Genomic DNA, 55,243 nt, shown 5'->3' with positions numbered 1-55,243 from the left:
CGAGAAGGTCCTTGTTGTGCAGCCAGGAGTCGCAGGCCCTGCGCAGTTCCTCGGCATCGGTGACGACCAGTCGAAGGACGGTGCGTACCGAACCGCCCCACAGCTCCGTCTCGACCTCGTGGTGGTCGTAGGACGCAGGCCCGCTCTCGTCGTCAGGGAAGCCACCTTCGCCGTAGATCTCAGCCAACGCCGCCAGGCAAGGAGCGACGCTCGCCCAGCTCGCGCTACGTCCGTGATCGCTGTCTTGCCAGCTAACGATGGTTATCTAGGAAGCCTTGCTGGGTGAGCGCACGGCGCTAGACCGTGCCAGTGCCGCCGGGGTGGCGGGGCGCCTGGTGTCCACGTTGCCGGTCAAGGTGTTGAGGATGCCGGGCAGTTCGGCCACCGTTTCGGCGGGCAGACCTTCCACGGTCTCCTCCGCCAGGGCGCACCAAAGCTGCTTGACCTGCTCGGCCAGAGCTTTGCCGCTGTCGGTGAGTTCGACGATGCTCGCGCGCTTGTCGGAGGGGGCGGGTGTGCGGCGGATGTGGCCGCCGGCTTCGAGCTTGCGGGTCATGAGCGTGACGCTGGGCGGCTCGCAACCGAGCGCCTCGCTGAGCTGGGCCTGGATCATCGGGCCGGTTCGGGCGAGCTCGAGCAGGAGCGCCTCTTGGCCGGGGTGCAGGCCGAGCGGGGCCAGCAGCGCGGCGGCCCTGGCCCGGTGGCGCAGGCTCAGTAGGCGGATGGCCTGGTTGAGGGCGTCGGCTTGCTCGAAGTCCATGGGCTCTCCTTGACAGATTGATTATGCGAATAACTATTATGCGCATAACCAATCTTACTCGACATCGAGGAGCCGGGCATGACCGTGAAGGTCGCCGTCATCTACTACAGCGCGACAGGCAGCGTGCACGCGCTCGCGCAGGCCGTCGCCGAGGGCGCCGCCTCGGCCGGGGCCGAGGTACGGCTGCGGCGGGTCGCCGAGCTGGCGCCCGACAGCGCGATTGACCAGAACCCGCTGTGGCGGCAGCACGCCGATGCCGCCGGGTCGATCCCCGAGGCCTCGATTGATGACCTCGCGTGGGCCGATGCGTTCGCGTTCGGGACGCCGACGCGGTTCGGCGCTCCTGCGGCGCAGCTCAAGCAGTTCATCGACCAGGCCGGCGGGTTGTGGCACGAAGGTGGATTGGCCGACAAGCCGGTCACGGCCTTCACCTCGGCGTTCAACCGGCACGGCGGCAACGAGGCCACGATCTTGTCGTTGGGCAACGTCTTCTACCACTGGGGAGCACTGATCGTGCCACCCGGATTCACCGATCCGGTCGTGTACGCCGCTGGCGGCAACCCCTATGGCACGTCGCATGTGACCGGCCCGACCGGAGACGGCCCGGACACCGCGGTGCTGGAAGCGGCCAGGTACCAGGGGCAGCGGTTGGCCCAGATCACCATCCGGCTGCGGGGAAGCGGGCGCGTCACCGATGCCGCCGCGGACGACGGGAACGCCCGCGAAGCCCTGGCCGCGTCAGCCTCCCGGACCGCGTGAGCGACGGGTTGGCAGGGAGGAAGTCATGACAACCGACAGCGCGACGCAGCGGGCCAGGCCGCATACCGGGCCCGCCTGGTTGGTCCTTGCGTTGGCGTGTGCCTGCCAGTTCATGGTGATCCTGGATTCGTCCATCGTGAACGTGGCCCTGCCCTCGGTCCGCGAGGACCTCGGTTTTACACCCACCGGCCTGGCCTGGGTGGTGAACGGCTACCTGCTCACCTTCGCCGGCTTGATGCTGCTGGGCGGCCGCGCCGCCGACCTGTACGGCCCGCGCCGGATGCTGGTCGCCGGGATGTTCCTGTTCTCCGCCTCGAGTCTGGCCGGCGGACTGGCAACCGCTCCGGAGGTCCTGGTGGCGGCTCGCCTCGCGCAGGGCATCGGAGCCGCCATGATGGCCCCGGCGACGCTGGCCGTGATCAACACCTCCTTCACCGAGCCGACCGCGCGTGCCAAGGCGTTCGGTGCATGGTCCGCCGCGGGCGGTGTGGGCGGGCTGGTCGGCGCGGTCGCGGGCGGCGCCATCACCACTGGCCTGTCGTGGCGGTGGGTCTTCCTCATCAACGTGCCCATCGGCGCGGTGCTGATCGTCGCGGCCATGATGTCGCTCGCTGGCACGCGAAGGAACGGGCGAGAGCCGCTCGACCTCACGGGCGCGGTCACGGGGACGGCGGGGCTGGCCGCGCTGATCTACGGGGTCATGCAGAGCGCCGATCACGGCTGGTCGTCTGGGCTGGTCCTCGGGCCGGTCGTGGCGGGCGTGCTGCTGCTCGTCGTCTTCACCGCGGTGGAGGCGCGCTTCGCCGCCCAGCCGATGGTGCCCCTGCGGCTGTTCAAGATCCGGGGGGTGGCGGTCGGCAACGGCATGCTGCTGATGTTCGGCGGAATCGCCATCGCGATGTGGTACTTCACCTCGCTCTTCCTGCAGAACGTCCTCGGCTACAGCGCGCTTCAAGCCGGGCTCGGGCAGACACCCGCGGCGGTGATGTTCATGATGATCGCGAGATGGGCCGCCGCCCTCCTGCCGCGCACCGGTGTGCGGCCCCTGTTGCTGTCCGGCAGCGCCTGTTTCCTGGCCGGATTCGGCTGGCTCTCCCTGGCTCATGCCGACACCGGCTATGTCACCAGCGTGCTCGGGCCTACTCTGCTCATCGCGGTCGGCATCGGGCTGACCTTCCCCACCCTCATGGCCGCGGCGACCGCCGGCGCTCCCGAGAGCGATGCGGGGATCATCGGCGGCCTGGCGCAAACCGCCAGCCAGGTGGGCGGGTCGATCGGCCTGGCGGTGCTCGCGACGGCCGCCAGCGCCAGAGCCGCGTCGGAGGCCGGCGAAGGCTCCCCGGTCGACGCCCTCGCCGCCGGATACGACCTGGTCTTCCTCATGGCGGCCGGGCTCGGCCTGGCCATCGCTGCGGTCAGCCTGCTGCTGCCTCGACACCGGCGCGGCTGACCGCCGGCGACGCCGCGGGATTCGCTCGCCGTACTCAGGGCGCAGTGCCTGTGCACGGCGATGCGCGGTCTTCTGGTCGGCTTCAGCCAGGACGTCATCCTCGGCCTGGCCGACGCCGTCCCCGGGGAGTGCTTCGCCGCCGTGCCCTGGTCGCCCTGACGTGCTCGGACCGCCCTGAGTACGGCGACAAGACAAGCCGTACCCGATCACCTTCATGGCCGCCGGCTCGCAGACCGTCCTCGTGCCGGGGTCTGGATGCCCGGCATCGTATTCGGTATCGAGCGGCGGGCCTCGTCACCGGGTTCGGCCTCACCATCAAGGCGACCGGACCAATGTTGCCTCCGACGCGCCCTCGACACTGCCGCCGACACTCCAGCCCTGGCCCCCTTCACGGGCGAGCAGACCCGCCTCATCTGGCCCACCGGCTACGGCCTGCGCCGCATCCCAATGACAGCTTTGTGTTCGTGGACGACCAGGGTGACCGCGACGCCGGAGGCGCGCATCTCCCTGGCCAGGGTGATGGCCTGTTCGAGTTCGGGGCACCCGTGTGGCGCGGGTGGAGGTCTTCTCGGAGAAGATCCGGGTGACTCCGGCGGCTTTGAGGGAGTCGAGCTGGGTCTGCAGCGATTGGCGCACTGTCGAGGCGCGGGCGTAGCCGATCTTGGCGTGTCCGGACGTCTGGGTGCCGGCGGCGGGGCGGGGCAGTTCCACCCACTCACTCCCGGGTCTGCACAGCGCGGGGGCCGGCACGGTGAGCACCTTGGCCAGAGAAGGTACGAGCCGGAACCGGGCGGTGTAGTACTGGGCGGCCACCTTGCCCCGGCCGGTCCGGCAGGGCGAGCCGGCCGGGGCGGCGCAGGAGGACATCGGGCAGTCGAAGGCTTCCACGCGGGAAAAGTCGTCGTCGCTCACCCCGGCCCGATGTTTCTGGTGATCTACTGCTCAGCCGGGTCAGACCGGCCGCTCAGCCGGTGGGCAGGGGAAACTTGATATGAGTGAGGAGTTCGGAAACCTCCCAGAGCTTTTGCGCGGTGTCATCATCGAGTGCTTTACCGGACAATTCTTCGAGGGCGGCGGGTCCGCGTACCCCGAACCGGCTGGGGCCGGAGAAGCTGGCGCCGGGGACGTCGCCGACGGTTGCCAGCAGGGTCGGTCGGGCCCCGCCTTCTGGGCTTTGGGCCAGTAGCCGCGTTCCCAGTGCGAGGGTGTGGTCAAGGATCCGCCGGCGGGTGGTCATGGTGAATCCGGTGGCTGCCCAGCCGGGATGCGCTGCCGTGGCCAGGATCGGTGAGCCGGCCCTGTTCAGGCGGCGCTGTAGTTCTCGGGTGAACAGCAGGTTGGCCAGCTTGGTCTGTCCGTAGGCGCCGAACGGCCGGTAGGGCCGTCGTTGCCACTGCAGGTCCTCGAAGTCGATGTGTGCGCTGCGGTAATTGGTGGAGGACACGGTGATCACCCGCCTGGTGATCTGGCTCAGGAGCAGATTCGTCAATGCGAAGTGCCCGAGATGGTTGACGCCGAGCTGGCTCTCGAAGCCGTCGGTGGTGTGCTGCAGGGTGTGGGTCATGGAACCGGCGTTGTTGATCAGATAGTCGATGGGGCCGTCCGTCGTGCGGGCGAACTCACGCACGGAGGCCAGCGACCCGAGGTCGAGCGGGCATGACTCGGTGAGGCCGCCTATCTCGGCGGCGGCCGCGCGCCCGCGGGTCTGGTCGCGCACGGCGAGGATGACCCGTGCGCCCTTCGCCGCCAGTGCGGCAGCGGTGGCCTTGCCGATGCCGCTGCTGCCGCCGGTGATGATGACGGTCCGGCCGGTCTGATCGGGGATATGCATGGTCATGAGTGATGGCGGTCTTTCGGTGATCGTGTTGCGCGATGTGTTCAAGATCGATGACTTCCGGATGTGCCGCTTTACAGGCTGTTCCAGAAGTCCGACAGCATGCGGGCGGTCCGGGCCGGGTCCTGAAGCATCCACCAGTGACCGAGGGCGTCGAGGTCGACGGCACGGGCGCCGGCGCGCTGGGCGGCGCGGTGGCGGAGGGCAACGCTGCCGGCGGTGAGGTCGTCGGTGGCCACGGGAACCAGACCGGGCCGGGCTGCGGCCGCCGGCAGATTGCGCCCGCGTTCGGCCAGCATGTTCTCGGGTACGGAGCGGTACAGCGACAGAATGGCTCTGCCCATCTCGGGGCCCTGTCCGAGCGCCACCTGGCCGGCCGCTGGCTCCGGGATGCCCCACGAGATCATGCGCGCCGTCCGTTCCGCGGCGCCTCCCGAGAAGGTTTCCTCGATGTGGCGTTCCCCATCCCCCGGCGTCTGCCAGGTCTTTGCGATCTCATGCCACGTGAAGTCCGGTTCGTACCCGCCAATGGTGTCGCTGATCCAGCTGCGCACCAGGTCGGGGCGGGCCATCGCGACTTCCAGCACGTAACCGCCGCCGAAGTCGTGACCGACCAGGTCCACCGGGGTCCTGAGCTGCGACAGTTCGTCAATGAGCCAATCCCGGTAGTCCAGGAAGGTGGCGCCGAAGTCTGCAGGAAGTGCGGTGCCGAAGCCCGGAGGTGAGAGCCGGACCACGTCCTGCTGCTGGGACTTGGGCAGTTCGCTGATCAGAGGGGTCCAGACCGCAGAGGTCACCGGTACGCCGTGGACAAAGACAATGGTCATGCCAGGTATGACACCACCAGACCGGCGTAGGCGTCCAAGACCTGCATTGCACCCCGTGATGCAAGAAGTGCATAACGGTGGACTAGTCTGGGGGCATGCTTCCCGATCTGGACCTTCGGCTGGTCCGGTACTTCACGGTCGTCGCCGAGCAGCTGAACTTCGCCCGGGCGGCCGAGGAACTGCGTGTCGCCCAGCCTTCCCTGAGTCGTCAGATCCAGCGCCTGGAGAACACTCTCGGCGTGCGTCTGCTGGAGCGCACCACCCAGGGCAGCCGCCTTACCGCTGCAGGCGCGGCTTTCCTGCCCAAGGCACAGCAACTGCTGCACGGCGCCCAGCAGGCGGTCCAGACCGCCTTGGCCGCGGCGCCGGCCCGCACGATCACCATCGGGTACGTCGACGATCTCGTCATCACACCCGCCGTGCGCAACCTGCGCCATCGCTATCCCGACGCCCACGTCCGTACTCGTCACCTCGGCTCGCAGGAGGCCTCCGCGCTGCTGGAGCGGCAGGTCGATGTCCTGGTCACCCGTACGCCGCTGCCGATCCCAGCCGAGGATCTGGAGGTGACGGTCCTGTACTCCGAGGCCCGGGTCCTGCTCGTGCCCGCGTCGCACCGCCTCGCGGGGAAAGAGGCTGTCACGGCCGACGACATTGCCGCAGAACCACTCGTGGGCTGTACCGGGATGGGCGTCGAATGGACCACCTTCTGGCGGCTCGAACCCCGATCGGGCAGCGAACCCGCCCCGGTGGGTCCTACCTTGGCCGAGACCTACGAGGACAAACTCGAGGCCATCACCGACGGCACCGCCATCGCCATCGTCCCGGCCGGCGACCGGCGCTACACCCTGCGCCCCGGCCTGGTCACCGTTGCGCTCGACGGGATCGAGCCTTGCCAGATCGTCGTAGCCACCCGGACCGCGGACACGAACCCACTCGTCACAGAGTTCGTACGATCCGCGAAGGATCTCCTGGTCGGGCCCATCACCAGCGTTACGGCCCCTCCCGCCCGCTGATGGGAGGGTTCCCGGCGCGGTGCCACGACGGAGAGGTCCGCCGCCTTGGCACCGGAGACTCCGGCGATCGTGGAGATCAGCAGAGCGGCGAGGAAGCCGCCGAGCCGGGTTTCCCAGGTCACTGGAGAGCGGGGGAGCCCCAGAGCCGCTAGTTGATCTTCTTGCCCCTCTCGGTAGGCATTGGGAATCTGCCCGTCATGCCCGCTGCCCTGGCTCGGGTCAGTGCCCGACGATGTGGCCTCGGCGGCTGTACGGCAAGCGCGATCAGACCCGCTTGGACGATCAGGGTCGCCCGCCGGCGCTGCGGCCTGCTGCCCGCGCTCGGTGGCGCAAGGTGCTGAGGCCGCCAGGTACAGGCAGAGGGCCGTTAGACTACACCGATGAGCGTTCCCCTGGCCGTCCGCTCATGGCCGGCGTGGTGGAGAGCCCAGCAGGCCTCGGTCAAGGACGGCGCGCTCGCGGCGACGCTCACTGCGCTGGCATTCGTACCGACGCTGTCCGTCATTGGAGCGCAGCTCAATGACCTGCCGAAGCGCCCGGCCGACGCCTTGGCGGTGGTGCTGACCGTGGCGCAGTCGGCGCCGCTGGCGTTCCGCAGCCGTCACCCGGCAGCCTGCCTCGCCGTCATCGGCGCCGCCTTCGCCGTTCATCAGGCGCTCTGCTATCCGCAGACGTTCGCCAGCATCGGCTTCTACCTGGCCCTGTATACGGCCGGAGCCCAACAGTCCCGGCACCGTCGCACGCTCGCGGCGGCGGTGAGCGCCGGCTACGCCGCGCTCGCGATCGTCCTGAGCCAGCTGGGATCCCCCAACCGGATCTCGGACTTCCTCGCCTTCTACCTGGTTCTGGTGGTGCTCTGGATGGCCGGCGCCGGGATGCGCCGACGGCGGGCCGAGGAGGCCGAACGGCGGCGGCTCGCCGCGCTGGCGGCCGGCGCCGACGAACGCGCCCGCATCGCCCGTGAGCTGCACGACGTGGTCACCCATCACGTGACCGCCATCGTGGTGCAGGCCGACGCGGCACAGTTCCTGGTCGGCACCGCACCGCAACGCGCAGGGCAAGGGCTGGCCGCCATCAGCGACACCGGCCGGCAGGCGCTGACGGAACTCCGGTATCTGCTCGGTGTGCTGGAGGCGACCGGCGACGCCGCGCTCACGGACCATACGCCGGCCCTCGGCAGTGTCGCCGACCTGGTCGAACAGGTCCGCATGTCCGGCCAGCCCGTCGAACTGACCGAGCACGGCGAGCGCCTGCCCCGGCCCATCGACGTCGAGCTGGCCGCGTACCGGGTGGTTCAGGAGGCCCTCACGAACGCCGTCAAGCACGCGACGGGCCAGCCCACCAGGGTCACGGTCCACCACCGCGCCGGCCACATCGACATCGAGGTGACCACCGACGGGATCGCTCACGCAGAAGGCCCCGCCGTGCCGTCCGGGGGACGAGGGCTAAACGGGCTGCGCCAGCGCGTACACATGCTGAACGGTGAGCTGACCGCCGCCGCGCGGCCCGAGGGCGGGTTCAGCGTCCGGGCCCTCATCCCGTCCAGGAGCACCGGATGACCAGTACGCCGATCCGGGTGCTCATCTGCGAGGACCACGAGCTGGTGCGCACCGGTTACACCACGGTCTTCTCCGCCCAGCCCGACATGGAGGTCGTCGGCGAGGCCGCGGACGGCCGCGCGGCGATCGAGGCCGCCCGGCGGCTGCTGCCGGACGTCGTCGTGATGGACATCCGGATGCCCATCCTGGACGGCATCGCGGCCACCAGGCAACTGGCAGGGCCCGGCGTCGCCGATCCGGTGAAGGTGCTGGTGGTGACCACGTTCAACGTCGACAAGTACGCCTACGAAGCGCTCAGGGCAGGCGCCAGCGGGTTCCTGCTCAAGGACGCGCGGCCGAAAGAACTGGTGGACGGCGTACGCACCATCGCGCGCGGTGATTCCCTGCTCGCGCCCGCCGTCACCCGTGCCCTCATCGGCCGCTTCGCCGAGCGCTTGCGCCCCACCGACTCCTCCCGGACCGCCCTGCAGGAGATCGTGCGGGCACTGACTCAGCGGGAGCTGGAAGTACTCGAACAGCTCGCTGAGGGCCTGTCCAACGCGGAGATCGCCGCACGATTGTCCATCAGCGCCGAGACCGTCAAGACGTATGTGTCGAGGATCCTGGCCAAACTCGACTTGCGGGACCGTGTACAGGCGGTCGTTCTCGCCTATCGCGTGGGATTGGTCTCCGCCGATCAGGGTTGACGCGGCGCCGGCTCCTGCGGCCGGCGTCGTTCCGGTCAGGCGGAGAGCTTGACGCGGCTCGGGCGAGGCCGGATCTGGCCGGTGCGGGCGGCCCGCCGCAGCAGGAGGATCGTGGGCACCATGCAGACCAGCAGCGCGAAAAGACTGGCCTCGGGGCCGAAGGCGCCGCCGGTCAACGCGGACGGGCCGGACAGCGTGATGTTCAGCAGACCCTCGGGCGGTACGGCCGATCCGGAGACCGTGACACCGAAGATTCCGGCTTGGGTGAAGTTCCAGGCGAAGTGCAGGCCGATGGGCAGCCACAGCGAGCGGGTGGCGACGTAGGCGGCGGCCAGCATGACTCCGCCCGTCAAGGCGATCGCGAACGCGCCCCACAGGGTGGCGTTGGCGTTGACCAGGTGTATCGCACCGAACAGCAGCATGGATACGACCAGGGCGATCACAGTGCCGACACGTTCCTCCATGATGCGGAACACCACCCCGCGGAACAGCAGTTCTTCGGTGACGGCGACGCTCGCCATCAGGCCCGCAGTGCCGAGGAAGCCGCCGAAGGAACCCCAGGACACCTCCTGCCAGCCACCGAACACCGCGATCAGCACCATCAACCCTGCGAACAGGGCCGACCCGAGCACCGTCCCGTGCCGCAGCTGGGACCACCGGCCCGTCTTACCGAGTTCGGGGATGTCCGGCCGGAGCTCGACGGCCCGGCACAACCATCGGTAGCAGGCCACAGCGGCGATGGCCAGGCCGACGCCCACCGGCAGAGCGAGGATAGGGACAGGCGAGACGAGTTGGTTGATCCCGCCCGTCACCACCATCACACCGAACAACGCAACCAGCAGGACGGGGAACCGGAACCTGCGCCACCGGCCGCGGCCCGTAGCGAGGCCGGCTTGCGGGACAGTACTTTCCGGGTGCTCCGCGGACGCCACGATCGCGATCCTTTCGATCAATTTCCGCGGTGTCTTCCGCGGCTTAACAGAGGTTAGGGATCAGAGCCGGGCGTGCCATCCCCCTGGAACGGACATCGCGGTAGCTCTCACGGGGGATCAGGAACCGTCCCGGCTTCTGTCCCCGCGCGTCTCCGAGCGCGGCGCATCTCGTCGAGCACGGCCAGGGCGATGCGCCAGCGGAGGTCCGTGGCGCGGACGGAGCGCGATCGGTTGCGTGAGGTTGCCATGTGTCCTCACTCTTCTTTTATGCTCGATTCACGAGTTTAATTAAAAGGGGATGCTGTGCGGCCACGACGAGCGGATCTCAGGCCGATCGAAGCGGTCTTTCCGGACATGGACGGCACTCTCGTGGACTTTGACGCCTCGGTCGAGCGTGCCTGGTCGAGCTTGGGCGAAGGAGTACGGTGTTTTGCTCATCACCGAATGATCCGACGAGGAAGGCAGCATGTCCGACCAGGTGACCCCGTTCCGTCTTGACATCTCCGAACCCGTGCTGGCCGACCTGCGCGAGCGGCTGCGGCGCACGCGGTGGCCCGAGAAGGAGACTGTCGGCGACTGGTCGCAGGGCGTCCCGCTGGGCTACCTGCGCGAGTTGTGCCGGTACTGGGCCGAGGAGTACGACTGGCGGGCGACCGAGAGGCGCCTGAACGCGCTGCCGCAGTTCCGGACTTCCCTTGACGGCCTCGGGATCCACTTCCTCCACGTCCGCTCGCCCCACCAGGACGCGCTGCCGATCGTCCTGACCCACGGCTGGCCGGGTTCGATCGTGGAGTTCCTCAAAGTGATCGGACCGCTCACCGACCCGACGGCCTACGGTGGCGACGCCCGCGACGCCTTCCACGTCGTCTGCCCGTCCCTGCCCGGCTACGGCTTCAGCGACAAACCGGACCACCGCGGCTGGGGCGTCGAACGGATCGCCGACGCCTGGATCGAACTGATGGCCCGCCTCGGCTACGACCGATACGGCGCACAGGGCTCCGATTGGGGCACGACCATCACCACGCTCATCGGCCTGCGGGATCCCGCTCACGTGGCGGGCATCCACCTCATCCCGCCGCTGGCGGCCCCCGATCCGGCCACGTTCGACGACCTCACCGCCGCCGAACGGGCCGCCATCGCCGACCTGAAACGAGGCCAGGAATACGAGGATGGGTACTCACTGGAGCAGTCCACCCGGCCGCAGACCATCGGCTACGGACTCGTCGACTCACCGGCACTGCTGTGCGCCTGGATCATCGAGAAGTTCCGGTCCTGGACCGACGGTGACGGCCAGCCCGAGAACGCCCTCACTCGCGATGAGCTCCTCGACAACCTCATGTTCTACTGGCTACCCGGAACCGGCGCATCCGCCGCCCGGCTCTACTGGGAGAGCTTCAAGCCCGTCCAACGGCTCTTCACCGCCGAGACGACGGACCTGGTGACCGTCCCGGCAGGATGCTCGATCTTCCCCAAGGAGAACCCCCGGCCGTCCCGGCGGTGGGCCGAGAAGCGCTTCGCCAACATCCTGCACTGGAACGAACCGGAGAAGGGCGGTCACTTCGCCGCGTTTGAGCAACCCGACCTGTTCGTCGAGGAACTGCGTACCTTCTTCCGCATGCTCCGCTGACCGCACAACATGCTGCTGTGGCGAAGGCCTGCCGCCGCGTACCTCCGCTGGGATCCATGGGACTCGACCGAGGCAGTTCAGCTGCGCCCCCTGGCTCGACAGCGGCGACGCCGACATCCTGTGCCTCAAGGAGGTGACGCGCACCCTGGGCGCCGGCGGCTGGACGCGCTTCGACGACGCCGAGCGTCGCCGCCGCAGCGGGCGGACCTGCTCGCCGACGTGCGCTCCCGCCTTCCCCACCATCTCGGCCTGTTCACGGCGAGCGACTCGGGCCGGTCCTGGTCACGAATGCGGCACGCGTGCAGGACTTCGGGCTCGCTGACCCGGCCGACCTGGACGCGGCCTTCGCCGACCGCAAGATCGTTAAGGCCGCGCTCCTGCGGATCACGCTGCACGTCTTTCACGCCGACGACCACCCCCACATCCACGAGGCGATGCAGCCCTCGCTGCGCAGCCCCCGGCTCGGCGACCCGCTCTTCACGCGGCTATGAACGGGGTGGTGGCCCCAAGGGCCGAAGACTCGTTCGAAGCCAACGCCGGTGCTATGCCGCGGCCGGACCGAGGAGAAGTCCGCCGTTGACCTCGAGGGTCTGACCGGTGATCCAGCGGGCGTCGTCGGAGGCGAAGAACGCCACGGCGTCGCCGACGTCGGCCGGTTGCCCGTGGCGGCCCAGCGCGATCATGCCGGCGACCCGCTCGGCGGCCTCGGGGCTGTCACGTAGCCAGTCGTTCATGTCCGTCTCGGTGATGCCAGGGGAGACGGTGTTGACCGTGATGCCTCGTGCGCCCAGGCTCTGGGCGAGCGATCGGCCCAGAACGTTGAGCGCTCCCTTCGTCATGGCGTACACCACTTCAGGGGTGGCGAACCAGGTGACACCCGAGGAGACGTTGATGATGCGGCCCCCCTCCGGCATCATCGGCAGCGCTCGCTGGGTGATGAACAACGGCGCTCGCACATTGATCGCGAACATCCGGTCATAGGCGTCCACGGTGGCGTTGTCGATGGTGGCGCTGTAATCGATGATCGCAGCATTGTTCACGAGGATGTCCAGCGGCCGCTCGTCCAGGCCCGCTTCGAGGCCGGTGAAGAGGGTGTCCACGTCGCCGTCCACGCCCAACTCGGCGCGTACCGTGAACGCCGTGCCGCCGGCGGCGTGGATCGCCGCCACGGTCTCCTTCGCGGCGCTCTCGTTGGTGCCGTAGTGCACCGCCACCAGCGCGCCGTCGGCCGCGAGCCGCTGCGCGACCGACCTGCCGATGCCTCGGGAAGCCCCCGTTACCAACGCCGTCTTACCGGTCAGATTGCTCACGGCATTTGCCCCGTTCAGAAGGTGTATGTGTGTCCGCCACAACACTGCGTATCGCAGCGGTCTCGGGTCTGCATCATCGAAGTGGAGCGGTGTGGCTGTCCAATACCTGCGGTCATAACCAATGGCTATGAGGCCTCACCTGTCGCAGACGGGCGCAGGCGTCCAGAGATGGGGGCGGTGAGGTGCGAGCTGGGTGACTACGTCAGGCCGTCGGCGTCCGCCGCGGTGGGCGACGCACGGCAGTGCGACGGGGGGCCCGGCCGAGGGGACCGCTGCGAGATCAACGCCGGCCTGGCCGAGCCGGCACGTCCCGGCCCTGGACCAGTTGCTCATCGACGCGACGGCCGGCGCGCTCAACGAGCCACCGGTCGAGGCGGCGCTGTCCGATCCCGCGCTCGCCGACGACGCGGCAGGCCGGGTCGACGCCCTCATCCAGACGCTGCTGAAGTACTCACCACAATGGCTGCCCCTGGGAAGTCGCATGATCCGCTTGACCGTCGACCGCCCCTGAACGGCGCCCTGGAGCCGACTGGCCCGCGCCGTGGCCAACGCCGGATCGAATGGCTGGATAGAGCCTGCGAACACTGCGCGACACCCCGAGCGAGCAGTCCTACCAGCGCCTCATTTCCGCGTTGACCATGGTGGTCGCGACCTGCTGGACCTCGCCCAAGCCTCCAGCGACATCCAGCCACCTTGTACGAGGAACTGCGCCAGGGCGACGACGCAACGGCGGGCCGAGCAGATGCCGACCGCACCGGTCGCTATGGCAGCTGATGCTGATTGCGTGGCGCAAGGCGGTGGAACACAACGAAGTCGAGTTCTCCGTCGACCAGTCGCGGATAGTCGACGCCTGAACACTTCGCGCCGGGTTCCACGGCGGCGAACCGGGATGCCGTGACCTCCACACGTGCCTTGGCCGAGGGAGGCAGGAATCGACGGCGCCACGCAGTTCGGCTGGATCCAGCGATGCGGGTTCTCGCGACAACCGGATGCTGTCACGCCAGGCACCGGCACCGCGTTCGGCCACGTAAACGCGGTCGTCGGCGGGACGGAGAATCCATGAGGCGACGGTGTGCCCATGGTGGACCAGGGCCGCCATGACGGCGTAGTCGGGGCTGCCCGCGACGAAGTTGGCGGTTCCGTCCAGGGGATCGACCAGCCACGCGGTGGGCGCCTCGGTGAGTGCGTCGATGAGCCGTGGGTCGGCGGCCGCCGCTTCCTCCCCGACGACGGGGGCATCGAGCACACCGCGTAGTCCACACGTGATCAGCTCTTCGGCTTCGCGGTCGACGATGGTGACCACCTCGCCGGGAGACTTCTCCATCACCTCGCCGGTCGCCAGTGCGCGGTATCGGGGCAGATCACCGCGTGTGCGGCTTCATGCAGGATTTCCGTCACTTTGTCGATCTGCATGCGCACCACCGTACGGGGGAGAGCACCAGCCGCTGGGATCTTGGGCTCTTGAGGCCATGGTGCTCAAGGGGGGGATACATTGTCCCTGGATGAGCTGTGCCTTCCCCCCGCTGGTCGGCCTCTGCACTCTGGATACGATTCCGCGGGAGCCGGGTCATTTTGTGCCAGCTCCGCATACTCGCGTGCACCGTACGTGGCGAAGGTGGTCATGGCCTCAGCGAGCTGTGTCTTCGCCGTGGCGGCATCGCCGCGAGCCTGCCAAAGTGCGGCGAGATCACGCCGGGCGCGGGCTGCGGGGAGTGGGGTGTGCAGTTCCTCTGAAATGGCGATCGACTGCATCAAATGCGCCTCGGCGAGCTCCAGCTGGCCAAGCGCCAGATGAACTTCTCCGATGGTCCGCTGCATGAGCGCTTCGCCGTACCGATCGAAATGGCTCCGGCACACCTCGAGGGCGTCGGCGATCGACGACAGGTAATCGGTTCCGCGACCCTGGCGGATCTCCGCCTTGACCAGCGCCTGAACTCCAAAAGCGATCATCAAGGGGTCGCCTGCCCGGCGGAACAGGTCCAACGCCTGCCTGCTGAGATCGCTCGCCGCTGCGTAATCACCCAGGGCGCGATGGACCAGGCTCGTGGTACGCAGGGTGAGCGCCTGCCCACGATCACTGCCGGCGCGGCGATAGGCGTCGATGGCCTGGCTGAGCAGCAGCCAGGTGTCCACGTACTCGCCGAGCTCGAGGTGGATCGACGCCGCCATGCGAGCCGTCGCACCGATCGCGAGGTCGTCACCAAGACCCCGGAAGATCAGCGCGGACGCGGTCAGGTGCTCCAGACCTTCTCGGAGCCGGCACTGCTCCCGATATGCGCTGCCCAAGCCGGCCAGGACGACCGCCTTGCCTCGGACGTGACCGGCCGCCTCGAAGAGAGGCAGCGCCAGACGAAGATGCTCACATGATTGATCGAAGCGATCCAGCCTGTAGGAGATCTGTCCCATTCCCGCGTGAAGGGCCGCCTCGGCCAGATGGTTCCCCGTGCGGCGAGCCGCTCCCAAGGCAGTCTGGTGAACGACGCCCCATTCAGCCAAGCGGTTGGCGACGAAGGATTCCGAGAAGGATAGGGCTGCGGCCAAAGCACAGGCGGCGGTCAGGCCCATGGCGGCGGCTCGCGCCACCGCCACGATGAGAGCGGGCGTCTCGGCCTCTAGCCATGCGCCGGGATCGGCAACAACTCGATCAGCCACTAGAGCGTCGGCGGGCAGGGAGGAACCCAGGTGGCCGCTCAGCGTGATCTCGCCGGACGGGACCTGAGACTCGAACCGCTCGATCAGCCACAGCCACGTGCGCAGCGCGCGTGAGACAGCGGCCGTGCGCTCGGCTTCGGGATCGTCCGCCTCTGCGCACTCCTGCGCGAAGACTCGCACGAGCTCGTGGAGCCGGTAGCGAGGCTGGCCGACGGCGTCGATCGCGACGAAGTTCATAAGCTGCGCATCCACGAGGCGTTCAGCGATGTCGTCGGCGTCGTCGGGTGGGATTTCGAGGAGAGGCGCGAGGATCCATGGAGAGAAGGACGGCACCCCCAGTAGTCCTAACCGACGAAACGCGGTTCTGGCCTGCTCGTCCAGGAGCCGGTAGCTGAGGCCGACGCTGGCCCGAACCTCCACGTCCCCAACGGTGAGTTCATCCAGTCTCCGGCGCTCGTCGGCGAGTCTCGCGGCCATGGCGGCCAGACTCCAGTGCCGTCGGGTGGCTAGCCGGGCTCCCACCGTCCGGACGGCCAGGGGCAGCGAGCCGCACAGCCGGACGATCTCGCGGGCGGTTTGTGGCTCGGCGGCCACCCGGCCAGCTCCTGCGACGGCGCCCAGCAGCGCGAGCGCAGCCTCGCCGTCCAGGACATCGAGGTCCGTCAGATGCGCGCCCGCCAGACCGGCAAGCCGACGGCGTGAGGTGATCATCACCGCACAGCCGGCACCACCGGGTAGCAGGGGACGGATCTGCTGTTCGTTTCGGGCGTCGTCCAGCAGTACCAGCACCTGCCGCTTGGCCAGGAGACTGCGATAGAGATCGCCTCTATCCTGCGGGGACTCGGGCTGGGTGGCGGGCTCGATGCCCAGCGCGCCAAGGAATCGGCCCAGGACCTCCTGCTCCGTCGCCGGATTGTCGCTGGTCCCGCGAAGATCGGCGAAGAGCTGGCCATCCGGGTAGAACTCGGCGACTCGATGGGCGAGATGAATGGCACAGGCGCTCTTTCCGACGCCGCCCTGGCCGGACAGCACGAGCAGCGGCGGCGCCGTACGCTGCCCGCCGAGTAGGGGCTTCAGGTCCGCGATCGTGTCGGTCCGCCCGGCGAAATCCGGTACATCTCGTGGGAGCTGAGCTGGGATGGGTCGGCCCGGGTACGGCGAAGCCTGGCTTGACAGTGATGGATCGCTACGGAGGATCGCCTGATGCAGGGCACGCAGCTCAGGACCAGGATCGATACCGAGCTCCTCGGCCAGAGCGGCGCGCCCGTCTTCGTAAAGCGCCAGCGCCTCGGCGGACCGTCCCAGCCGGTAGAGCGCCGTCATCAGCTGACCGCGCAGCCGCTCCTTGGTCGGGTGGGCGGATACCAGCGCGGCCAGCGTGGGCACCAGTTCGGTGTGGCGGTCGAGGAGCAGTTCCACCGAGATGCGTTCCTCGACGATGGTGAGCCGTAACTCGTCGAGTCTGGCCGCCTCCGGCTGGAGAACGTCTCCGATCCCGCCAAGCGCCGGGCCCCGCCACAGCGCCTCGGCCGACAGGAACGCTCGTGCTGCGTCCTCGCGCCGCCCCTCCGCCGCCGCTCGCCGGCCCTCCGCGACGAGTCTGTCGAACTGGTGGAGGTCCAGCTGACCGGTCCCTATCCTCAGCAGGTAACCCGGAGCGTGCGTCTCGATCGTTCGTGGGCCCAGCGTGCGCCTGATCATGGACACATACGTCTGGATCAGCCCCCTGGCCGCGTCGGGAGCGTCCGCCGACCAGATCGAATCCACCAGCCGATCGACCGAGACCACATGCTCCCGCCCCAGGAGCAGCGCTGCCAGAAGCGCACGTGGCTTGGGCCCTCCGATGGGCAGCTGCCGTCCTTGATCCCACACCTCAACCGGGCCGAGCAGGCGGAATTCCACGACACCTCACAGCTGGCTTTGAAGAGAATTTCCAGTGCGCCACTTCATGCTCGACCAAACGCGCCAATGAAGGGGTCACGATCTATGGCAAGCACATCGACCATCCTGATGTCGGATCACCGAGTGTCCGCGATCCCAACGGTCGAATGCGGGGAGTCGCTCTTCGACCTGAGGAAGGTGTCGGGGCTCGCCCTCGACCATCGCCAGGCGGACGACAAGGGCGCCTACGCTCATCTTCGTATCAGCCTCGTCGACCGGCTGCTGACAGCTCAGGCCCTTCTTCCGCCCGGGCTGCGACTGCTGATCGTCGAGGGTTATCGGCCCATGGCTCTGCAGGAGCACTACTTCTCACGGTGCGCCGCGCGACTGCGGGAAGCCAATCCCGCCTGGACCGAGGAGTTCGTGTACGTCCAGGCCAGCCGCTCGCTCGCACCCCCATCGGTGGCGCCGCACGTCTGCGGGGCAGCTGTCGACATCACCCTCCTTGATGCCGATGCGGGCGAGATGGACATGGGCACACCGGTCAATGCCGGACCTGAGGAGAGCGACGGCGCCTGCTACACCCATGCCCCGGGGATCTCCCCTCGGATCAGGGCGAACCGTGACCTGCTCGGACGGGCCATGAGTACGGCCGGGTTCGTCAACTACCCCACCGAGTGGTGGCACTGGTCTCATGGAGACAAGTACTGGGCGCTTGTCACCGGTGCGCACGCGGCCCACTACGGCCCTGTTGAATGGTCACCCTCGTAAACACCGCAACCCCGGGAGCGTCGCGCGACGCTCCCGGGGTTCTTGGACTCGGGGATCCAGCGTTCGCCGTCTGCTTCACGCAGAGAGACTAGCGAGCGGCGGTATATATGCGGTATGTGCGGCCATTCGCACAGGTGAAGGTCAGGAGCCGGAGATCTTCTGGATGGTTACGGGGTAGTCGGCCTGGCGGTCGATGTTGCCCCAGCCGGACCATGAGCCGCCGGGGGACTGGGTGGCGTGATAGGGGGTTCCTGCGCTGTTCACTGCCAGGACGTGCAGGACGCCGTTACCTGCTGAGGCGGCGCCTACGCTGACGGGGGTGCCGAGTTCTCCGGCCTGGCCTTCGACGTTGCCCCAGCTGGACCAGGAGCCGTCTGTGTGACGTCCCGCGTGGCGCAGCACGCCTTCGGCGGAGGCCAGGATCTCCAGTACGCCGCCGGTGGCGGTCACCGCCACGCTGGTCGGATTGCCCACCTCTCCGGCCTGGCCTTCGACGTTGCCCCAGCTCGACCAGGAGCCGTCGGCCCGCTGGGTCACGTGACGCACCACCCCTGCTGCCGCGGCGACAACATGCAGCGTCCCGCCGACACCGGTGGCGCCGATACTGACCGGCGCACCGATCTCACCGGCCTGGCCTTCGACGTTGCCCCAGCCGGACCAGGAACCGTCCGCGTTACGCCCCGTGTGACGCAGCACCCCACCGGCAACCGCCAGGATCTCCAGTTCACCGTCGATCGAGGCGGCCGCGATGCTGGTCGGCGCGCCGACCTCGCCCGCCTGACCCTCCACCCTTCCCCACGCCGACCAGGAACCGCCGACGCGACGGGCGACGTGGAAGATCTCATCGTTGGCCGTGGCCAGGACATGGAGCTCGCCACTCACCACAGCCGAGGCAACACCCGTCACCGCACCCGGCAAAGTCCCGGCCTGACCCTCGACGTTGCCCGCGCTCTGCCAGCTGCCGTCAGCACGACGCATGGTGTGGTAAATCTCGCCGTTCACCCCCAACGCCACCACGTGCGTGGAAGCGGACCAGAGAGCATCGACGATCTTCTGGGCGTCCCCGGCCTCGACCTGGTAGCGGTCGGGGTAGGCGGAGACCTGGACGGTCTGGCAGACCTCGCCGATGGGCGCGGACTTCCAGGTGTTGTTCGGGTACTTGCGGATCATCGCGTTGAGGAAGGCGTTGGTCGCCCAGGTCGGGTTGAGTCGCTGTCCGGCCGAGCCCCACGAGGCGCGCTGCTGGAACAGACCCAGGCTGTCGTGGTCGACCTCTTCGGCGACGTTCTGGATGCTTGACTCCACGATCGTGGTGGCGATCGCGATGTCCGCGGCGCGTCGATCCAGCCCGCGGGCGCGGACGGCTTCAACCACCATGCGGGCGCAGGAGATGCGGTAGGCGTTGACGTGACCCTTCATCTTCGTGCTCAGCACCCCGTTCAGCCAGGTGGCTGTGGCGGAGTCCGCGCTCGTCGTGCCCCGCGAATCGCAGGCAGCGGTGGCGTAGGCGGCGGATATCTCGCCTGCCGCGGGCTCGGCTGGATCTGCGGCGTGCGCCGGCGTGGATAATGCGACCAACGCGAGGGTTGCCAGTACTGCCATGGCCGGACCGGATGGGTGCCTCTTCGAGAACATCTGCTGCTCCAAGTTTCGAGGTTGAGTGGTCAGGAGCCGGAGATCTTCTGGATGGTTACGGGGTAGTCGGCCTGGCGGTCGATGTTGCCCCATCCGGACCATGAGCCGCCGGGGGACTGGGTGGCGTGATAGGGGGTTCCTGCGCTGTTCACTGCCAGGACGTGCAGGACGCCGTTACCTGCTGAGGCGGCGCCTACGCTGACGGGGGTGCCGAGTTCTCCGGCCTGGCCTTCGACGTTGCCCCAGCTGGACCAGGAGCCGTCTGTGTGACGTCCCGCGTGGCGCAGCACGCCTTCGGCGGAGGCCAGGATCTCCAGTACGCCGCCGGTGGCGGTCACCGCCACGCTGGTCGGATTGCCCACCTCTCCGGCCTGGCCTTCGACGTTGCCCCAGCTCGACCAGGAGCCGTCGGCCCGCTGGGTCACGTGACGCACCACCCCTGCTGCCGCGGCGACAACATGCAGCGTCCCGCCGACACCGGTGGCGCCGATACTGACCGGCGCACCGATCTCACCGGCCTGGCCTTCGACGTTGCCCCAGCCGGACCAGGAACCGTCCGCGTTACGCCCCGTGTGACGCAGCACCCCACCGGCAACCGCCAGGATCTCCAGTTCACCGTCGATCGAGGCGGCCGCGATGCTGGTCGGCGCGCCGACCTCGCCCGCCTGACCTTCCACCCTTCCCCACGCCGACCAGGAACCGCCGACGCGACGGGCGACGTGGAAGATCTCATCGTTTGCCGTGGCCAGGACATGGAGCTCGCCACTCACCACAGCCGAGGCAACACCCGTCACCGCACCCGGCAAAGTCCCGGCCTGACCCTCGACGTTGCCCGCGCTCTGCCAGCTGCCGTCAGCACGACGCATGGTGTGGTAAATCTCGCCGTTCACCCCCAACGCCACCACGTGCGTGACGTCGTCGACGATGTTCTTGTACCTGATGGGGGTGTAGTTCTGCATGCTTGACCAGGACTCGTCGCCGACCTGCCCGTGGGAGTTGGCGCTCGGGCCCTTCGCCCAGTCCTCCTGGTAGTCACCGTCGTCCTCGACCGTGCCATTGAGGGAGTATGTCCAGGCGCCCTTCGAGTGGTCGCTCTCGTTCTTCCAGCGGGCGAAGAGCTCGATGTGCCCGTCGCGGAGGATCGCGTCACCGGGGAGGAGGTCGTGCAGGCTCCCCAGGGTGACCTTGCCCGACCAGCCGGCGAAGTCGTCGGTGCTGTTGCCGCCCTTGCCGGAGTTGGCCGTGATGTGCCAGGCCATCGAGACCAGGCCGGAGCAGTCAGGCCCGTACTTGTTGTCTCCCTCGACATCGGTGACGAGGGTGCTGGGGTAGCGGGTCAGGTTGTACTGTACGTTGCGGTTGACCCAGTTCTGGGCCCGTGCCAGCACCTCCGATCGGGTGATCCTCCCGTCGGGAGCGCTCGCGGCATGGGCGCTTGCGGCACGGGCGGACTGCGGCAGGCTTACCGCATCCACCGCTGTGAGGGTGAATGCGGCGGCGACAACTGCCAGGAGGCAGCCGATGGCGGACTTGCTGGGCATCGTGGCCCCTTCGGAAAGTTGAGGGGCCCTTTGACCCCAGGCCATGCCAATGTGCCGACCAGTGCTGCAAATCCCCTTGAACTCGCTTTCCAGAGACTTCAAGACACGCGCGGTCGGTTAACTATTTGTAAACTTCCCTAAAGGAAAGGATTGACCCGACAGGGCCCTCCGCTCCCGAGCGATTAGCCGCCAGGTACGCACTCCACTTCTTAGACGTGCCTTCAGCCCTCCGGAATGGGGGTCTGGCTGCGCCGCGAAGCCTTCAAGAGGTGTCGGGATTAGGGCATGTATTGAGTCGTGATCAATGTGTGGTTCGGGCGAGGTCCTTGATCCAGATCATTGAGGCGCGCAGGGAGAGGCCGGCGAGGTAGCTGTCCGGGGTCTTGTCGTATCGGATGGCAATGCCTCGCCAGGCCTTCAGCTTGTTGATCAGCCGCTCGACGGTGTTCCGCTCCCTGTAGAGGTCCGCGTCGTGGCTGACGGGCCGGCCGCCTCTGGAGCCCTTCTTCTTCCGGTTGGCGGCCTGGTCCTTCTTCTCCGGGATGACCGCCTTGATGCCGCGTTCCCGCAGGTGGGCGCGGTTACCGCGAGAGGAGTAGGCCTTGTCTGCGGCGATCGCGTGCGGCCGGGTGCGAGGGCGGCCGACAGGCCCGCGGACCCGTACCCGCCCCAGCACGGGGACGAACTGCGGGCTGTCCGCGGCCTCGCGACCGCAGGCGTCCGTCTCGCTTGACCTCTTGCGCGTCAGTCCGGCAGCCAGTGCAGCTCGTGCGCCAGGGTTTTGGCGACGGCACGGATGCGGCGGTGAAGCGGCGACTGCTCGCGTGGGAGGACCAGGTGGATCGAAAGGCTGGGCGCGCCCCGCAGCGGTCGCCAGGTGAGACCGGCCGGTTGTGCCGTGACCGCGGCTTCTCCGGCCGGGGCGAGGGTGACCCCGTCGCGCAGGTCGCGCTGAGACATGTCGAAAGAGACTGCGGGCGTGTGGAACCGGGGGTGTGGTCGGATGTCTCGGAACAGTGCGGACAGCTGATCGTGGATCACGGGGTTGGCCGCACGGTCCGGGAGTCGCAGCGGATACGCGGCCGCGTCGGCGATCTCGATCTCCGGGTGTTCGGCCAGCGGATGGTGCTGCGCCAGCTGGACCCCGACGCGCATACGCCGCAGCAGGAACCGGCGCACGCCACGGCCCGGCTGTTCACCGCGGGTGATCCCGGCATCGATGCGGCCGTCGGCGACCGCGGGGGAGATCTCCGGTGTCGCCATCGGGACCGCGCCGACCTCGAGTCCGCTGTTGCCGCGAATCAGCCTGTCCACCAGGGCCGGTGCCGTCTCGGCCCCGGCGCTGAGGCTGTATCCGATGCGCAGCGTGCCCAGTTCACCGGCCGCCGCGCTCCGGGCGGTGTCCCATGCCCGGTCCAGCGCCGCCAGCGCGGGCGGCGCGGACTCCGCCAAAGCCGCACCGGCCGTGGTCAATACGACGCTACGCGTGTTGCGGACCAGCAGGGCCGTACCGAGTTCCGCCTCCAATCGGCGCATCCGGGCGCTGAGTGCGGGCTGTGCGATACCGATCCGTGCGGCCGCGCGGGTGAAGTTCAACTCCTGCGCCAGCACCAGGAAGTACCGCAGGCTCACCGTATCCGGCGCCACGTGCCCTCCCTGCCGATTGATAACGATCCGTTCTGAGTCTATCCCGTACCGGTCTTTCCCTCGACCGCACATCAAGCCCTAACCTGCGCATATGACGATTCAACTGACCGCAGTACCCGTCGCCGGGATCGATCGATCTGAGTGTCAATTCGAAGTCGGACGTGTCCGGCCGAATACAGGAGGTTTCCATGGCTAAGGGCTACTGGGTCAGTGTCTACCCCGCCATTTCCGACCCTGAGAGGCTGACTGCCTACGACAAGCTGGCCGGTCCGGCTGTCCAGGCTGGGGGCGGGCGCGTCCTGTCCCGGATCCCGTCCCGTGGCGGTCGAGTCGTCGCCCACGAGGCCGGAATCACGCAACGCGTCGTTCTGATCGAGTTCGACAGCTTTGAACAGGCCGTCGCGGCATACGAGAGCGAGGCATACCAGAAGGCGCTGGTGGCCCTCCCCGACGGCTTCGAGCGCGACTTCCGCATCATCGAAGGCATCGACTGACAGAGATGATGTAGGCGAGCACCTCCCGCCGGAGTCTGACCCTTCGACTGACTGACTGTGGGTCTTCAACGGGATCTGTCGGCCCGGGTCGGGAGGTGCTCGTGTGCACGTCACTGGACGTTGGCGTTGTGACCTCATAGGAGCCTGGCCAGAGGCCCCTTCTCTGTCTTGTCCGCCTGCCCGGTTGGTGCGTGCCGCCCTGCCCCTCGGTCAAGACGACAGGACGACGATGCCTCCCATTACACTCCAGCTTGCGCAGGACTCCGAGATCGCCGGCGGAGTCGACACTCACCAGGACACCCACACCGCCGCGGTGATCGACCAGGTCGGCAGGGTACTGGGCACCGAGCAGTTCCCCGCCACGGCGGCCGGATACTCCGCCCTGCTCGCGTGGATGCGCTCATTCGGGCCGCTGGGGCGGGTCGGAGTCAAGGGCACCGGCGCCTACGGGGCAGGGCTCGCCCGGCTGCTCCATCAGAAAAGGTTGAGGTCGTCGAGGTTGACCGTCCGGACCGCAAGACCCGCCGATTCCAGGGCAAGTCCGATCCGATCGACGCCATCCAAGCGGCCAAGACCGCCCTGGCGGGGACACGGGCCGGTACCCCCAAGCAACGCGACGGCCGGATCGAAGCGCTGCGGAACCTGCGAGTGGCCCGCCGTAGCGCGGTCAACCAGCGCGCCGACACCCAGCGCCAGATCAAAGCCCTGATCGTCACCGCCCCCGACACGCTGCGCTCCTGCCTGCGTGGCCTGGGCATCAAGGATCTGATCGCCACCTGCGCCAGGCTGCGCCCCGACCAGGCCGACGTCGCCAACCCGGCCACTGCGACCCAGATCGCACTACGGTCCCTCGCCCGTCGTCACCAGCAGCTCACCACCGAGATCACCAACCTCGACGAACTGCTGGAGCCCCTGGTCACCGCCATCAACCCCGAGCTGATGGCCGTCCATGGCGTCGGCCCCGACACCGCCGGCCAGCTTCTGGTCACCGCCGAGGAGAACCACGACCGGCTCACCAGCGAAGCAGCGTTCGCCATGCTCTGCGGTGTCGCCCCGATCCCCGCCTCCAGCGGCAAGACCAGCCGCCACCGCCTCAACCGCGGCGGCGACCGGCAAGCCAACGCGGCCCTCTACCGCATCGCCCTCGTCCGCCTGCGCTGGGATCCCCGCACCCGCACCTACATGGAACGACGCACCAAGGACGGCCTCTCCAAGAAAGAGATCATCCGCTGCCTCAAACGCTACATCGCCCGCGAGCTATACAAGATCATCACCCAAAACGATCACGAACTCGCGGCTTGACATCTATAGGAGCATCCGGCGGGCCAGCCATCGCTGAGCATCCGTCACCTGATACGCACACGGTGCTGAACGACGACTCACGAGACGAGCTCGAAGCCATGCCCCGCGTCCCAGTTCGTCGTCGACGTCCTCGACGGCCTGATCCCTGTCGCGCCAGGCCGCCAGCACCTTCGGCGCGATGTCGGCGAACAGGTCGTCGGGCAAGCCGACCGCCGATCGCGGTCAGCTTGAGAGGCGGTCCTCGATCCCGACACCGGCCTGGTCGAGCGGATCCCGTATGAGTTGTGCGTGCTGGTGTCGTTGCGCAGGGCGATCCGGCGTCGTGAGATCTGGGTGGAGGGCGGCAACACCTGGCGCCATCCGGACCAGGATCTGCCCGCGGACTTCGAGGCCAACCGGGATGTGTTGGACACGGACACCCGGCTCGACCTCACCGCCGCTTAGCCCTCCGCCCCGCACTGCGCAGCGGGTGTATCCGTGCTGGCCGGCCGGGTGCCCACACCTGGCCGGCCAGCACGGTGGCTGTCACTCAGCCGAGGGAGGGGATGGCTTGGTGTCGGTCCAGCCCGACTCCAGCACCACGTTGACACTGCCGTCCTCATCCGGCAGGCCGATGGAATCAACGGCCAGCACCTTGGATGTGTCAGGATCGATGATCAGCCTGATCCGGGCGGGTTGGCCCTGCTGGACCGGGAAGGTCACGGCGACACCTGACCGCCCCTGCGGGTCGGTGGTCCGGCCTTCGGCCTGGACCTCGGGCAGTGTCGCCAGCGCCTGGTAGGCGGCGCCGCGCACCTGCGGGGAGGCGGGCAGTTCGTACAGGAGCGTGGCCAAGGCGCGCGGCAGTCCCTCCTCCACCGGGTCAACGCCGTTGTCTCTGCGGATCGCCTCAAGGGCGCGTTTCTTCAGCGCTTCAGGGTCGGCGGGCAGCGCCGCGATCTCCTTCAAGGTCATGGGCATGGCACTCCAGTAGAGCCTTTGCTTCCCCTTGTTCTGGAAGAACAGGCTCTCGCCGGGGGATGTGGAGTAGACGCCGCCGTCCGGCCCGATCGACCATTCGGACGGCGAGCCGTCCCGGCGCCACGCCTCCAGGTCCAGAGGGCGTGCGGCCAGCTGCCTATGGCCGCGCCAGGTTCGGCCGTCCTTGGCCACCCACTTCTCCGAGAGACTGGAGGTTTCCAGGTAGTACGTGACGCCGTTCTTGCCGTACGGCCCAGGCCGCATCCCTGCGTACAACTCCTTGAGGTGCCAGTAGGCCCCTTCGGGGGCGGCTTCGGCCTTGGCGGCGGCGGCCAGCAGGATCGAGGTACCCGACAGGGAGGAGACGCCGGGTGTGGCCGGAGGAGAGAGCGTTGCAGTGGGGGCGACCTGGCCAAGGAAGACCGCCGTAACGCCCACGGCCGCGACAAGCCCGGCGGCGCCGGCCCGCCACGGTAGGCGACGCCGGGCCGTCCGGCGCGGGCGTGCCTCGGTCGCCATGATCGCCGCACGCAGTTCGCGCGCGCCGGGCCCCTGATCCGGCGCGTGCGGGGTCGGGTCGATCGCCCTTACCAGGTTGTCGATGTCGCTCATGCTTCCCCCATCGCGATCGTCAAGGACGCCTGCCGCTCCAGCGCCGCTGCCAGCCGCTTGCGCGCGCGATGCAGCCGGGTCCGGGCGGCAAAGGCCGTACATCCCACCACTTTGGCGATCCGCTCACTGGTCAGACCCTCCCAGCAGGCCAGCGCCAAGACCTCGCGGTCACGCTCGGGCAATTCGTCGAAGGCGGCGCGAACATGCTCCAGATCGACCGGTCTGACCGGCCGATCAGCGGCCAGTTCCGCACGCAGCCGTTCAGCGAGCACAGCCCTGCGAGAAGCGCCGCGCTGCTGGTTTGCCAGCACACGGCGGGCCACCCCGTACAACCACAGCAACGCCTCCTCGCCCTCGGGCACATCGCCGATGCGCCGCCAGACGGTGAGGAATGTCTCGGAGATGACGTCGGCCGTGTCGTCGGGCGAGCCGGTACGGCGGGCGGCGTACTGGTGTATCGCCGGGTAGTAGGCGTCATAGACCGCTTCGAAGCGATCTCGGTGTGTCACAGAGTCTCCTTGCCGAAAGGTGCAGGACACCAGGTAAATGTCCGGCACCTTTCGAAATGTGACAGCTCGCCGTGAGCAGTTCGCCCTACTCGCCCTGTCGTTCGGATGCCATACCGCTGCCGGGGTTGGCGGCCCGGGCGCGCATCGGCCGAACGCTGACGCTGTCTTTGGTCAAGTGCCCGTAAACCGGGCTGCGCGGAACTCCGAACAGGTCGGCGATCTGCTGGACGGTCTTGGTCCGGGCGTCATACAGCTGCTGGGCGAGCGCCGCCTGCTCGGAGGTGAGCCGGGGGCGGCGCCCACCGACACGACCACTGGCCCTGGCCGCGGCCAGGCCGTCCTTGGTGTTGGCCACGATCAGCTAACGCTGAAGCTCAGCCAGGACGCTCAGCATCCGGAACATCGCCCGGCCCTCCATCGTGTCGGTGTCAATGCCCTGTTCAATCACATGCAGACCGACCCCGCGCTCGCGCAGCTCGGCGCCAAAGGTCACCAGGTGCAACATCGAGCGCGACAGCCGGTCCAGCCGAGTGACCTTCAGCGTGTCGCCCAACCGGAGCATTCGCAGCACGATGTCGAACTGCGGGCGGGAGGCCCTCGCGCCGCTGGCGCGATCGAGGTAGACGTTATCCCGCTCAACCCCAGCCCGAAGCAGTGCGTTGATCTGGTGGTCGGGATTCTGATCACCGGTCGAGACCTCCTGCGCGTGGCCGCGTCCGTGCGCGGCGGGCACGCCACCGCCGCGCTCGTGGTCGGGAAGCTGTGCTCGTCGAAGCGGCAGCAGAACACGCTCACCGCCGCGATCAAGGAGTACGGGGCGCTGCGGCGCACCGTCTATGCCGCCCGCTGCCTGGCGGACGAGACCTACCGCCGGCGCATCGCCCGCCAGCTCAACAAGGGCGAGAACGTGCACTTCTACGGCACGCACTCCGTCGACATCGCTGGCGAGCGCGCCCAGTTCCAGACGGCGCTGACCGGGCCGAGCCCTCCGAATTGATCTTGTCCAGAGACCGAACGGTTAATAGACAAGATCAAAGCGGGTGGCCGGACCCGCGACTACCCGAACGCTGACCCCAAGCCTCGAGACGACTGCACACAGCTACTCCGGCCACGGTGCCAGCTTCGTTACCGGCACCCCGGTGACGCGGGCTGTAGAAGTGCCTGTCGACGGTGCGGGATGCGTGTCGTTCGCCAGGGCGAGTTTTGCTTGACCGAGACTGTGCTCACGCCTTCAGTCACGCGGACTCGCAGATGCAGAGTTGAAGCGGCGTATCCACGGCGAATGGCCGACCGGACCAGTCGCCGAAGCGCTCGACGAGCCGAAGGCCGCCGAGCGAGACGAGCAGCGGTAGCTCCTGCGGGAAGATGCTCCTGATTTCGAGCGGTGCGACGACGAAGTCGGGCTCGGAGTCAGTCGAGAGGTGCCACGTCCCGCGCGTGACTTGCGCGGGTGCATCGTAGATCTCAGCGACATCGACGCTGACGTTGCCACGGTCAGGATCCATGAACGACAACGATTCCCGGGTGCGCCGCACGCCATCGGCTTCGGCAAGGAGGCGCACGCTCGGGTTGAACACATCGAAGACGAACCGTGCTCCAGGCGCCAGATGTCGTCGAACCGACCGGAAGCAGCTCACCAGGTCCTCAGCATCATGCAGATGCAGGAGGGAATTGGCGGTGATGAACACGAAGTCGAATGTGCGGCCCAGATCGAAGGCCCGCATGTCGCCCTGCACCCATTCCACCGCCACACCGCGCTCGTTCGCCTTACGCTGAGCCTCAGCCAGCATGTCTGACGAGAAGTCCACGCCGACGCACGGATGACCGTCGGACGCGATGGGGATCAGCTTGTGCCCGGTGCCGCACCCGAGTTCCAACACGCGCCCGCCTTGCCGATTGGCGTAGCCCCGGTAGAAGTCGACTGCGGGCCCGCCGCCCGGGAACATGAGGTCGTACAGCCTCGCGTGCGAGTAGAACGCTTCACTCATGAAGCGCCTCCTCCTTCCGACTCATCCGCAGTTGGCTTCGCCGCGGTGATGATCCCCCAGCCAGATCGGCGCACTCGGCCTGGTCCTCAACGTCCTCGTGCTGTTCACGAGGCGCTACACCGATGTCTGGCGGCACACGGCCGCCGGACAAGGTCGCCCACCGCCGAAATCAGACGCCTTCGCGCAGGTACAGGTCGCGCAGCAGGCCGATCTCGCCGCCGTGGTGCGCGACCTCCTTCAGAGCGTGCAGCGCGAGCTTCAGATACGTCTCATCGGCCCAACCGCCGGGGCCCAGGCCTATCGGCGCCAACAGGCGCTCGTCGCCGAGGGCTGCGATACGGGAGATGAAGTGCTCCCAGTCCTCGGCGAGCGCCTGGACGCCCTCTTTCGCGGAGCCCGGCCACTCGTGGCGGTCGCCGAACTCGGGAACGTCCTCGAAGAGGTGGATCACATAGCCGCGCAGGCAGAGGCTGCCGATGTGCCAGATGCGCCAGGCGATCGTCGTGACGGGGTCCGGCGACTCCGGACTCGATTCCGGAATCAGCGTGGCGACGCGGAAGACGCCGTCGTCGCCGGGGCGGATGCTGATGCAGTCGCTGACCGGCTCCCAGTGGTACTCGGCGTCGGTCAGATCCTTCAGGCGCTCGAACAGCCGGTATCGCACGTTTTCAAAGATCGCGAGAATGTCCCGCGTGGCGGGGTCGGGCGCGATCATGTCAGCCATGTCAACTCCAGGGCTCGGTGGTTTCGGGTCGGTCGGGATGATCAGGATCGACGGGTCGGCCGACTCGGTCACGTGCCGCCGCCTCGGCGTGTGTCTCCGGGTGCGAGCAGGCTGGTGAGTTCGGCGATGGCGTCCGGCGACGGCTTGGAGTAGCGGCGGACGTTCTCCGCCTTGCAGCACGAAATCCTCGCGGGCCTGGCCGCGGCGGCGGGCCTTGGACTGCGCGCCTTTAACCTTCACCAGCGCGCGGCGGCCAGCGAAGTCCATGTCCTCGATGTTCAGCGGCAGGATCTCCTTCGCCCGCGCCACGGTCTCGTACAGCATCCGGTAGAAGCACTTCTCCCGCAGGTGCACCTCGCGGCGGGCGAGGCGGATGTATCCGTCGGACTTCGAGGACTGCGCGGAGCCGGTGAGGTACACGCTGCTGGCGGCGTTGTGCTGGACGCGGCAGGCCGAACTGATCGAGGGGCTGGTCGGGCTGCTCGTCGACCTGATCCACCGGATCAACGCGCGAGCCGAGCGGAGGGTGGAGAGGGAACTGGTCGGCGAGTTGACGAAGGTGCGGGGCAAGCGCGGCATCTACGTCAACATGATCAAAGCCGCGATCGAGCGTCCCGACGACACGGTAACGGGAAGCGGTGTATCCGGCGGTGCCGGGCGGGGTGGGAACGCTGAAGTCGCTGGCGCGGGAGCTGATGGCCACCGAGCGGGCGGTCTCCGAGCGGATCCGCTACCAGCTGCGCGGCTCCTACTCCCACCACTACCGGCGGATGCTCGCGCCGATCCTGGCGGCGCTGGAGTTCAAATGCAACAACACCGCCTACCGGCCCGTGATGGACGCGATCGAGCTGCTGTCGCGGTACGCCGGGGTCGCTGCGACCGAGCGGTACTACGCCGAGACCGAGCGGGTCCCGATCGAGGGCGTGGTGCAGTGGGCATGGCGGGACGCCGTGGTGGACGCCGAGTCCAGGCGGGTCGAGCGGATCCCGTACGAGCTGTGCGTGCTGCCCGCGTCGGCGGGCGCCCACCGGCCTTGGACGTCCACGAGATGCCGTCAGGCGGGGTGGGGGCGTGGTGGCTGAGGTCGACATGCACGCCCAAGGTCTGCTCGCCGGCGCCCAGGTGCCCGTCCAGGTGGTAGCCGGTGACCAGGACGGCGGGCGAAGTGGTCGGATTCTGGCAGCAGGGGCGCGACGGTGCGTTCGGCCGGGACCGCATAGTCCAGCCGTGCGGTCAGGCCCGGCTGAAGTGAAGCGTGCATGATGAGCCCCTTCCTGGCGGCGGCGGGTCAGTCGCCGGTGGCGATGACACCGGCTTTTTCGATCATCAGGACGGCGCTGCGGACCGGGACGACGGGCCGGTGCAGCATTCCTGCCGGGACGGTGAAGGCCTGCCGGGGGCCCAGTTCGACCGTGTCCCGCCCCTCGACTTCGATGCGGAACAGTCCGTCGAGGACGAAGAAGAACTCATCCTGCTCCTCGTGCTGGTGCCAGTGGAACTCGCCCTGCATCACGCCCAGCCGGACCAGCACGTCCCCCACCTGGATGAGGGTCTGGTTGTACCAGGGATCGTCGGTTTGGTCGATCAACGCCTGGACGTCCATGGTCTCCAAGGTGGTGAACAGCGGCTGGTAGTGAATGGCGTAGTCGGCCTGCGACATGGCTTCCTCTCGGGCGGACGGTAATGGAAGCTCCAGGGCGAGGCTGGAGTCAGACGGCGGTGCTGATGGGGGCGATGCGAGGGGCGGCCAGGCGGAGGTAGTCGTCGGTGGTCAGGGCGATCGAGCGGTCCAGCCGAGCGGCGTTGAAGAACAGTTCTGGCACATGCAGCAGTGCCGGATCGGCGATTACCTCCAGCTTGGGGTGGTAGCTGAAGGGCAGCACGGTGCCGCTGACGCTGCCGGCCAGTTCCTCGGCCTTGCCGCGCGTGGCCAAGGCGGCATAGGTGCCCTCCAACAGGGCTTTGACCGCTTGCAGGTCCAGGTGGGTATCACCGGGCACCACGGCCAGCACGTACCGGGTCTGCTTCTTGCCGATCTTGACCATCACGATCAGGCACTTGGCGGCCTGCGCGACGTTGTGTCCACGCAGAGCACTGACCACCTCGGTGCGCCCCTCGGGCGGGTGGTCGATCAGACGGTAGTGCGCTCCGGCTGCTTCCAGGTCGGCGATCAACCGCTCGTAGAGCCCGACATCTCGGCTCTCGGGTGCGGCGGCACCCCCGCCCAACTCACCACTCACCGCTCAGCAACTCCTTCGCCTCGGAAATACGGTTCTCATCGCGTTGGTAGAACACCCACTGCTTGATCTTCTTGCCGCGCAACAGGCCCGCCTGCGCGAGCACTTTCAGATGCTCACCGCAGGTCGGCTGGCTCACCCCGAGCTTCTGGGCGATGAACAACGAGCAGACTCCGTCGTGCACCAGATCGCCATCGCGCTGCGGCGGAAAATGGCGTTCAGGGTCGCGCAGCCACTCCAAGATCAGCAAACGCTTGTCGCTGGCCAGCGCCTTCACAAGATCCACGTCCAACACAAAGTCATTATGGCAATTAGCTAACTACCTGTCTACCGTGCGGGCGCGGGCCAGCCAGCGACGCTGTGCGGCGATCTCAGGCTCGCTGAGGGCGCCGTCGTAGGCTGTGCGGGCGTCGACGCCGAGTGAGGTGTAGAAGGCGCTCTCCGGCTCCGATGCTCCTCAACCCCCTATCTCGCGGGTACCAGGGAGGGAGCGGAGCTACCGTCACGAGATGGGCAGCGACGTGGCGCACCGGGGCCTCGCCCAAGCCCTTCGCGCGTGCCGCGCCACCGTCGTCCTCTCCGGATACGGCAACCCGCTCTGCGACGAAGAGCTGTACCGCGGTATGACGGGCCACGCCGACGCGTTCGGCCGCTTCCGCTGACGGCGACATCGGCAGCGAGCTGCTCGGCCTGAGCACATGGGTTCTGGGGCTCGCCGACCTGGCGCTCCTCGGCACGGCACGGTCATGGGCGGCCTCCGCCTACTTCCGGGCATGCTCAACGACCCCGAGCCCGGCCCCCGATCCGGGCGGCGGCGGCTGTTGGCTGCCGCCGCGGGGGCGCGGGCGTCCTCGACCTGTCGAAGCGCGGCCACCGTAGAGGACCGCTGCCTGCCCCGGTGCGTGTTCAGCATTAGCTGTGGGAACTGCACTTCTCGCAAGTTACGCTACAATGCCATGACACAACGGATCACATTTTCTGTTTTTGATTTTCTAGAAAATCAAAAATGATAGACTCCCGGTGTGACAGCGGAGATGACGACCGTTACGCCGTGTGCGCACTGTGGGGCGCCGATCGAGCAGCGCAAGGGCAGGGGGCGGCCCCGGGCGTACTGCGCCGACACCGACTGCCAGGCGGCGGCCAAGCGGGAGCGGGAGTTGCGCAGGGCGACTCCCGGGCTCGAAGGATCGTTGGCCAGGGCCGAGCAGCTGTACGAGCGGATGGAGACCGGCCTCGCCGCCGCGATAGAACCGCTGGCCAGGGCGTTGACGCAGGAGCTCAGTCCCGCGGGGGTGGAGGCCAAGCTCAGCGCGGTCCAGGCGGAGGCGCACACGCGGGTCGCCATCGCTCGCACCGAGCGTGAACAGGCCTTCGAGCAGGTACGGCTGGCACGCGAAGCGGCCGAGCACGCACGCAAGCAGACCGTCGAGATGCGTCAGGTGGCTGAGGAGGCGCAGGCCGACAGGGACACCGCGCTGCGTGACGCGGAGACGGCACGCGAACAGGCGCTGGCGGCGTTGCGTGAGGCGGCCACCACCGAACGGGTGGCCAAGCAGGCCGCCGCCGAGGCCGAGCGCAGGGCAGGCGTGGCCGAACGGGCGCGTGACCAGGCAGTCAGAGAGCTGTCCGAGCGGGTGGAGGCGGCCGAGGCGCGGGTGGAGGAGGCCAGGGCGCAGGCCGTACAGGCTGAGGAAATGGGTCGTGCGCGGGCTGAGCAGGCGCGCGAGGAGGTCGAGCGGGCGGCGGCGGAGGCCGAGCAGGCCGTACGGCAGGCGAGGGAGGAGGCCGATCGGGCGGTCACGTCCGCGCTGGAGGAGCGGGACACGGCAAGAACGGCGGCGGCCCAGGCGGAGGAGGCCAGGGAGCGGGCCGAGCACGAGGCGGCGGCGGCGCAGGCGCGGGCCACGGCCGCGGAGGCGGAGCGGGACCGGGCGCTCGAGCGCGCCGAGGCGGCCGAGGCGCGCGCGGCGCAGGTCGGAGAGGCGGGCGCCAGGCTGGCGGCCGAGTCGGAGGCGCGGGTGGCGGCCGCCGAGCGGGAGCGGGAGCGGGCGGCGGCGCGGGTGCGTGAGCTTGAGGGGCTGGCGGCGGGGGAGTCGGCGCTGGTGGAGGAGCGCGACCGGCTGCGGATGGAGTCGCAGCTCGACCGGGCGCGGCTGGATGATCTTCGGGCGGAGCTGGAGGCGGTCAGGGCAGAGGCGGCGCAGTTGCGGGAGCGCGCGGTGAAAGCGGAGCTGCGGGCGGCTTCGAAGGGGGACTGACGCGGCGCGGCCGGTGGAGTTCGTTGCGGAGCAGCTCGACATCGACTCGGCGTGCGCGAAGGAGTACCTGACCCGCTCCAAGACCGCCTACGAGCACTCGTCGTGGGAGATCCGGGACCTGCTGGAGCTGTCGGAGTTCTCTAAACGCGAGCAGGACGTACGCGACTATCTTCGGGGTTGAGGAACCCAGGAACAGCCATTGGCGCTGAAAGTGATCTTGCTGTTCTAGGGCGAGCTGGGACTGATCATTTCTGGTAAGGAGCCGGACGCCTGGCATCTTTCTGGTGGTCACTGGGTGATAGGTGGCGTGTCTACCGTTGACGCCCGTGCTTGTAGGGTTTTTATCCGATGACCAGGTCAGGGCGTATACGGCGTTCGATGGGCTTGATCCGGTTTGACGGACATCTGAGATCAGGGGTTCGTCCCCGGAAGGATGTCCATCATGGAGAGCATGGGGAAGAAGAAGCGTCCTCGCCGTTCGTTCACGCCGGAGTCCAAGGCCGAGATCGTCGAGCTGTGCCAGCGCGGTGATCGCTCGATCGGTCAGGTGGCCAAGGATGTCGATCTGACCGAGACCGCGGTGCGTGACCGGGTCCGCCAGGCCGAGGTCGATAGCGGCCGACGGGACGGGCTGACCAGCAGCGAGCGGGAGGAGCTGGCGGCGCTGCGGCGGGAGAACCGCCGGCTGCGTGAGGACGTCGACATCCTCAAGCGAGCCACGGCTTTCTTCGCGAAGGAGACCCGGTGAGCGTTCACCCGTTCATCGAGGCGAAGAAGCAGGGCGGCCACAACGTCAAACGGGCGTGTGAGCTGCTGGGAGTCTCCCGTGCCGCCTTCTACGCGCGCCGCCAGGCCGTGCCCCGTCCTCGCGCGATGCGCGACAGGGAGCTGGGCGAGCGCATCACTCAAGTGCACCGCCACTCGCGTGGCACCTACGGCGCCCCTCGCATTCACGCGGTCTTGCGAGGCGAGGGTGAGCGGTGCGGGCGACGGCGGGTGGCCCGGTTGATGCGCGAGGCGGGGCTGCGAGGCCGTCATCGGCGCCGCCGCCTGGTGACCACGGTCTCCGATCCTGGTGCCGCAGCCCGGCCCGATCTGATCGGCCGGGACTTCGAGCCGGACGCGGCCGCGGTCGATACCCGCTGGTGCGGCGACATCACCTACATCCCGACCGATGAAGGCTGGTTGTATCTGGCGACCGTGATCGACATCGCTTCACGCCGGGTGGTCGGCTGGGCTACCGCCGACCATCTGCGCACTGAGCTGGTGGTCGAGGCGCTGCAGATGGCGTGCTCGCGTCGCCGTCCCGCCGGGTCGGTAATTTTCCATTCGGATCGTGGCTGTCAGTACACCAGCGCCGGCTACGCCCAGCTGGCCGAGCGGCTGGGCGTCCGTCTGTCAGTCGGTCGCACCGGTCAGTGCTGGGACAACGCTCTGGCCGAGTCGTTTTTCGCGACGTTGAAGGGTGAGCTGCCGGCCGGGCGTGCCTGGCCGAGCCGGGCTGCCGCTCGCAGCGGGATCTTTGAGTTCATCGAGAGCTGGTACAACCTGCATCGGCTCCACAGCAGCCTCGGCTACCGTAGTCCGGCCGCCTACGAGGCCGCCATCGCGGCTTGACCACCACACCAACGGTGTCCGTCAAAGCGGAACAACCTCACCCCTTCCTGCCGGAAATTCGGCCACATCGCAGCCAGATTCCGCGCGCGAAGGCGATGCGTCACGCCCTCTGGCATGGGGTAGCACAGGCTGATCTGGTCAGCGTCGACAAACGCCGTCTTGACGCCAGCACGACTCAGCTGCGCAAACACCTCCCAGCCAACCGTGGACTTCCCGACACCCGTAGGCCCCGACAGCCAGAGCAGAGGCAGAGAAACGTTGCTCATCCGGGCGACACTAGCGGGCCCCCGATGGAACGAGCGAGTGCATTTCGCCGCCATCAGGGGGCGGGTGAGGCTCCGAACAGGACACGCGGTTCCAGGTCCAGCCGGGTGGCGGGTGCCTGGTCGGGCGGGGGTGAGTTGGCGTGGCGAAATGAAGTCCCTCGCAGGACACCCGTGCCTGGCCGGCTGTTGCGCATGCTCCGCGACCACGACGCCGACAGCGCGCTCGCCGCGGCCGACCCGGCCGCGCGGTGATCCCCTGGTGTCCATGCCTCCCACCGCAGAGGAGATGGTGGTACTCATGTCGACGCCCGCACAGTGGATCGAGCGCTGGGTGTATGAGGTGGTGATGGTCACCAGCCTGCCCATCCCCAGAGAACTCCGCGACCCCGCATGCATGATCGGCCCGAAGGTCTGGGTGGTGCGCCGGATCCGCTGCGTGGCTCCCTGGCTGGTTCCCCGCCAACGCCCTCGCACCTGTTGCTGGCATCACCAGGTGGACTGGCGCCAGGCCGCCGCGATCGCGGTTCACCTCGTCCGCCAGGCCCACGTGACTGGCATCCCGGGTGAGGACATCGGGGACTTCGTCATGGATCGCGTCCATGACGAACACGAGGATCTCGATGACAGGGAACGGACCGCGATCGTCCTGCTCGTCGGCCTCGACGCCGGCATCCAGCTCAGTGAGCCCGACAGCGCGTGGCTCTACGGTGACGGGCAACACCGGGTAGCGGCCCAGCTTGATCAAGGGGTTCGCGAGACCATCGTGCAGCGGCTGGAGCTACTCGACCCCGTCACCGGACTGCCCATCACATAGCGGTACTGACACTTCTTGTCGCGAAGCGCTGTCACGATCCTGTCGTCCAACAGTGACCGGCATCTCCTCCCAACTGTTCTGGCTGTTCTGGACGATGCAGGACGGCAAGTCGCACTCCCATGCGCCGGCCGGACTACTTCGTCCGGCGGCGAGACGGTGCGGGGGTGGTCGTGGATTGCCGTCCTGTGAACCGGCGCTGGCCGCGCGATCTGGTGGCCTTCGCGGCGCCGCGTCAGGCATGCGAGATCATGGGTCTGTCCAGTGAGAGACAGAGCCGTTGTTTTTACAGTCCCTCCTCCCGACCTGTCTGATCACACTCTGCTACTGACACGTGTGTCGCGGCTCACTGACCTTCTCCTGTCGCTGCGCGCTATGACGGTTGCTAGGGAAGATCATCAGCTTTGGAATGCCGTAGCAGAAGGTTCGTCACGCCGTCGGACAGATCGGCGTCCTAAATTGAGAGCACTGCTCTTGATTTGTACGACTCGTTGAGAGAGCATTGCTCTCAGAAGAGAGCGGCAGTATCCACGAGAGGAGCCACCATGGGCAGGCACGTCATCGCAGGTGCAGGACAGGTCGGCAGGCACCTTGCCGAGCATCTGCTCACGCAAGGGCACGAGGTCGTCGTGATCACCAGGTCCGGCACGGCCCTCGCCGGGGTGGAGTCCGTCGCGGCCGACCTCAACGACCGCGAGCAGCTCATCCGGATCGTCAAAGGCGCCGACGCCCTGCACAACTGCGCAGGTCCCGCCTACACCCGCTGGGCCCAGGACTGGCCGCCCCTGGCCGCCGCGTTGCTCTCCGCCGCCGAGGCCACCGGCGCGGTGCTCGTCACCGCCGGCAACCTCTACGCCTACGGCCCCGTGAGCACGCCGATGACCGAGGATCTCCCCCTTAACCCCGCCGGCGTCAAGGCCCGTGTCCGTACCCAGATGTGGACCGACGCGCTGGCCGCGCATCAGGCGGGCCGCGCTCGCGTCACCGAGGTCCGCAGCTCCGACTACTTCGGTCCCGGCGCCAGCGACCAGACCCCGGTCGGCACCCGCTTCGTGCCTTCGCTGCTCGCCGGCAAGCGCACCTCCTTCCTCGGCGACGCCGACCAGCCCCACTCGTGGACCTACCTGCCCGACGTGGCCGCCGCAATGGCCATCGCCGCCACCGACGAGCGCGCCTGGGGCCGCGCCTGGCACACCCCGACCAACCCGGCGCTGACGGCCCGCGCGCTGGCCGGGCGGCTGTGCGAACTCGCCGGCGCATCGGCGCCACGCCTCAACCGCCCCCCGGCGCCGATCCTGCTCGCGCTCGAGCTGACCAACCCCGTCATCCGCGAGCTGAAAGAGACCCGCTACCAGTTCGACCGCCCCTTCGTCGTCGACTCCTCAGCGTTCGGGAACACCTTCGGCCTGACCGCCACCCCCCTGGACGTCGCACTCCAGGCCACCATCGCCGCCACCTGACGGTTGATCCCCCGGACGACCTCGGCAGGACAGCGTGGTGGGCGGGCTCGCTTCGGCTCGCCACAACGTGGATCAGCCCGTCGTCGCAGGCACGTCGAGTGGGGTGTCGTCGCCGTACAGCAGCAGCTCCTGGAGGTAGTCCTCATCGCCGAGGCGAGGGTGACGCCACCAGGGCGGCTCGGCGAACGGGTCCTGACGGTCGTCGACACCCGTGTCCTACCCCGAGCGCCGCTACGATTGCCAAGCTGCTCGGCGTCTCGGTCGGCACCCTCTACAACCACATCCCCGACCTTCAGCAACTACGCGCCTCCACTGCGGCCGCAGGTGTGCTGACGTCAGGACCCATCCGATGAGGTACGCCCCGATACTCTGCCTTCTCGAGAGCGATGCGCGCGAGCGGAAGGCGCCCCCATGCCACTGCCCCCCGCCGAGATCCGGCGACGTCTGGCCTACATCAGATACCTGCACAGTCTCGGAGTCGACCAGGCCCGCCTACCCGAGCCGCTCTCCTCCGCCAGCGTCCTGATGCTTCACGACGCGGCTGAGAGGTTGTTGCTGAACCCCGCAGCCGAGTAATTGATCTAGCTTCGCCGAAGCGTGAACGCAGTCTGCAGCCGCAGGAGGGGCAGGCCCCGCCATGCAGACGCGGGGCTGGTCGGCCGGTGGGTGCACTTCCAGGCGTGAGTTGCCATTCAGAATGATGATGTAGCGGCTCTCTGCGTACATGCGCGTTCGCCGCTGGTGTAGGTTGCAGGTGCTGGCGCTCCAGCCCCCGTACGCGGGGACTCTGGGCTGTCCCACCACGCGGGACGACACACCATCCCAGGGTAGTGGCGATGACGACGAGCGATTATCCCCCGTTCCATTGAGCTTGGCGCCAACGTGCGTCTGCGGACTCAACCAGGCGGGGCCAGGCGTGGACGGCCAGCCGCCGGACTGGGATGAGACATGCCGCACGACAACCGCGATCTCGGCCGCGAGGTCCGCGACCGTATCAAGCGGACGGGCGAGAAGTACCAGGAGGCCCTCACTGCTATTCGTGATGGCTGCCGCTTCATCTTCGCCGATGACGTGGAGCGATTCCTCGCAGGGGAGGGGCGGCGGGGCGTTCCGCACGAGGAGGCCGAGGACAAAGAGTTTTTGCTCGCTGGCCTGCGCAACTGGGTATCCGAGTGCTACACCTGCGGGGACCCTGGTGACGCCAGCGCCGAGGACATCACCATCCAACTCGTCGTCGCCAGCTACGACCCCGACCTCAGCCCAGCGACCAAGCTGCTCGAGCTTCGCCGCAACCACGCGCGCTGCGCACCGTCCCAGCTGCTCTGGGTGAACCAGAAAGACCTCTCGAGCGCGCCCGATCATACCACGATGTGTCTACGCGACCAGTCTCTGTTGGAAGGCACGTTCGCCGTCACTCCCCGGTCGGTCATGCTGCCGGCCGATCTCGGCCTCGACCCGCAAGTCGCCGAACCGGCCTTGCTGATCAACGTCGAGGTGGCCGAGGATCGCGGTCGTGGTGCGGCACCGTGGCTGTCGGAGCTGGAGCGGGTTTTCTGGCTCCCCGCCGGATTCAGCGAACGCTTCACGGAGGCAACCGTCAAACCTGGCTGGTCGGTGCGGCTCGTGCAGGGGTATCAGAGCAGTCTCGCTCCGAACTGGGTGGCCATACGGGTCGCCGAGTCGTCTAGGGAAGATGAGCCGCCCGGCCACCTGTATCTGGGAGCGCTCGACATCCCTGCGGCTTGGTCTGAAGCTCTGCCGGCAACGGGCACCCGCGGCAGGATCTTGGTGCTCGTCGGCCCTCGCGCCCTGAATCGTGAGGTTCCGCTCGTTTCGGCGGAGTTCGAACCGGGCCAACTCGGAGAACTGTTGGAAGATGGGGCGTTCTTAAGGGCCTACCTGCCCTTCATCCACGATCAGGTCGGCACCCAGGGGGCGCCGCTCCTGGGCGCCTCCGGTTACGTCCACGGGCCTGACGGGCCGAAACGGGGGTGAGCTTGACACCAGGTGCCGGTGTCGGTCCTGGTCGGCGTCGATGCCTCGGGAGAGGCCAACCGTCGCCCCACCTGGGGGGAGCCTGCCCTTCGCCGGCAGGTCAGTCGCTTGGTGCTGGACCTGGAAGGCACTCAACCCGCTGGAGCCAGCCCGAGGTTACTCTCGGCGGTCCACTGTTCAGGTGCGGTAGCGACGGGTGGCGGTGTCAGGGCTAACATCCAGAACTGCGGCGATCTCGTCCCAGGTGGCGCCTGCGGTCCGGTCGGCTGCGACAGCGGCGGCCAAGACGGCGCGGGCGTGAGCGAACAGGGGCAGCGCGGCGGCGGTGTAGCCGGCGATGGGGCCGGGTTTCCAGCCGGTCTGCCGGGTGGGCGGGGCTCGGCCGCGCGCAGGACGCTCTCGCAGGTGGCGGGATCGAAAGCTTCGCGTATCGACTGCGGCCGGGCGCCGATGTCGAGCAGACACAGCAGTGCGCGTGCGCAGGTGCAGTGCGGGTCGATCTCCAGCGCCTGATCGGCGGCTGCCCGCGCGAGGACGACCTGGTCTGCCATGGCGGCCTGGACGGCAAGGTTGAACACGGCCCCGGGGAGGTAGTCCGGCTGCAGTCTGCGGAGCTTTCCATCCAGAGCAGGGCGGCTAGGTCCTGGCCGTACCGGGCGGCGACGACGCCGGCGAGGTCGCGTACGGCGTGGCTGGTGAGCAGCACGCCCAGCCAGGCGAGCCGGTCAGCGTCGATCGGGAGGCCGCGCTGCAGCAGCTCTAGGCACTGGGTGACCTGGCTTCGGCCCTCCCGCAGCCAGTATCGGTCGTCCACCGTGGTGAGCATGCTGTGGGCCCGGCTCCAGGCGCGGGTTGTCGCCTGGCGGACGTCTTCGGGGTCCGGGCCGTTGGCGGCGGGGAGCTGGCAGACGACGGCGGCTGCGCGGAGTGCGCATTCGCTCTCGCTGAGGGGGTGCCCTTCGAACGGCCAGGCCTCGGGACGGGTGTAGGACCAGAAGCGACCGTCGTGGCGGCGCACGGCGTCACGGACCTTGACGTGCGCGGCTTCCAGGGCGGTGTGGACGCCGTCGACGACCGGTGTCACCGGCCAGCCCGTCCCGTAGCCGATCAGGATCACCTCCCGGGCGGCGCGCTCTCTCAGGGTGCGGACGCAGTGGGCGGCCAGGTCGGGGATGGACTCGGAGGTGTCGGGCAGCTCGTAGCGGATCAGGCCCTCCACTCGCTGACCGGTCAGGGCCATCACCACCAAGCTGTCGTCGGGGGAGCGGTCGAGCATGTGCGGCACGAGCGCGATGGCGTCGATGGTGTCGCCGATCACGACCGGGAAGGACTCGCTCGGGGAGGCGGGCGCCGGAAATTCGATCATGGTTTTCTCCAGAGATGACGAAGACCCGGGGCGACAGCTCCGGGTCGGATGAAAGGGGGAGGAGGGGCGAGGCAGGTCCTCCCGGGCGCGCCGAGTTGGCACGTTGCCTGGTGACATTCAGCGCGCGGCAAGGATGGGCCGAGCGGAGGCGGGATGCGCGTCCAGGTCCTCGCGGACGAGCTGGGCGATCTCGGCAAAGTCGATGCGCGCCAGCTTCTCGATAGGCACATCCGTGTCCAGAGCAGCCATCACCAGGTGGGCGAGGCTGTAGGTCGGTGTGAGGGCGAGAGCGCGTTCGGCTGCGGCGCGGGCCAGCACGCCCTCGCCCCTGTGGCAGGCGTAGAGCGCCAAGTTGCCGGCGGCCGCGGGAACGTAGTCAGGGTCCAGGCGGCGGGTCATCTCCACCCACAGCTGGCGGGCGCGCTTGTGGCTGTATCGGCTGAAGCTGATCGCGAAGGTCAGGTCCCGGATCGTGATGCTGGTGATCAGGACGCCGAGGGTGGCCAGCGCCTCGGTGGGGATCGCCTGTCCCTCGCAGAGGTGCTGTAGGCAGCGGTCGAGGTGGAAGAGCGCTTCATCAATCCAGTAGCGGTCGTCTTCGATCTCGGCCAGCAGAGCGGCGGCCTGAGCTTCGGCTCGGGTGGTGGCCACGACCATCTCCTCGCGTGCGGGGCCGTCTACTGGAGCGATGAGATCGAGAAGGGCGGCGCGGCTGGGCAGGGCGACCATGCCGGCGGCAACGGCGGCCGCGGCGAAGCGGCTGTCGCTCACGCTGTAGGGGTGGCCTGCCACGGGGCAGCACGCCGCGCTCTGACAGGTGTAGGCCCAGTACCTGCCCTCATCGCAGCGCAGCGCCTCCACCACCTCGATGGCTGCGGCCTTCATGGCGGACCGGCCGCGGCACGTTTGCGGGACCAGGTTCAGCTCAGCGGATAATGTCTCTTATCCGTTGAGTTCTCGATCGCTCTCAGTGGATAAAGGGGTTCTCGCCCGGGAGAAACCCCGGGGCAGACTCAGTGGATAACAGGAAGGGTGCGCGTCGGATGAGCGGCACCGTCATCGCGCTGCACGGACAGCACCCCGACCGACCGACCATGACCGCGAAGGCGGGGCTCGCGCTGGCGGCGATCGAACGTCATCTCGATCGGTGCAAGCTCAGCCGGCACACCGTCAAGGCCTACCGGCGCCAGTGCGCCGCCTACGTCGCCTGGCTCACCGAACACGCGCCGAACATCCCGACGCCTTCGACGACGTCGTCGGCGCCGAGGCCGCGGTGACCGCCTGGCGACGGCATCTGCTGCGTGAGCAGAAGGCCAGCCCCAGCACGGTCAACCAGGCCCGGGCCGCGATCACGCTGATGTACGAGCACGCCGCCCAGCTGCGCATCAAGGTCAAGACCGCCACGGTGCCACGCCCCGGCGAACCCGACGCGCTCACCCCGCAGCAGCAGGGCGCGCTCGAGCGCGCCGCCGTACGCCGCGGCGCACGCGACGCGGCCATCATCTTCCTGCTGCTGCACAGCGGCGCCCGAGCCGAGGAGAGCCTGCTCGATCTCCAGGACCTGGCCCTCACCGCGCGAACCGGCTCGGTCCGCCTGCACGGCAAGGGCGACCAGGTCCGCACCGTGCCGCTGCCCGCGCCGGCGCGTGAGCGGCTGGCGGACTGGCTGCTGGAGCGCGGCACCGATCCCGGCCCGCTGTGGTCGGGGCAGCGTGGCCCGCTGTCGGTCTCCGGCATCACCCAGGTGGTGCTCGCCACCGGCGAGCAGGCCGGGCTGAAAGGGCTGCGCCCTCATGTCCTGCGGCATACCTACGCCACCCGGCTTCGCCAGGGCGGTGCCGACTCCGCTCAGGTCCAGGCGCTGCTCGGCCACGCCAAGCTCGACACCACCGCCCGCTACTTCCGCGCCGGCCAGGCCGAGTTGGAAGCGGTCATCGAACGGATCTTTGACTGACCCCCCGAGGAAGAGGAGAAACCGGTGGCGGTATCCCAGTTGCACCTGCAGGTCAATCAGGACGAGCGCACCTACGACCTCCAGGTGACAGCCGTCCAGGACGGTTACGAGGTGGAGGTGCGCGGCGCTGACGCCAACGGCGAGCAGATCGCCGAGATGCGCGGCACGCTGCCCGTCGGAGACCTGGCGCTCGTCCTGCAGCTGCTCACCTCTGGCGCGGCCGCGCTCAAGGAGCCCGGATCGCGATCGGTCAGACCGCTGGAGGAGCGGCGGATCGAGCACCCCAACGCCAGCCAGCCGTGGACGGCAGAAGACGACCAGCGGCTGAAGGAGCTGGCGGCGCTGCCCGAGGCCAGCATCGGCGGGCTGGCCGAGCAACTCGGGCGCAGCAGCGGCTCGATCCGGGCGCGGCTGCCCAGGGTGGGAGTCACCAGGGAGCTGCCTTCTCGCAGCCCCGCGTAAGGGGCGGGCCGCGGGTCGGCCCGCCCCTTGGGGTGGATCAGAAGTCAGGCGCGTCGCTGGCGGCGACTCCCGCCATCGCGGGCACGTCCTGAGCCTCGGCCGAAGCCGGGGCGGGCTGATCGCGGGTCACCTTGGTCACCCGGGCACGGGCGCTGCGCAGGGAAGGAGCGACCTCGTCGACCTCCATCTCGTGCACGGTGCGCTTGTCGCCTTCCTTGGTCGTGTAGGTGCGGGACTTGAGGCGTCCGTAGACGATGACCCGCGCTCCTCGCCTCAGGCTCTCGACGACGTTCTCGGCCTGGTCGCGCCAGACGCTGCACTGGAGGAAGAGGGTCTCGCCGTCGCGCCACTCGTTCGCCTGCCGGTCGAAGAAGCGGGGAGTGGAGGCCACCCGGAAGGAGGCGACGGGCTGGCCGCTGGTGGTGAAGCGGATCTCAGGGTCGGCGACGAGGTTGCCGATGATGGTGACGATGGGCTCGTTCATGAGGTCCTCCGAGAGGTGAGTGAGGGAAAGGGCCGAACACGGATCTGGGAGAGCGGCGGCGGGGCCGAAGCCCCCGCCAGCGGCGGCTAGAAGACCGGCTGCAGGTCGGTCGCCGAGTTCAGGCGGTGCTGCTCCACCGCCTGGCCGACGCAGGCCAGGCAGATCCGCTTGTGGTCGGTGGTGGTGACCATGTCCGCGAGGGTCGAGCCGGTGCCGCAGCGGATGCAGGCGGTGAGGTCGGTGGCGTAGAGGGGGATGTCGAGGGTGAGGTTCATGGCGTCGCTCCTTCCGTCAGCGCCCCCTGCCGGGGGCGCCGGTTCCGTGTTTCGGTGAGGGAGGACCGTGCCTGCGAGGCTGAGTGATCCGAAATACGGGGCCGGTGACCCTGGCCGGCCACTGATGGCAGGAGCCCATGCCATGGACTGCGCCCTTGACCGGAATCGACCATGCCCATGTCAGCCCTCAGCTGGTGCGGTGCCCCACCCACGGACACCACTGATGCGCGCCGAACTTCCACGCTCGGCGACCCGCGGGCACCGCGGCACCGACCGGCGAGCCCCCGGCTCGCCGGTCGGCCCCTGCGGAGCGGGCCCGTCTGCGGTCAGGTGCCCCCTCGAGGGTTCGGCCCTTGACCGTCTCGCGCCGCGGCGCGCGAGCTCACGTCCGCTCACCGTTCCGAGTCGCCGTCCACGTCCGGCTCACCGATCCGACCCAACGGCGGGCGAGAACTTGCTAACACCCCAGCGCAAGATCACGCGGCGGCCAGGACACGGCGGAAAGCAAACTTCCAAACCCGCGATTGACGTCGCTCCAAGATCTCGACTTGGTGACTCCGGTAGGCCAGGCGCGCACTCTGGGTTGTGATGGCGTGCATGAGACCTCGCTGGCTCTCCCGCTCCCGTATCCCGTATCCCGGACCCGGACGTGGCCCCCACGGCCCCCACCATGTCTCGTCAGCCTCGCGCGGCAGCCTGGTGGATCACGCTGGCCGCACTCGCCGTAGGAGCGTCGGCGGCGGGAGTGGCCTGGTGGCTGCTCACTGGCCTCCCCGTGGTAGCCAACCTGCCCCCGATCACCGACCCGGCCGTGGCCGCCAGCGCGCGCAACGAAATCCTCCGCACCGCCCTTGCCGCCGGCGCAGGGGTGGGCGCAGCCATCACCCTGGCTCTGGCCTTTCGTCGCCAGCGGCACACAGAGGTCGTAGCGGACGCGGCCAAACACGATGCCACCGAACGACGCGTGACCGAGCTTTACACCAAGGCAGTCGAGCAGCTCGGCCACGACAAGGCCGCGGTCCGGCTCGGTGGGCTACACGCGTTGGAACGCCTGGCCCAGGACACCCCCGTACTGCGGCAGACGATCGTGGATGTGATCTGCGCCTACCTGCGCATGCCCTTCGCCCCACCGCGTGAAGACAGCCGAGGTAATAGAATCCGCGCCGTGCAGCGCGCAGCGCGAAAGGACGGTCAAGCCCCCACCGCCATGGGGGGAGATCCTCACGAGGAACGTCAGGTGCGCCTCACCGCCCAGCGCATCCTCGCCGCTCACCTGCGCTACGAACTGCCCCCCGTACGCCGCTGGTGGCAACGCCCCGCTGCGACCAACTTGCGGTTCTGGCCCGGTGTGCGCCTTGACCTGACCGGCGCCACTCTCCTCGATTTCGACTTCCGGAACTGCCGAGTGAGCGACGCCCGGTTCGGCCAGGCGACCTTCTCCGGCGACGCCGGATTCGACCACGCGACCTTCTCCGGCCACGCCTGGTTCGGCGGGGCTGCCTTCTCCGGCCACGCCTGGTTCGGCATGCGACCTTCTCCAGCGACGCCTGGTTCGGCCATGCGACCTTCTCCAGCGATGCCCGGTTCGGCCATGCGACCTTCTCCGGCGACGCCTGGTTCGACCACGCGACCTTCTCCGGCCATGCCCGGTTCAGCTCTGCAACCTTCTCCGGCGACGTCGGATTCGACTATGCGAACTTCTCCCGCAACGGCCGGTTTCACCATGCGACCTTCACCGGCGACGGCTATTTCAGCCCTGCGGAGGCGTTGGCAAGCGCACGGTTGGATGAGATGCGTGCGGAGTCTGCAGCCGCGCCGGAAGGCATGGAGATGGATACCAAGGGCGAGGCCGAGGACGGCGCGACATGAAGGTACGGATCTGCCGCCTTCCGGCTGTATCTCCTCACGGGCGTCGACGATGAGCTCCCACTCGGGCGGCCGCGTCCACGGAGCGACCACCATCCGACGGAAGGACGTCGGGATCAGCACCCGCTCCGGCCGGACCATCGTGCGCGGCGGCTTCGGCTCCAGCGGCAAGGGCGGGGGTGGCGGTTGATGCTCGATCCGCTGACCCCACGCCAAAGCGTGTACCTGCGCCAGCAGCTTGCCCGCAACTGGCGACTTCCAGGTCCTGGCCCACCTGCACCCCCGCAGCAGAGGCGCAGCTGGTATGGCCGCGTACGCCGACTACATGGGGTCGGCCATCAGGGTGGCGAGCTTCTGCACCTGATCGGGGTCGGGCTCGTCGCGGGTCGCGTGCGCGGCCATCACCAGAACCTCGCCCGTGGTGGCCGCCTCCCGCCATGTCCAACGGATGTGGCGCTGCATGCCGCCGACCACCCGGGTAAGCACGACGTCGCGGGTGCCAGGGTCGATGAACACCTCGCCGCGCGGCACCACGACGGACGCGACGCCGCGCATGGGGCTGGCCACGTCAAGGATGATCACGTGGGGGCGGTCAGCCACCTCGGCGTGGAGCTGGGCCACTTCCTGCCGGTGGAAGCCGTATGAAGCATGGTCTGGTGCGCTTGGTCGGCAATTCGCCGATGGGATGTGTTGGTGAGCAGCGGACGCTAGTCTGCTCCAGCATGGTGATCATTTCCGAGCGGGTGGCCGCATTGCGGGCGATGGCGCATGACGGCGAGGCCGAGGCCGCGCGGGAGTACGGGCGGTTGATGGGCCTGCTCCCGGATGCCGCCCTTGCAGAGGACGAGCCGGTCTGGGCCGGTGAGCCATGGCTGCGCGCCGCGGTCGCCGCCCGTCCCGACGACACGCTGGCCCGCACACTACTGGGGAGCCTGCTGGTCACTCAGATCGCCACGTGGCGGAACATCGCTGCAATCGCGCCCGATGCCGACGAGGGGGAGATCGAGGCCGCGAACACGCGTCGGCGAGAGGAAGCGGAGGAACTGCTCGGCGGCGTCCTGCAGGTGGACCCCGAGGCGCCCACGCCGAAGGCGTGTCTGGCGGCGCTGGCCGAAGTGTTCGGCGAAGGCGACTATCCGGAGGACGAGGACGGGCTCTTTCCCTACGACTACCACCTGGTCCAGACGGAGCTGTGGAGCGGTTCGGTATGCACGACGCTACGACTGGTCATCACCGATCCCGAGGAATTGCGCTGGGCCTGCGACTACTGGTTGGCGAATCACGACGACCTGGTCGGCCCGCTCACTCTTACGTCCTACTCGCGAGGCGAGGAGATCGGCGCTATGGCTCTTGTGGAAGGCTCGGCCCGGACTGTCGACTGGGAGGCTGTGACGATTCCGCCTTTGACCGGTGTGCCGCTGCCGCCAGGACACCCTGCCCCGCACTTGCGCGCCTACTACGGATTCACCATGGAGGTCGGCGCCGGGTGATCCTTGCCCACCTGGACCGGCAGATACATGGACACGGCAGCACCCCACTGCCTCCGAGTCGTGTGCGCACAGCACTGCGTACTCCTGCCGCGCGGTCGGTCAGCGGGAGGTGAGCCCGGTGAGCAGGAGGGCGAGCCATCGGGCGCGGGCGGTGGGCGGCTGGTCGGCGGGGAGGGTGGAGAGCATCAAGTACAGGTCGTCAAGGGTGAAGTCGGCGCGCAGACTGCCCTGGGCTTGTGCAATGCCGATGAGCCGGCCGAGGGCCTGGGTGACGCGGGTCTCCACCTCCTGCATGGCGGGGTGGGCTGCGTGGTCGGCGCCAAGCGCGTCCGCGGCTGCTTTGACGGCACGGTTGTGGGCGACGGTGTCCATCAGGCGCCTGAGGAAGCCGGTGAGCTCCGCCATGGCAGGTGAACCTCGGCCCTCGCGTTGCAGGCACTCTTCGGCGTCGTCGGCGAGTGTTACGAACGAGGCGGCGACCACGGCTGTGACCAGGTCGCTCTTGTTCGGGAAGTGCTTGTACAGGGTGCCGACCGCGACGCCCGCGGCAGCGGCGATCTGCTCCATCGACACCTCGGGCCCATGCTCGGTGATCTGCTGATGCGCCGCGGTCATGATCCGGGTGCGGTTGCGGGCCGCGTCGGCGCGCAGCGGTCGGGATGAGGTCATGGGGCCCTCCGGAATCATTTGACGAAAGATGAATGCTGCTTCATCATATAACGTGAATTATGATTCACTTTATGGAGGTCGATCATGGCCAGCACGACCGACCGGTGGACCGAACAGGACATCCCGGCCCAGGACGGCAGGGTCGCTGTCGTCACGGGCGCCAACAGCGGCCTCGGGCTGCAGACCGCGCTGGCCCTGGCCGAGCACGGCGCGCACGTCGTCCTCGCCATACGCAACCTCGACAAGGGCCGCCAGGCCCTCGCCCGCATCAGGGAGAGCGCCCCGGGCGCCAAGCTCAGCCTCCAGCGCCTGGACCTCGCCTCTCTCAAGTCGGTACGCGCGGCCGCCGATGAGCTGCACGCGGCACATCCGAAGATCGACCTGCTCATCAACAACGCGGGCGTGATGTACACGCCCCGGCAGAAGACCGAGGACGGGTTCGACATGCAGTTCGGGGTCAACCACCTCGGGCACTTCGCGCTCACCGGCCTGCTGCTGGACCTGATGCTGCCCGTGCCCGGCTCCCGGGTGGTCACCGTCAGCAGCGTCGGCCACCGCATCCGGGCCGACATCCACTTCGACGACCTGCAGTTCGACCGCTCCTACAACCGGGTCGCCGCCTACGGGCAGGCCAAGCTGGCCAACCTGATGTTCACCTACGAACTCCAGCGCCGCCTCGCCCCGCACCACAGCACCATCGCCGCCGCCGCGCATCCCGGCACGGCGGACACCGAACTCTCGCAGAACCTGAGCGGCCTGGTGCGCAAGGGGGCAGACCTGCTCCAGCCCCTGTTCAGCCAGCCGGCCTCCATGGGAGCGCTGCCCACCCTGCGGGCGGCCACCGATCCCGCCGTCACCGGCGGCCAGTACTACGGCCCCGACGGCTTGGCCGGAACCCGCGGATACCCCGAGGTGGTCGCCTCCAGCAAGAAGTCCCACGACACGGCCCTCCAGCAGCGCCTGTGGGCCGTGTCCGAGCAGCTCACCGACGTCACGTTCTCCGTCTGAGCCGTCCACCCCGCGATCCGGCCGACCAAGAGGAGAGGGTCGGCCTGCGCACAGGCCTCGCTCGGTGAGACCCGGCATAGGTGCCGCGCCTGGCCGTCGCCGTGCCACTCAACGACACCTTTGACGGCGATTTCCGCAAAACTCGGCGGCCCTCAGCCTCGGACCGAGGCTGAGGGCCGTGAGCCCCTCCCGGACACCAGCCGCAGGCCACCAGTAGATGGAGTCACGATCTTCCATCGTTACCGAAGGAGGCCACATTCCCGCCGCCAGCTGATCAGAGTTCCTCGTCGGGGTCGAGTTGGTCGGAGTCGCGGAGCGGGCGGACTCCGGTGGGGCCGAGGTCGGGTCGGGTGAAGGAGTAGGTGCCCGTGACGTTGATGTGTTTGCGGACGAACGGCGACAGCCGTGCGACGTCCGCCTCTTGGACGGGATAGTCCTGGGCCTTGAGCTGGCCGAGTGCGGCGTCGATGTAGAAGGTGTTCCACAGGGTGACGCAGTTGAGGACCAGGCCGAGGGCGCCGAGCTGGTCCTCCATGCCTTTGTGGTACCGCTGGTACAGCTCGCCCTTCTTACCGTGGAAGATCCGGCTCGCGAGGGCGTGGCGGCCTTCCTGCAGGTTGCGGACGCCCTTGATATCGCGCCGGTAAGGCTCTTCGACGGCGTAGGTGAGGATGTGGAGGGTTTTGAAGATCCGGCCGTAGTGGGCGATGGCGTCGCCGAGCGGGGTGGGGTTGCCGTCGCGCTGGATCATCCGCAGCACTTCGTGGGCGCGGACCTCGCCGGTGTAGATCGAGACGACGACGCGCAGGATGTCGGGCCAGTGCCGGGCGATCCTGTCCAGGTCGACCTTGCCCCGCACGAACCGGGACAGCGGCCCGTAGTCGGTGTTCTGTATGCGCCAGCCTTTCTGATCGGGGATGTCGGCCAGGGCGGGCCGGTACTGCATGCCGAGCAGGTGGACGAGGCCGAAGACGATGTCGGAGTAGGAGCCGGTGTCGGTGACCAAGACCTCGGGGCGGGCGCCGCCGTCGCGCCGGAAGGCGACGTCGATCATGTGGAGGGAGTCGCGGACGGTGCCGGTGACGACCTTCGCACCCAGCCCGGCCCCCCGGTCGTTGATCATGTTGAGCCAGGTGACGCCGCGTTTGCGGCCGAAGTACTTCTTGTTCGGGCGGGTGTAGATGGACCGAACGGGGGACGACGAACCGCATCCCGTCGATCGCGGCGACCAGCCCTCCGCCGAGCGCGCCGGCGAACCCGATCTGCCCTTGAGCGTCGATGAGCGGTCCGTTGGCGTCGGTGTAGGTCTCGTCCGACAGGTAGTTCTGGGCGATGTGCGACAGCCGGGCCCGTTCCAGGGCGGGCGTGCCGGGTTTGATGACGGGCGCGTATCCGATGTTGAGGGCTTGGGCGGTGAGGCAGGCGGCGACCGAGGTAGTGAAGTCGGCGAGCTTGCTCTCGCCGCCGCCGGCCGACTCGAACGCCGCGGTGAACCGCGGATGGCGGTCCATGGTCTCCAGCAGCAGTTCGGGCAGGTCGACGCGCGGGAGCACGTCGGAGACCCGCTTGCGCAGGTCCACCAGCGAGGAGGGTTCGGGCAGCGCCGCCAGCGCCGCCACGTGCAGCCGACCCTCCTCATCCACCGTGACCCCGACGCTTTCTTCGCCGAGCCGCGAGGCGACATCTCGCAGCGCTTGGTGCAGGACGAGGGCGTGCTCGGCCAGGAGCTGGCCGGGGACTTCGGGCAGGGACAGGTCGGTGAGCGCCGGCCCCTTGGCCGCCTCCCACCGGTGGCCGTCCAGGAGCTGGCCGCGCGGGTCCTTCCAGCGGGTTGAGGTCTCGGAATAGATGTCTCGGCGCCGCAGGTGCTTGTGGAACTGGGTGAGCACGCACATCGCGTAGGCGTTCTTGTCGACGGTGCTGCCATTGGGCATCGTCTTGAACACCAGCCGCTGCCACGACCCGGTCACCAAGGCGGCGTCGACGTCGGCCTGCAGCACCTTCTTCTTGCAGCCGTCCAGCAGCCGCGGCAGCTCCTTCATCGCCGCCAGCACCCGTTCGGCCTCGGCGGTGGCGCCGAACTCGATGACCGTGGTGAGGGTCTTGAGGAACCCCGACACCGTCGAGATCTTCGCCGCGAGCTGCGCCCGGACCTCGCCGTCGGGGTCGGCGCCCGGCGGCGGCACCATGTCGAGCACCGCGTCGGCCGCCTCGCGCAGTTGCCGGCGTGGCACGATCGCGTCGATCGATTCCATCAGCTGGTCCAGGCGCAGGTCCTCGCCGTACTCCAAGGTCTCCAACAGGGTGTCGATCGCGGCGGCGAGCGTCGCCGAGTGCTTGGCGAGCTTGGGGTGCTGGCGGGCGCGTTCCTTGCTGGTGGCGGTCTCGGCCTTCCCGATCAGCTCCGTGGTCATCAAAACGTCGAGCAGGTCCAGGCAGTCGTCGACCGCCTTGCCCTCCAAGTAGATGACGGTGGCCAGCAGGGTGGCGAGCTGCCGGGACGGGCCGTGGCGGCGCAGCAGCGTCGCGGTCGCCTGCATCCCGTACCGGGCCAGGTCCACCAACCTGCGGTAGGGCACTTCGGGCGGAATCGTCAGCGTGCCCGCCCCGGCCGACAGGATCTCCGCCGCCCGGTCCAGGGCCTTCTCCATGCTCTTGCCCGACGGCACCGACGGGCCCTGCCGGCACCGCTCCAGATCCGACACCCGCCGGTCGTCCCGGCACCTCCAGCAGCAGCTCCATCACGGCCCGCTGGCGCGGCGTCATCACGTAGTACAGCGCGTCATACAGCCGATCGGTCGCATCATCACGCACCCGCGCGACCAGCCGGGCCAGCGTCGTGACGCCCGGCAGCAGCACCTTGCGCTCCCGCAGCCACACCACCCCGTCATGGAAGATCGTCTTCTTGCCGTCGCCGGTCGACCACGCCCGGGCGTCCACCCACGCCGTGAACTCGGCCTCGACCGCCCCGAACTCCCGCAAGCCATAGATCTTCCGGATCTCCTCCTGATGCTCGAACGGTGTCGTCCGCCGCTCGGCGTATCGCTTGACCTGCGAGACGTCCTCGATCCCCAGCTGCTCCGCGAGATAGACCACGACCTCGTCCGGCACCTCCAGCGGATCGGTCAGGAACCGGCCCCTGAACCGGGCCGTCGTCACCTGCAACGCGAACCCCAATCGGTTGTGCGTACCACGCCGCTCCGCGATCAGCGCCCGATCCGCGTCGTCCAGGAAGAAGAACCGCTCCAGCTCCGCCCGCGACGGAACACCCACGAACCGGCCATACGAAGCCGCCTCGGCATCACTCAAGAACTCAACTGGCATGAGCCCAGAAAGTAGGGCGACCCAGACAACAACCTCAGCCCAAAGATCCAACCGTTACGCCAGGCACCGAGGAAACCGCCCCCGACAGCCACAAAAGCGCAGGTCAAAGCGATGAAGCAAGTGCCAAAACTCCCCGCTCGGCGGCGCGGTGCTTAGCGTGACTTTTCGTTCCGATGTTCGTCATCCCCCGCCTCTCCCCGCGCGGTCGTCCAGATAGTCGCCGACGAGCAGGAGCAGGGATCTGGCTTGGCCTCGGGAGCCAAATGTGCCCAGAACCCGACGGGGCGCTGCGAAGCGCCGCGCGAACGAGGGGCGGGCGGGCCGCATGGCCAATGGTCATTCAACGGGGTAGGCGAGGACGAGCACCATGGAGTCGAGGAGGCGGCGCCAGTCGCCTTCGGACATGTCATCACGTTTGAGGCCGCGAGCGGCGGCCGCCAACCCATCCACCAGTCGGGCCTGGATCTGGTGCGACTCCTCCTCGCGAACAGCGGCCAGTCTGCGGACCGTCCTTTGAAAGTGGGGGGTCTGGGTGAGCCGGACGAGCGTCGGCGGGAGAGGCGGTTCGGCTGGATCGGTGTCCGGGTCGGTGAGGCTGACGGCCAGGCGGGTGCCGAGCGCGTGGGCGATCTGGTTGAGCGCGGAGAGGGTGGGATTGCCTCGGCCGTTCTCCAAGTTGGCCACATACGGCACCGACAACCCAGCGTCGATGGCGACCGAGGCGACGGTGCGGCCCAACGCGGTGCGCCGGGAGCGCAGATGCCGTCCCAGTTCGACATGATCCATAAGAGCCTATCTTGACAGAATAGTTTCCGACTGATCTTCTCCTCACAGAATAAAACGCGAGGAGGACGTGTTGCTAGTCGCGTTACGAGTGCGTGACTTCCGGTTGCTCTGGGCCGCCCGAGCAGTCACCGTCTTCGGCACTGGCCTTCTGGTCGTCGCGATCCCGGCCCACATACACACGATGACCGGCTCGGTGTTCGTGACCGGCCTTACCTTGGCTGTGGAGTACCTCCCGGTCCTGCTGCTGGGACCGTTCGCCGGGGTGCTCGCCGACCGGTGGGATCGTCGTCGGCTGATGCTCCTCACGGACATCGCCCATGCTTCAGCCATCTCCCTGGTGTTCTTCACCCGCAGCCCCGACACCCTGTGGCTCCTGTACCTGGCGGTCCTCGGAAAAGGAGTAGCGGCAGTGCTCTTCCGCCCGGCGGCACAGGCCCACACTCCCGCCGTCGTGGGCACCGGTCCCTTGCTCAGCAGCGCGAACGCCTTGAGTGCATTCACCTCCGGCGTCATCGGGCTGGGCGCGCCTCCGCTCGGCGGTCTGCTCTATGCCGTCTTCGGCATCGACACCGTCATCTCCATCGCGCTCCTCGGCTATCTGGCATCCGCTGCCGCGATCGCGTGCACCCGGCCGCGCCCGCGCGAAGAGCGATCGCCTCAACACGTACTCGCTGACTTGAAGGACGGACTGCGCCACGTCCGGCACTCCCCTGCCATTCGTGCCCTGGTGAGCACCAGCGGCGTGTATCTGGCAGCGAACGCTGCGCTGACGGCCTTGCTGGTGCCCTTCGGGGTCACCTTCCTCGGAGGAAGCACACAGATCGGCTGGCTGTTGTCGGCGCTGAGCGTCGGCTTCCTGCTTGGCGCCCCGATCAGCCGAAGGATCGTCGACCGCTTCTCCGCGCGGGCCACGATCTCCGCCGGCCAGGCTCTGGTCGCGGGCGCCTTCTTCCTCGTCTTCAATGCCCCGTCTCTACCCGTGGCGCTGATCGCCGCGGTTCTGCTGGGAATTCCCGGCGTTACGGTGCTGGTCGCCCTGCAGACATGGGTGCAACGGGTCAGCCCGGCAGCTCTGCTCGGCCGCGTGAGCGCCATATTCCTCACCGCTGAAGCGGTCGCGACACTGGCCGGCGCCCTCGCTGGCTCTGCCATCGGCGAGCTGATCAGCCTGCCAGCCGCCCTCAACACGGCCTGCACGACGGCCTTGCTGGCCGCCGGTCTCACCGTCTGCTTGGTTCCACGCTCCGTGGCCAAGGGCACCCGTACTGGTACGGGTGTTGAAGAATCGCGGACCACCGGCGACGCATTTAATGATCACAAAGGATAGCCATCTCGGTGTCTCATAAGACCGTGACTCATTTGGAGATTGATCGTTAGACCGTTCGTGGATGCGTTCCTTCGACGGCTGGTGCCTGATGAGTTGTGGGAGTTGTTCCTGCGGG

General features: G+C 68.3%; 59 protein-coding genes and 4 pseudogenes (1 of these 63 cut by a window edge). 31 read left to right on the top strand and 32 right to left on the bottom strand.

The features are described from left to right. Nucleotides 1–187 carry the 5' portion of a hypothetical protein gene (locus tag ABFX50_RS24520; RefSeq protein WP_346149676.1) on the bottom strand. Its footprint begins 107 nt before the window's first position, so 187 of the gene's 294 nt are visible here — the first part of the coding sequence; the start codon lies at nt 185–187; its stop codon lies off the left edge, out of view. A gap of 78 nt (nt 188–265) precedes the next feature. Further along, nucleotides 266–760, bottom strand: coding sequence for a MarR family winged helix-turn-helix transcriptional regulator (locus ABFX50_RS24515; RefSeq protein ID WP_346149675.1), 495 nt, complete (start codon nt 758–760; stop codon nt 266–268). 78 nt (nt 761–838) lie between these two features. On the opposite strand from ABFX50_RS24515, the gene wrbA reads away from it, so the two are divergent. Next, nucleotides 839–1,519, top strand: a complete 681-nt coding sequence (wrbA, locus tag ABFX50_RS24510; protein ID WP_346149674.1) for an NAD(P)H:quinone oxidoreductase — start codon at nt 839–841, stop codon at nt 1,517–1,519. Between the two features lie 25 nt (nt 1,520–1,544). Then, nucleotides 1,545–2,969 carry an MFS transporter gene (locus ABFX50_RS24505; RefSeq protein ID WP_346149673.1) on the top strand — a complete coding sequence of 475 codons (1,425 nt, stop codon included), beginning with the start codon at nt 1,545–1,547 and terminating at the stop codon, nt 2,967–2,969. Between the two features lie 315 nt (nt 2,970–3,284). On the opposite strand, the gene ABFX50_RS51380 is transcribed toward ABFX50_RS24505, so the two are convergent. The 3 genes from ABFX50_RS51380 to ABFX50_RS24495 all read right to left on the bottom strand — a co-directional run bounded on the left by ABFX50_RS51380 (nt 3,285) and on the right by ABFX50_RS24495 (nt 5,630). After that, nucleotides 3,285–3,857 carry a zinc finger domain-containing protein gene (locus ABFX50_RS51380; protein WP_428834703.1) on the bottom strand — a complete coding sequence of 191 codons (573 nt, stop codon included), beginning with the start codon at nt 3,855–3,857 and terminating at the stop codon, nt 3,285–3,287. Nucleotides 3,858–3,933: 76 nt separating this feature from the next. Beyond that, the gene (locus ABFX50_RS24500) at nt 3,934–4,806 is read right to left on the bottom strand and encodes an oxidoreductase (RefSeq protein WP_346149672.1); all 873 of its coding nucleotides are present in this window, start codon (nt 4,804–4,806) and stop codon (nt 3,934–3,936) included. Between the two features lie 71 nt (nt 4,807–4,877). Further along, on the bottom strand, nt 4,878–5,630 hold the full coding sequence (locus ABFX50_RS24495) for an alpha/beta hydrolase (protein WP_346149671.1): 753 nt from the start codon (nt 5,628–5,630) through the stop codon (nt 4,878–4,880). Nucleotides 5,631–5,725: 95 nt separating this feature from the next. Between ABFX50_RS24495 and ABFX50_RS24490 the strand changes: the two genes are divergently transcribed. The 3 genes from ABFX50_RS24490 (at nt 5,726) to ABFX50_RS24480 (ending at nt 8,888) form a co-directional block, all read left to right on the top strand. Next, entirely contained in the window at nt 5,726–6,643 is a 918-nt protein-coding gene (locus ABFX50_RS24490; RefSeq protein ID WP_346149670.1) for a LysR family transcriptional regulator, read from the top strand. Between the two features lie 380 nt (nt 6,644–7,023). Further along, entirely contained in the window at nt 7,024–8,202 is a 1,179-nt protein-coding gene (locus tag ABFX50_RS24485) for a sensor histidine kinase (RefSeq protein WP_346149669.1), read from the top strand. Continuing rightward, on the top strand, nt 8,199–8,888 hold the full coding sequence (locus ABFX50_RS24480) for a response regulator (RefSeq protein ID WP_346149668.1): 690 nt from the start codon (nt 8,199–8,201) through the stop codon (nt 8,886–8,888). The genes ABFX50_RS24485 and ABFX50_RS24480 overlap by 4 nt, the downstream gene beginning before the upstream one ends. A 35-nt stretch (nt 8,889–8,923) precedes the next feature. Here the strand turns inward: ABFX50_RS24480 and ABFX50_RS24475 are convergent, their stop codons facing one another. Further along, nucleotides 8,924–9,706: a CPBP family intramembrane glutamic endopeptidase gene (locus ABFX50_RS24475; RefSeq protein WP_346149843.1), complete on the bottom strand. Its 783-nt coding sequence runs from the start codon at nt 9,704–9,706 to the stop codon at nt 8,924–8,926. 580 nt (nt 9,707–10,286) lie between these two features. On the opposite strand from ABFX50_RS24475, the gene ABFX50_RS24470 reads away from it, so the two are divergent. Both ABFX50_RS24470 and ABFX50_RS24465 read left to right on the top strand, forming a co-directional pair. Then, nucleotides 10,287–11,447, top strand: a complete 1,161-nt coding sequence (locus tag ABFX50_RS24470; RefSeq protein ID WP_346149667.1) for an epoxide hydrolase family protein — start codon at nt 10,287–10,289, stop codon at nt 11,445–11,447. Between the two features lie 278 nt (nt 11,448–11,725). Further along, complete coding sequence (locus ABFX50_RS24465; protein WP_487047382.1) at nt 11,726–11,938, top strand: DNA glycosylase AlkZ-like family protein; 213 nt, start codon at nt 11,726–11,728, stop codon at nt 11,936–11,938. Nucleotides 11,939–11,989: 51 nt separating this feature from the next. Here ABFX50_RS24465 and ABFX50_RS24460 read toward each other — a convergent pair whose 3' ends face one another. Next, a complete protein-coding gene (locus tag ABFX50_RS24460; protein WP_346149665.1) occupies nt 11,990–12,757 on the bottom strand; it encodes an SDR family NAD(P)-dependent oxidoreductase in 768 nt (255 codons plus the stop codon). Between the two features lie 325 nt (nt 12,758–13,082). Here ABFX50_RS24460 and ABFX50_RS24455 point away from each other — a divergent pair, with 325 nt between their 5' ends. After that, a complete protein-coding gene (locus ABFX50_RS24455) occupies nt 13,083–13,268 on the top strand; it encodes a hypothetical protein (RefSeq protein WP_346149664.1) in 186 nt (61 codons plus the stop codon). Nucleotides 13,269–13,367: 99 nt separating this feature from the next. On the opposite strand, the gene ABFX50_RS24450 is transcribed toward ABFX50_RS24455, so the two are convergent. Further along, nucleotides 13,368–14,081, bottom strand: a complete 714-nt coding sequence (locus tag ABFX50_RS24450) for an inositol monophosphatase family protein (RefSeq protein ID WP_346149663.1) — start codon at nt 14,079–14,081, stop codon at nt 13,368–13,370. A 152-nt stretch (nt 14,082–14,233) separates the two neighbouring features. After that, entirely contained in the window at nt 14,234–17,311 is a 3,078-nt protein-coding gene (locus tag ABFX50_RS24445; protein WP_346149662.1) for an AfsR/SARP family transcriptional regulator, read from the bottom strand. Between the two features lie 123 nt (nt 17,312–17,434). Here ABFX50_RS24445 and ABFX50_RS24440 point away from each other — a divergent pair, with 123 nt between their 5' ends. Continuing rightward, a complete protein-coding gene (locus tag ABFX50_RS24440) occupies nt 17,435–18,061 on the top strand; it encodes a M15 family metallopeptidase (RefSeq protein ID WP_346149661.1) in 627 nt (208 codons plus the stop codon). A 141-nt stretch (nt 18,062–18,202) separates the two neighbouring features. On the opposite strand, the gene ABFX50_RS24435 is transcribed toward ABFX50_RS24440, so the two are convergent. From ABFX50_RS24435 to ABFX50_RS24420, 4 genes and pseudogenes are all read right to left on the bottom strand, one after another. After that, nucleotides 18,203–19,663, bottom strand: a complete 1,461-nt coding sequence (locus ABFX50_RS24435; protein ID WP_346149660.1) for a PLL family lectin — start codon at nt 19,661–19,663, stop codon at nt 18,203–18,205. Between the two features lie 62 nt (nt 19,664–19,725). Continuing rightward, entirely contained in the window at nt 19,726–21,339 is a 1,614-nt protein-coding gene (locus tag ABFX50_RS24430; RefSeq protein ID WP_346149659.1) for a PLL family lectin, read from the bottom strand. 199 nt (nt 21,340–21,538) lie between these two features. Next, nucleotides 21,539–21,943 (bottom strand): annotated as a pseudogene (locus ABFX50_RS24425) (transposase); the annotation flags it as partial. 38 nt (nt 21,944–21,981) lie between these two features. Next, nucleotides 21,982–22,884 (bottom strand): LysR family transcriptional regulator, encoded by a 903-nt coding sequence (locus ABFX50_RS24420; RefSeq protein WP_346149658.1) that lies wholly within the window; start codon nt 22,882–22,884, stop codon nt 21,982–21,984. 188 nt (nt 22,885–23,072) lie between these two features. On the opposite strand from ABFX50_RS24420, the gene ABFX50_RS24415 reads away from it, so the two are divergent. From ABFX50_RS24415 to ABFX50_RS24405, 3 genes and pseudogenes are all read left to right on the top strand, one after another. Further along, on the top strand, nt 23,073–23,378 hold the full coding sequence (locus ABFX50_RS24415) for a DUF1330 domain-containing protein (protein ID WP_189142964.1): 306 nt from the start codon (nt 23,073–23,075) through the stop codon (nt 23,376–23,378). Between the two features lie 238 nt (nt 23,379–23,616). Further along, a pseudogene (locus ABFX50_RS24410) lies at nt 23,617–24,680 on the top strand (IS110 family RNA-guided transposase). 288 nt (nt 24,681–24,968) lie between these two features. Next, nucleotides 24,969–25,124, top strand: a complete 156-nt coding sequence (locus ABFX50_RS24405; protein ID WP_346149657.1) for a hypothetical protein — start codon at nt 24,969–24,971, stop codon at nt 25,122–25,124. Nucleotides 25,125–25,205: 81 nt separating this feature from the next. On the opposite strand, the gene ABFX50_RS24400 is transcribed toward ABFX50_RS24405, so the two are convergent. From ABFX50_RS24400 to ABFX50_RS24385, 4 genes are all read right to left on the bottom strand, one after another. Next, entirely contained in the window at nt 25,206–26,252 is a 1,047-nt protein-coding gene (locus ABFX50_RS24400; protein ID WP_346149656.1) for a CU044_5270 family protein, read from the bottom strand. Then, complete coding sequence (locus ABFX50_RS24395) at nt 26,249–26,761, bottom strand: RNA polymerase sigma factor (RefSeq protein WP_346149655.1); 513 nt, start codon at nt 26,759–26,761, stop codon at nt 26,249–26,251. The genes ABFX50_RS24400 and ABFX50_RS24395 overlap by 4 nt, the downstream gene beginning before the upstream one ends. Before the next feature lie 85 nt (nt 26,762–26,846). Continuing rightward, on the bottom strand, nt 26,847–27,116 hold the full coding sequence (locus ABFX50_RS24390) for a helix-turn-helix domain-containing protein (protein WP_346149654.1): 270 nt from the start codon (nt 27,114–27,116) through the stop codon (nt 26,847–26,849). Between the two features lie 6 nt (nt 27,117–27,122). Beyond that, nucleotides 27,123–27,494 (bottom strand): recombinase family protein, encoded by a 372-nt coding sequence (locus ABFX50_RS24385; protein WP_346149653.1) that lies wholly within the window; start codon nt 27,492–27,494, stop codon nt 27,123–27,125. On the opposite strand from ABFX50_RS24385, the gene ABFX50_RS24380 reads away from it, so the two are divergent. Then, a complete protein-coding gene (locus ABFX50_RS24380; protein ID WP_346149652.1) occupies nt 27,468–27,758 on the top strand; it encodes a Tn3 family transposase in 291 nt (96 codons plus the stop codon). The two genes, ABFX50_RS24385 and ABFX50_RS24380, sit on opposite strands and share 27 nt — an antisense overlap. A 238-nt stretch (nt 27,759–27,996) precedes the next feature. Here the strand turns inward: ABFX50_RS24380 and ABFX50_RS24375 are convergent, their stop codons facing one another. Continuing rightward, the gene (locus ABFX50_RS24375; protein WP_346149651.1) at nt 27,997–28,749 is read right to left on the bottom strand and encodes a class I SAM-dependent methyltransferase; all 753 of its coding nucleotides are present in this window, start codon (nt 28,747–28,749) and stop codon (nt 27,997–27,999) included. Between the two features lie 169 nt (nt 28,750–28,918). Continuing rightward, complete coding sequence (locus ABFX50_RS24370) at nt 28,919–30,052, bottom strand: DinB family protein (RefSeq protein WP_346149650.1); 1,134 nt, start codon at nt 30,050–30,052, stop codon at nt 28,919–28,921. Between the two features lie 59 nt (nt 30,053–30,111). Here ABFX50_RS24370 and ABFX50_RS24365 point away from each other — a divergent pair, with 59 nt between their 5' ends. Beyond that, entirely contained in the window at nt 30,112–30,555 is a 444-nt protein-coding gene (locus ABFX50_RS24365) for a hypothetical protein (RefSeq protein WP_346149649.1), read from the top strand. Nucleotides 30,556–30,761: 206 nt separating this feature from the next. On the opposite strand, the gene ABFX50_RS24360 is transcribed toward ABFX50_RS24365, so the two are convergent. From ABFX50_RS24360 to ABFX50_RS24350, 3 genes are read right to left on the bottom strand one after another with little or no spacing between them, the layout of a single operon-like run. Next, nucleotides 30,762–31,133, bottom strand: coding sequence for a cupin domain-containing protein (locus tag ABFX50_RS24360; RefSeq protein WP_346149648.1), 372 nt, complete (start codon nt 31,131–31,133; stop codon nt 30,762–30,764). Nucleotides 31,134–31,182: 49 nt separating this feature from the next. Beyond that, the gene (locus tag ABFX50_RS24355; protein WP_346149647.1) at nt 31,183–31,713 is read right to left on the bottom strand and encodes a YbaK/EbsC family protein; all 531 of its coding nucleotides are present in this window, start codon (nt 31,711–31,713) and stop codon (nt 31,183–31,185) included. Then, a complete protein-coding gene (locus tag ABFX50_RS24350) occupies nt 31,703–32,005 on the bottom strand; it encodes an ArsR/SmtB family transcription factor (RefSeq protein WP_346149646.1) in 303 nt (100 codons plus the stop codon). Before ABFX50_RS24350 ends, ABFX50_RS24355 begins: the two co-directional genes overlap by 11 nt. Nucleotides 32,006–32,219: 214 nt before the next feature. On the opposite strand from ABFX50_RS24350, the gene ABFX50_RS24345 reads away from it, so the two are divergent. The 9 genes from ABFX50_RS24345 (at nt 32,220) to ABFX50_RS24305 (ending at nt 40,117) form a co-directional block, all read left to right on the top strand. Next, a complete protein-coding gene (locus tag ABFX50_RS24345; RefSeq protein ID WP_346149645.1) occupies nt 32,220–32,372 on the top strand; it encodes a hypothetical protein in 153 nt (50 codons plus the stop codon). Nucleotides 32,373–32,732: 360 nt separating this feature from the next. Next, the gene (locus ABFX50_RS24340; protein ID WP_346149644.1) at nt 32,733–33,968 is read left to right on the top strand and encodes a coiled-coil domain-containing protein; all 1,236 of its coding nucleotides are present in this window, start codon (nt 32,733–32,735) and stop codon (nt 33,966–33,968) included. Nucleotides 33,969–33,981: 13 nt separating this feature from the next. Beyond that, nucleotides 33,982–34,149, top strand: coding sequence for a DUF4158 domain-containing protein (locus ABFX50_RS24335; RefSeq protein WP_346149643.1), 168 nt, complete (start codon nt 33,982–33,984; stop codon nt 34,147–34,149). A gap of 270 nt (nt 34,150–34,419) precedes the next feature. Continuing rightward, on the top strand, nt 34,420–34,716 hold the full coding sequence (locus ABFX50_RS24330; RefSeq protein WP_346149642.1) for a transposase: 297 nt from the start codon (nt 34,420–34,422) through the stop codon (nt 34,714–34,716). After that, nucleotides 34,713–35,585 (top strand): IS3 family transposase, encoded by an 873-nt coding sequence (locus ABFX50_RS24325; RefSeq protein ID WP_346149641.1) that lies wholly within the window; start codon nt 34,713–34,715, stop codon nt 35,583–35,585. Before ABFX50_RS24330 ends, ABFX50_RS24325 begins: the two co-directional genes overlap by 4 nt. Before the next feature lie 612 nt (nt 35,586–36,197). Then, entirely contained in the window at nt 36,198–36,665 is a 468-nt protein-coding gene (locus ABFX50_RS24320; protein WP_346149640.1) for a hypothetical protein, read from the top strand. A gap of 542 nt (nt 36,666–37,207) precedes the next feature. Continuing rightward, nucleotides 37,208–38,122, top strand: a complete 915-nt coding sequence (locus ABFX50_RS24315) for an NAD-dependent epimerase/dehydratase family protein (protein ID WP_346149639.1) — start codon at nt 37,208–37,210, stop codon at nt 38,120–38,122. Nucleotides 38,123–38,533: 411 nt separating this feature from the next. Beyond that, complete coding sequence (locus ABFX50_RS24310; RefSeq protein WP_346149638.1) at nt 38,534–38,698, top strand: hypothetical protein; 165 nt, start codon at nt 38,534–38,536, stop codon at nt 38,696–38,698. Nucleotides 38,699–39,070: 372 nt separating this feature from the next. Continuing rightward, nucleotides 39,071–40,117: a hypothetical protein gene (locus tag ABFX50_RS24305; RefSeq protein ID WP_346149637.1), complete on the top strand. Its 1,047-nt coding sequence runs from the start codon at nt 39,071–39,073 to the stop codon at nt 40,115–40,117. 211 nt (nt 40,118–40,328) lie between these two features. Here ABFX50_RS24305 and ABFX50_RS24300 read toward each other — a convergent pair whose 3' ends face one another. Both ABFX50_RS24300 and ABFX50_RS24295 read right to left on the bottom strand, forming a co-directional pair. After that, nucleotides 40,329–41,483, bottom strand: coding sequence for a DUF4192 domain-containing protein (locus ABFX50_RS24300; RefSeq protein ID WP_346149636.1), 1,155 nt, complete (start codon nt 41,481–41,483; stop codon nt 40,329–40,331). A gap of 117 nt (nt 41,484–41,600) precedes the next feature. Further along, nucleotides 41,601–42,368 (bottom strand): DUF4192 domain-containing protein, encoded by a 768-nt coding sequence (locus tag ABFX50_RS24295; protein WP_346149635.1) that lies wholly within the window; start codon nt 42,366–42,368, stop codon nt 41,601–41,603. Nucleotides 42,369–42,526: 158 nt separating this feature from the next. On the opposite strand from ABFX50_RS24295, the gene ABFX50_RS24290 reads away from it, so the two are divergent. Genes ABFX50_RS24290 through ABFX50_RS24280 form a run of 3 tightly spaced genes read left to right on the top strand, consistent with a single transcriptional unit; the run spans nt 42,527 to nt 43,899 of the window. After that, nucleotides 42,527–42,760 (top strand): hypothetical protein, encoded by a 234-nt coding sequence (locus tag ABFX50_RS24290; RefSeq protein WP_346149634.1) that lies wholly within the window; start codon nt 42,527–42,529, stop codon nt 42,758–42,760. Then, complete coding sequence (locus ABFX50_RS24285) at nt 42,757–43,437, top strand: tyrosine-type recombinase/integrase (protein ID WP_346149633.1); 681 nt, start codon at nt 42,757–42,759, stop codon at nt 43,435–43,437. Before ABFX50_RS24290 ends, ABFX50_RS24285 begins: the two co-directional genes overlap by 4 nt. Nucleotides 43,438–43,461: 24 nt before the next feature. Next, complete coding sequence (locus ABFX50_RS24280; RefSeq protein WP_346149632.1) at nt 43,462–43,899, top strand: hypothetical protein; 438 nt, start codon at nt 43,462–43,464, stop codon at nt 43,897–43,899. A gap of 37 nt (nt 43,900–43,936) precedes the next feature. Here the strand turns inward: ABFX50_RS24280 and ABFX50_RS24275 are convergent, their stop codons facing one another. Both ABFX50_RS24275 and ABFX50_RS24270 read right to left on the bottom strand, forming a co-directional pair. After that, a complete protein-coding gene (locus ABFX50_RS24275) occupies nt 43,937–44,383 on the bottom strand; it encodes a single-stranded DNA-binding protein (RefSeq protein WP_346149631.1) in 447 nt (148 codons plus the stop codon). A gap of 86 nt (nt 44,384–44,469) precedes the next feature. Beyond that, nucleotides 44,470–44,658: a hypothetical protein gene (locus ABFX50_RS24270; protein WP_346149630.1), complete on the bottom strand. Its 189-nt coding sequence runs from the start codon at nt 44,656–44,658 to the stop codon at nt 44,470–44,472. Between the two features lie 670 nt (nt 44,659–45,328). Here ABFX50_RS24270 and ABFX50_RS51375 point away from each other — a divergent pair. Together ABFX50_RS51375 and ABFX50_RS51370 are read left to right on the top strand one after the other, a co-directional pair. Beyond that, a pseudogene (locus tag ABFX50_RS51375) lies at nt 45,329–46,168 on the top strand (pentapeptide repeat-containing protein); the annotation flags it as partial. Next, nucleotides 46,057–46,527 (top strand): pentapeptide repeat-containing protein, encoded by a 471-nt coding sequence (locus ABFX50_RS51370; protein WP_428834702.1) that lies wholly within the window; start codon nt 46,057–46,059, stop codon nt 46,525–46,527. The pseudogene ABFX50_RS51375 and the gene ABFX50_RS51370, both read left to right, overlap by 112 nt. A 318-nt stretch (nt 46,528–46,845) precedes the next feature. Here the strand turns inward: ABFX50_RS51370 and ABFX50_RS24260 are convergent, their stop codons facing one another. Further along, nucleotides 46,846–47,106 (bottom strand): hypothetical protein, encoded by a 261-nt coding sequence (locus ABFX50_RS24260; RefSeq protein WP_346149628.1) that lies wholly within the window; start codon nt 47,104–47,106, stop codon nt 46,846–46,848. Between the two features lie 59 nt (nt 47,107–47,165). Between ABFX50_RS24260 and ABFX50_RS24255 the strand changes: the two genes are divergently transcribed. Further along, a complete protein-coding gene (locus ABFX50_RS24255; RefSeq protein WP_346149627.1) occupies nt 47,166–48,014 on the top strand; it encodes a tetratricopeptide repeat protein in 849 nt (282 codons plus the stop codon). 99 nt (nt 48,015–48,113) lie between these two features. Here the strand turns inward: ABFX50_RS24255 and ABFX50_RS24250 are convergent, their stop codons facing one another. Next, complete coding sequence (locus ABFX50_RS24250) at nt 48,114–48,683, bottom strand: TetR/AcrR family transcriptional regulator (RefSeq protein WP_346149626.1); 570 nt, start codon at nt 48,681–48,683, stop codon at nt 48,114–48,116. 84 nt (nt 48,684–48,767) lie between these two features. Between ABFX50_RS24250 and ABFX50_RS24245 the strand changes: the two genes are divergently transcribed. Next, nucleotides 48,768–49,691, top strand: a complete 924-nt coding sequence (locus ABFX50_RS24245) for an SDR family NAD(P)-dependent oxidoreductase (protein ID WP_346149625.1) — start codon at nt 48,768–48,770, stop codon at nt 49,689–49,691. Nucleotides 49,692–49,965: 274 nt separating this feature from the next. Here ABFX50_RS24245 and ABFX50_RS24240 read toward each other — a convergent pair whose 3' ends face one another. The 4 genes and pseudogenes from ABFX50_RS24240 to ABFX50_RS24225 all read right to left on the bottom strand — a co-directional run bounded on the left by ABFX50_RS24240 (nt 49,966) and on the right by ABFX50_RS24225 (nt 53,801). Then, entirely contained in the window at nt 49,966–50,874 is a 909-nt protein-coding gene (locus ABFX50_RS24240; protein ID WP_346149842.1) for a Tn3 family transposase, read from the bottom strand. A gap of 73 nt (nt 50,875–50,947) precedes the next feature. Beyond that, nucleotides 50,948–51,202: pseudogene (locus ABFX50_RS24235) on the bottom strand (Tn3 family transposase); the annotation flags it as partial. A 124-nt stretch (nt 51,203–51,326) separates the two neighbouring features. Further along, nucleotides 51,327–53,015 (bottom strand): DUF4158 domain-containing protein, encoded by a 1,689-nt coding sequence (locus tag ABFX50_RS24230; protein WP_346149841.1) that lies wholly within the window; start codon nt 53,013–53,015, stop codon nt 51,327–51,329. A gap of 336 nt (nt 53,016–53,351) precedes the next feature. After that, complete coding sequence (locus ABFX50_RS24225) at nt 53,352–53,801, bottom strand: helix-turn-helix domain-containing protein (protein ID WP_346149624.1); 450 nt, start codon at nt 53,799–53,801, stop codon at nt 53,352–53,354. A gap of 67 nt (nt 53,802–53,868) precedes the next feature. On the opposite strand from ABFX50_RS24225, the gene ABFX50_RS24220 reads away from it, so the two are divergent. Then, a complete protein-coding gene (locus ABFX50_RS24220; RefSeq protein ID WP_346149623.1) occupies nt 53,869–55,128 on the top strand; it encodes an MFS transporter in 1,260 nt (419 codons plus the stop codon). Nucleotides 55,129–55,243 lie beyond the last annotated feature (115 nt).

Origin of the sequence: Nonomuraea recticatena (genome assembly GCF_039533245.1) — a bacterium.
Classification (GTDB): domain Bacteria; phylum Actinomycetota; class Actinomycetes; order Streptosporangiales; family Streptosporangiaceae; genus Nonomuraea; species Nonomuraea roseola.
The sequence above is the reverse complement of the archived record's forward strand: the minus strand, read 5'-3'. Positions and strand labels throughout refer to the sequence as shown.

Bases quoted from the DNA above. Each gene is read 5' to 3' on its own strand.
- ABFX50_RS24515 (WP_346149675.1), bottom strand. From the start codon at position 760: ATGGACTTCGAGCAAGCCGACGCCCTCAACCAGGCCATCCGCCTACTG.
- wrbA (WP_346149674.1), top strand. From the start codon at position 839: ATGACCGTGAAGGTCGCCGTCATCTACTACAGCGCGACAGGCAGCGTG.
- ABFX50_RS24505 (WP_346149673.1), top strand. From the start codon at position 1,545: ATGACAACCGACAGCGCGACGCAGCGGGCCAGGCCGCATACCGGGCCC.
- ABFX50_RS24500 (WP_346149672.1), bottom strand. From the start codon at position 4,806: ATGACCATGCATATCCCCGATCAGACCGGCCGGACCGTCATCATCACC.
- ABFX50_RS24495 (WP_346149671.1), bottom strand. From the start codon at position 5,630: ATGACCATTGTCTTTGTCCACGGCGTACCGGTGACCTCTGCGGTCTGG.
- ABFX50_RS24490 (WP_346149670.1), top strand. From the start codon at position 5,726: ATGCTTCCCGATCTGGACCTTCGGCTGGTCCGGTACTTCACGGTCGTC.
- ABFX50_RS24485 (WP_346149669.1), top strand. From the start codon at position 7,024: ATGAGCGTTCCCCTGGCCGTCCGCTCATGGCCGGCGTGGTGGAGAGCC.
- ABFX50_RS24480 (WP_346149668.1), top strand. From the start codon at position 8,199: ATGACCAGTACGCCGATCCGGGTGCTCATCTGCGAGGACCACGAGCTG.
- ABFX50_RS24475 (WP_346149843.1), bottom strand. From the start codon at position 9,706: ATGGTGGTGACGGGCGGGATCAACCAACTCGTCTCGCCTGTCCCTATC.
- ABFX50_RS24470 (WP_346149667.1), top strand. From the start codon at position 10,287: ATGTCCGACCAGGTGACCCCGTTCCGTCTTGACATCTCCGAACCCGTG.
- ABFX50_RS24450 (WP_346149663.1), bottom strand. From the start codon at position 14,081: ATGGAGAAGTCTCCCGGCGAGGTGGTCACCATCGTCGACCGCGAAGCC.
- ABFX50_RS24435 (WP_346149660.1), bottom strand. From the start codon at position 19,663: ATGGCAGTACTGGCAACCCTCGCGTTGGTCGCATTATCCACGCCGGCG.
- ABFX50_RS24415 (WP_189142964.1), top strand. From the start codon at position 23,073: ATGGCTAAGGGCTACTGGGTCAGTGTCTACCCCGCCATTTCCGACCCT.
- ABFX50_RS24400 (WP_346149656.1), bottom strand. From the start codon at position 26,252: ATGAGCGACATCGACAACCTGGTAAGGGCGATCGACCCGACCCCGCAC.
- ABFX50_RS24375 (WP_346149651.1), bottom strand. From the start codon at position 28,749: ATGAGTGAAGCGTTCTACTCGCACGCGAGGCTGTACGACCTCATGTTC.
- ABFX50_RS24370 (WP_346149650.1), bottom strand. From the start codon at position 30,052: ATGCCGCGCTTGCCCCGCACCTTCGTCAACTCGCCGACCAGTTCCCTC.
- ABFX50_RS24360 (WP_346149648.1), bottom strand. From the start codon at position 31,133: ATGTCGCAGGCCGACTACGCCATTCACTACCAGCCGCTGTTCACCACC.
- ABFX50_RS24345 (WP_346149645.1), top strand. From the start codon at position 32,220: ATGGGCAGCGACGTGGCGCACCGGGGCCTCGCCCAAGCCCTTCGCGCG.
- ABFX50_RS24330 (WP_346149642.1), top strand. From the start codon at position 34,420: ATGGGGAAGAAGAAGCGTCCTCGCCGTTCGTTCACGCCGGAGTCCAAG.
- ABFX50_RS24320 (WP_346149640.1), top strand. From the start codon at position 36,198: ATGGTCACCAGCCTGCCCATCCCCAGAGAACTCCGCGACCCCGCATGC.
- ABFX50_RS24315 (WP_346149639.1), top strand. From the start codon at position 37,208: ATGGGCAGGCACGTCATCGCAGGTGCAGGACAGGTCGGCAGGCACCTT.
- ABFX50_RS24310 (WP_346149638.1), top strand. From the start codon at position 38,534: ATGCCACTGCCCCCCGCCGAGATCCGGCGACGTCTGGCCTACATCAGA.
- ABFX50_RS24305 (WP_346149637.1), top strand. From the start codon at position 39,071: ATGCCGCACGACAACCGCGATCTCGGCCGCGAGGTCCGCGACCGTATC.
- ABFX50_RS24300 (WP_346149636.1), bottom strand. From the start codon at position 41,483: ATGATCGAATTTCCGGCGCCCGCCTCCCCGAGCGAGTCCTTCCCGGTC.
- ABFX50_RS24295 (WP_346149635.1), bottom strand. From the start codon at position 42,368: ATGAAGGCCGCAGCCATCGAGGTGGTGGAGGCGCTGCGCTGCGATGAG.
- ABFX50_RS24290 (WP_346149634.1), top strand. From the start codon at position 42,527: ATGAGCGGCACCGTCATCGCGCTGCACGGACAGCACCCCGACCGACCG.
- ABFX50_RS24275 (WP_346149631.1), bottom strand. From the start codon at position 44,383: ATGAACGAGCCCATCGTCACCATCATCGGCAACCTCGTCGCCGACCCT.
- ABFX50_RS24270 (WP_346149630.1), bottom strand. From the start codon at position 44,658: ATGAACCTCACCCTCGACATCCCCCTCTACGCCACCGACCTCACCGCC.
- ABFX50_RS24255 (WP_346149627.1), top strand. From the start codon at position 47,166: ATGAAGCATGGTCTGGTGCGCTTGGTCGGCAATTCGCCGATGGGATGT.
- ABFX50_RS24250 (WP_346149626.1), bottom strand. From the start codon at position 48,683: ATGACCTCATCCCGACCGCTGCGCGCCGACGCGGCCCGCAACCGCACC.
- ABFX50_RS24245 (WP_346149625.1), top strand. From the start codon at position 48,768: ATGGCCAGCACGACCGACCGGTGGACCGAACAGGACATCCCGGCCCAG.
- ABFX50_RS24230 (WP_346149841.1), bottom strand. From the start codon at position 53,015: ATGCCAGTTGAGTTCTTGAGTGATGCCGAGGCGGCTTCGTATGGCCGG.
- ABFX50_RS24225 (WP_346149624.1), bottom strand. From the start codon at position 53,801: ATGGATCATGTCGAACTGGGACGGCATCTGCGCTCCCGGCGCACCGCG.